The sequence below is a fragment of the Spirochaetales bacterium genome (assembly GCA_016930085.1).
Taxonomy (GTDB): domain Bacteria; phylum Spirochaetota; class Spirochaetia; order SZUA-6; family JAFGRV01; genus JAFGHO01.
Genome location: JAFGHO010000061.1, coordinates 1 through 57,671 on the forward strand (window position 1 = coordinate 1; position 57,671 = coordinate 57,671).

At 46.1% G+C, this 57,671-nt stretch carries 51 protein-coding genes (1 of these 51 running past the window's edge); 13 read left to right on the plus strand and 38 right to left on the minus strand.

Annotation, left to right across the window (positions count from 1 at the left end):
• Positions 1 to 178: 178 nt before the first annotated feature.
• Positions 179 to 1,192 (minus strand): DUF1573 domain-containing protein, encoded by a 1,014-nt coding sequence (locus tag JW881_10300; protein ID MBN1697892.1) that lies wholly within the window; start codon positions 1,190 to 1,192, stop codon positions 179 to 181.
• Positions 1,193 to 1,282: 90 nt separating this feature from the next.
• Positions 1,283 to 2,248: a hypothetical protein gene (locus JW881_10305; GenBank protein MBN1697893.1), complete on the minus strand. Its 966-nt coding sequence runs from the start codon at positions 2,246 to 2,248 to the stop codon at positions 1,283 to 1,285.
• A 336-nt stretch (positions 2,249 to 2,584) separates the two neighbouring features.
• Here JW881_10305 and JW881_10310 point away from each other — a divergent pair, with 336 nt between their 5' ends.
• From JW881_10310 to JW881_10330, 5 genes are all read left to right on the plus strand, one after another.
• A complete protein-coding gene (locus JW881_10310) occupies positions 2,585 to 3,922 on the plus strand; it encodes an aspartate kinase (GenBank protein ID MBN1697894.1) in 1,338 nt (445 codons plus the stop codon).
• A 122-nt stretch (positions 3,923 to 4,044) separates the two neighbouring features.
• Complete coding sequence (locus JW881_10315; GenBank protein MBN1697895.1) at positions 4,045 to 4,494, plus strand: DnaJ domain-containing protein; 450 nt, start codon at positions 4,045 to 4,047, stop codon at positions 4,492 to 4,494.
• A gap of 101 nt (positions 4,495 to 4,595) precedes the next feature.
• Complete coding sequence (locus tag JW881_10320) at positions 4,596 to 5,693, plus strand: undecaprenyl/decaprenyl-phosphate alpha-N-acetylglucosaminyl 1-phosphate transferase (GenBank protein ID MBN1697896.1); 1,098 nt, start codon at positions 4,596 to 4,598, stop codon at positions 5,691 to 5,693.
• Between the two features lie 109 nt (positions 5,694 to 5,802).
• Positions 5,803 to 6,078 (plus strand): twin-arginine translocase TatA/TatE family subunit, encoded by a 276-nt coding sequence (locus JW881_10325; GenBank protein MBN1697897.1) that lies wholly within the window; start codon positions 5,803 to 5,805, stop codon positions 6,076 to 6,078.
• Positions 6,079 to 6,129: 51 nt separating this feature from the next.
• Positions 6,130 to 6,345 (plus strand): twin-arginine translocase TatA/TatE family subunit, encoded by a 216-nt coding sequence (locus JW881_10330; protein MBN1697898.1) that lies wholly within the window; start codon positions 6,130 to 6,132, stop codon positions 6,343 to 6,345.
• A 26-nt stretch (positions 6,346 to 6,371) separates the two neighbouring features.
• On the opposite strand, the gene JW881_10335 is transcribed toward JW881_10330, so the two are convergent.
• The 5 genes from JW881_10335 to murG form a co-directional block, all read right to left on the minus strand.
• Complete coding sequence (locus JW881_10335; GenBank protein ID MBN1697899.1) at positions 6,372 to 7,721, minus strand: sigma-54-dependent Fis family transcriptional regulator; 1,350 nt, start codon at positions 7,719 to 7,721, stop codon at positions 6,372 to 6,374.
• The gene (locus JW881_10340) at positions 7,711 to 8,886 is read right to left on the minus strand and encodes a PAS domain S-box protein (protein ID MBN1697900.1); all 1,176 of its coding nucleotides are present in this window, start codon (positions 8,884 to 8,886) and stop codon (positions 7,711 to 7,713) included. The genes JW881_10335 and JW881_10340 overlap by 11 nt, the downstream gene beginning before the upstream one ends.
• The gene (locus JW881_10345) at positions 8,883 to 10,112 is read right to left on the minus strand and encodes a hypothetical protein (protein MBN1697901.1); all 1,230 of its coding nucleotides are present in this window, start codon (positions 10,110 to 10,112) and stop codon (positions 8,883 to 8,885) included. The genes JW881_10340 and JW881_10345 overlap by 4 nt, the downstream gene beginning before the upstream one ends.
• Positions 10,113 to 10,199: 87 nt before the next feature.
• Positions 10,200 to 10,733: a CvpA family protein gene (locus JW881_10350; GenBank protein ID MBN1697902.1), complete on the minus strand. Its 534-nt coding sequence runs from the start codon at positions 10,731 to 10,733 to the stop codon at positions 10,200 to 10,202.
• A complete protein-coding gene (murG, locus tag JW881_10355; protein MBN1697903.1) occupies positions 10,727 to 11,824 on the minus strand; it encodes an undecaprenyldiphospho-muramoylpentapeptide beta-N-acetylglucosaminyltransferase in 1,098 nt (365 codons plus the stop codon). The genes JW881_10350 and murG overlap by 7 nt, the downstream gene beginning before the upstream one ends.
• 49 nt (positions 11,825 to 11,873) lie before the next feature.
• On the opposite strand from murG, the gene JW881_10360 reads away from it, so the two are divergent.
• Positions 11,874 to 12,671, plus strand: a complete 798-nt coding sequence (locus JW881_10360; protein ID MBN1697904.1) for a hypothetical protein — start codon at positions 11,874 to 11,876, stop codon at positions 12,669 to 12,671.
• A 7-nt stretch (positions 12,672 to 12,678) separates the two neighbouring features.
• Here the strand turns inward: JW881_10360 and JW881_10365 are convergent, their stop codons facing one another.
• The 21 genes from JW881_10365 to JW881_10465 all read right to left on the minus strand — a co-directional run bounded on the left by JW881_10365 (position 12,679) and on the right by JW881_10465 (position 38,394).
• A complete protein-coding gene (locus tag JW881_10365) occupies positions 12,679 to 13,458 on the minus strand; it encodes a CPBP family intramembrane metalloprotease (protein ID MBN1697905.1) in 780 nt (259 codons plus the stop codon).
• The gene (locus JW881_10370) at positions 13,455 to 13,847 is read right to left on the minus strand and encodes a hypothetical protein (GenBank protein MBN1697906.1); all 393 of its coding nucleotides are present in this window, start codon (positions 13,845 to 13,847) and stop codon (positions 13,455 to 13,457) included. The genes JW881_10365 and JW881_10370 overlap by 4 nt, the downstream gene beginning before the upstream one ends.
• 163 nt (positions 13,848 to 14,010) lie before the next feature.
• Positions 14,011 to 16,569 (minus strand): radical SAM protein, encoded by a 2,559-nt coding sequence (locus JW881_10375; protein ID MBN1697907.1) that lies wholly within the window; start codon positions 16,567 to 16,569, stop codon positions 14,011 to 14,013.
• Positions 16,570 to 16,613: 44 nt separating this feature from the next.
• Positions 16,614 to 19,205 (minus strand): B12-binding domain-containing radical SAM protein, encoded by a 2,592-nt coding sequence (locus tag JW881_10380; protein MBN1697908.1) that lies wholly within the window; start codon positions 19,203 to 19,205, stop codon positions 16,614 to 16,616.
• A gap of 10 nt (positions 19,206 to 19,215) precedes the next feature.
• A complete protein-coding gene (locus tag JW881_10385) occupies positions 19,216 to 20,556 on the minus strand; it encodes an aspartate aminotransferase family protein (GenBank protein MBN1697909.1) in 1,341 nt (446 codons plus the stop codon).
• Positions 20,557 to 20,568: 12 nt separating this feature from the next.
• The gene (locus JW881_10390; protein ID MBN1697910.1) at positions 20,569 to 21,360 is read right to left on the minus strand and encodes a class I SAM-dependent methyltransferase; all 792 of its coding nucleotides are present in this window, start codon (positions 21,358 to 21,360) and stop codon (positions 20,569 to 20,571) included.
• Between the two features lie 63 nt (positions 21,361 to 21,423).
• On the minus strand, positions 21,424 to 23,121 hold the full coding sequence (locus JW881_10395; protein ID MBN1697911.1) for a ThiF family adenylyltransferase: 1,698 nt from the start codon (positions 23,119 to 23,121) through the stop codon (positions 21,424 to 21,426).
• 3 nt (positions 23,122 to 23,124) lie between these two features.
• Positions 23,125 to 23,868 carry a ThiF family adenylyltransferase gene (locus tag JW881_10400; protein ID MBN1697912.1) on the minus strand — a complete coding sequence of 248 codons (744 nt, stop codon included), beginning with the start codon at positions 23,866 to 23,868 and terminating at the stop codon, positions 23,125 to 23,127.
• On the minus strand, positions 23,861 to 26,224 hold the full coding sequence (locus JW881_10405; protein MBN1697913.1) for an NAD-dependent epimerase/dehydratase family protein: 2,364 nt from the start codon (positions 26,222 to 26,224) through the stop codon (positions 23,861 to 23,863). The genes JW881_10400 and JW881_10405 overlap by 8 nt, the downstream gene beginning before the upstream one ends.
• A gap of 15 nt (positions 26,225 to 26,239) precedes the next feature.
• The gene (locus JW881_10410) at positions 26,240 to 26,956 is read right to left on the minus strand and encodes a YIP1 family protein (GenBank protein ID MBN1697914.1); all 717 of its coding nucleotides are present in this window, start codon (positions 26,954 to 26,956) and stop codon (positions 26,240 to 26,242) included.
• A gap of 41 nt (positions 26,957 to 26,997) precedes the next feature.
• Positions 26,998 to 27,639, minus strand: coding sequence for a hypothetical protein (locus JW881_10415; GenBank protein MBN1697915.1), 642 nt, complete (start codon positions 27,637 to 27,639; stop codon positions 26,998 to 27,000).
• A gap of 253 nt (positions 27,640 to 27,892) precedes the next feature.
• Complete coding sequence (locus JW881_10420) at positions 27,893 to 28,045, minus strand: hypothetical protein (protein ID MBN1697916.1); 153 nt, start codon at positions 28,043 to 28,045, stop codon at positions 27,893 to 27,895.
• Positions 28,046 to 28,483: 438 nt separating this feature from the next.
• On the minus strand, positions 28,484 to 30,448 hold the full coding sequence (locus tag JW881_10425) for a radical SAM protein (protein ID MBN1697917.1): 1,965 nt from the start codon (positions 30,446 to 30,448) through the stop codon (positions 28,484 to 28,486).
• Between the two features lie 17 nt (positions 30,449 to 30,465).
• Complete coding sequence (locus tag JW881_10430; GenBank protein MBN1697918.1) at positions 30,466 to 31,683, minus strand: ABC transporter permease; 1,218 nt, start codon at positions 31,681 to 31,683, stop codon at positions 30,466 to 30,468.
• Between the two features lie 90 nt (positions 31,684 to 31,773).
• Positions 31,774 to 33,057: an ABC transporter permease gene (locus JW881_10435; protein MBN1697919.1), complete on the minus strand. Its 1,284-nt coding sequence runs from the start codon at positions 33,055 to 33,057 to the stop codon at positions 31,774 to 31,776.
• The gene (locus JW881_10440) at positions 33,041 to 33,715 is read right to left on the minus strand and encodes an ABC transporter ATP-binding protein (GenBank protein MBN1697920.1); all 675 of its coding nucleotides are present in this window, start codon (positions 33,713 to 33,715) and stop codon (positions 33,041 to 33,043) included. The genes JW881_10435 and JW881_10440 overlap by 17 nt, the downstream gene beginning before the upstream one ends.
• Positions 33,716 to 33,728: 13 nt before the next feature.
• Positions 33,729 to 34,880 (minus strand): efflux RND transporter periplasmic adaptor subunit, encoded by a 1,152-nt coding sequence (locus JW881_10445; GenBank protein ID MBN1697921.1) that lies wholly within the window; start codon positions 34,878 to 34,880, stop codon positions 33,729 to 33,731.
• 33 nt (positions 34,881 to 34,913) lie between these two features.
• Positions 34,914 to 36,617, minus strand: a complete 1,704-nt coding sequence (locus tag JW881_10450; GenBank protein MBN1697922.1) for a M50 family metallopeptidase — start codon at positions 36,615 to 36,617, stop codon at positions 34,914 to 34,916.
• 146 nt (positions 36,618 to 36,763) lie between these two features.
• Entirely contained in the window at positions 36,764 to 36,901 is a 138-nt protein-coding gene (locus tag JW881_10455) for a hypothetical protein (GenBank protein MBN1697923.1), read from the minus strand.
• A 42-nt stretch (positions 36,902 to 36,943) separates the two neighbouring features.
• The gene (locus JW881_10460; GenBank protein MBN1697924.1) at positions 36,944 to 37,090 is read right to left on the minus strand and encodes a hypothetical protein; all 147 of its coding nucleotides are present in this window, start codon (positions 37,088 to 37,090) and stop codon (positions 36,944 to 36,946) included.
• Positions 37,091 to 37,683: 593 nt separating this feature from the next.
• Positions 37,684 to 38,394, minus strand: a complete 711-nt coding sequence (locus tag JW881_10465; GenBank protein MBN1697925.1) for an MBL fold metallo-hydrolase — start codon at positions 38,392 to 38,394, stop codon at positions 37,684 to 37,686.
• 351 nt (positions 38,395 to 38,745) lie between these two features.
• Here JW881_10465 and JW881_10470 point away from each other — a divergent pair, with 351 nt between their 5' ends.
• From JW881_10470 to JW881_10480, 3 genes are all read left to right on the plus strand, one after another.
• A complete protein-coding gene (locus JW881_10470; GenBank protein ID MBN1697926.1) occupies positions 38,746 to 40,185 on the plus strand; it encodes a TolC family protein in 1,440 nt (479 codons plus the stop codon).
• 271 nt (positions 40,186 to 40,456) lie between these two features.
• Complete coding sequence (locus JW881_10475) at positions 40,457 to 41,551, plus strand: hypothetical protein (protein ID MBN1697927.1); 1,095 nt, start codon at positions 40,457 to 40,459, stop codon at positions 41,549 to 41,551.
• Between the two features lie 125 nt (positions 41,552 to 41,676).
• Entirely contained in the window at positions 41,677 to 42,633 is a 957-nt protein-coding gene (locus JW881_10480) for a dockerin type I repeat-containing protein (GenBank protein MBN1697928.1), read from the plus strand.
• A 155-nt stretch (positions 42,634 to 42,788) separates the two neighbouring features.
• On the opposite strand, the gene JW881_10485 is transcribed toward JW881_10480, so the two are convergent.
• From JW881_10485 to JW881_10500, 4 genes are all read right to left on the minus strand, one after another.
• The gene (locus JW881_10485; GenBank protein ID MBN1697929.1) at positions 42,789 to 43,445 is read right to left on the minus strand and encodes a hypothetical protein; all 657 of its coding nucleotides are present in this window, start codon (positions 43,443 to 43,445) and stop codon (positions 42,789 to 42,791) included.
• Positions 43,446 to 44,108: 663 nt separating this feature from the next.
• Positions 44,109 to 44,723: a hypothetical protein gene (locus tag JW881_10490; GenBank protein ID MBN1697930.1), complete on the minus strand. Its 615-nt coding sequence runs from the start codon at positions 44,721 to 44,723 to the stop codon at positions 44,109 to 44,111.
• Positions 44,724 to 45,156: 433 nt separating this feature from the next.
• Positions 45,157 to 46,041 (minus strand): Rpn family recombination-promoting nuclease/putative transposase, encoded by an 885-nt coding sequence (locus tag JW881_10495; protein ID MBN1697931.1) that lies wholly within the window; start codon positions 46,039 to 46,041, stop codon positions 45,157 to 45,159.
• A gap of 321 nt (positions 46,042 to 46,362) precedes the next feature.
• Positions 46,363 to 46,896, minus strand: a complete 534-nt coding sequence (locus JW881_10500; protein ID MBN1697932.1) for a hypothetical protein — start codon at positions 46,894 to 46,896, stop codon at positions 46,363 to 46,365.
• A 169-nt stretch (positions 46,897 to 47,065) separates the two neighbouring features.
• On the opposite strand from JW881_10500, the gene JW881_10505 reads away from it, so the two are divergent.
• Positions 47,066 to 47,524 (plus strand): hypothetical protein, encoded by a 459-nt coding sequence (locus JW881_10505; protein ID MBN1697933.1) that lies wholly within the window; start codon positions 47,066 to 47,068, stop codon positions 47,522 to 47,524.
• Positions 47,525 to 47,534: 10 nt separating this feature from the next.
• Here the strand turns inward: JW881_10505 and JW881_10510 are convergent, their stop codons facing one another.
• Positions 47,535 to 48,950 carry an NAD(P)/FAD-dependent oxidoreductase gene (locus tag JW881_10510; GenBank protein MBN1697934.1) on the minus strand — a complete coding sequence of 472 codons (1,416 nt, stop codon included), beginning with the start codon at positions 48,948 to 48,950 and terminating at the stop codon, positions 47,535 to 47,537.
• Between the two features lie 69 nt (positions 48,951 to 49,019).
• Positions 49,020 to 49,436 (minus strand): response regulator, encoded by a 417-nt coding sequence (locus JW881_10515; GenBank protein MBN1697935.1) that lies wholly within the window; start codon positions 49,434 to 49,436, stop codon positions 49,020 to 49,022.
• 241 nt (positions 49,437 to 49,677) lie between these two features.
• On the opposite strand from JW881_10515, the gene JW881_10520 reads away from it, so the two are divergent.
• Positions 49,678 to 50,523, plus strand: a complete 846-nt coding sequence (locus tag JW881_10520; protein ID MBN1697936.1) for a cyclic nucleotide-binding domain-containing protein — start codon at positions 49,678 to 49,680, stop codon at positions 50,521 to 50,523.
• A 75-nt stretch (positions 50,524 to 50,598) separates the two neighbouring features.
• Positions 50,599 to 50,964, plus strand: coding sequence for an Hpt domain-containing protein (locus JW881_10525; GenBank protein MBN1697937.1), 366 nt, complete (start codon positions 50,599 to 50,601; stop codon positions 50,962 to 50,964).
• Between the two features lie 3 nt (positions 50,965 to 50,967).
• On the opposite strand, the gene JW881_10530 is transcribed toward JW881_10525, so the two are convergent.
• From JW881_10530 to JW881_10545, 4 genes are all read right to left on the minus strand, one after another.
• The gene (locus JW881_10530) at positions 50,968 to 52,089 is read right to left on the minus strand and encodes a PilZ domain-containing protein (GenBank protein ID MBN1697938.1); all 1,122 of its coding nucleotides are present in this window, start codon (positions 52,087 to 52,089) and stop codon (positions 50,968 to 50,970) included.
• A gap of 96 nt (positions 52,090 to 52,185) precedes the next feature.
• Positions 52,186 to 53,028, minus strand: coding sequence for a hypothetical protein (locus JW881_10535; GenBank protein ID MBN1697939.1), 843 nt, complete (start codon positions 53,026 to 53,028; stop codon positions 52,186 to 52,188).
• 18 nt (positions 53,029 to 53,046) lie between these two features.
• Positions 53,047 to 53,526 (minus strand): hypothetical protein, encoded by a 480-nt coding sequence (locus JW881_10540; protein MBN1697940.1) that lies wholly within the window; start codon positions 53,524 to 53,526, stop codon positions 53,047 to 53,049.
• An 89-nt stretch (positions 53,527 to 53,615) separates the two neighbouring features.
• Entirely contained in the window at positions 53,616 to 54,167 is a 552-nt protein-coding gene (locus JW881_10545; GenBank protein ID MBN1697941.1) for a hypothetical protein, read from the minus strand.
• A 389-nt stretch (positions 54,168 to 54,556) separates the two neighbouring features.
• On the opposite strand from JW881_10545, the gene JW881_10550 reads away from it, so the two are divergent.
• A protein-coding gene (locus JW881_10550) for a hypothetical protein (protein MBN1697942.1) crosses the window boundary here: on the plus strand, positions 54,557 to 57,671 show its 5' portion. 230 nt of this gene lie beyond the right edge of the window; only the first 3,115 of its 3,345 coding nucleotides appear in the window; its start codon is at positions 54,557 to 54,559; the stop codon falls past the right edge of the window.

A 57,671-nucleotide genomic window follows, 5' to 3' on the forward strand; every position in this document is an offset into this window, starting at 1 on the left:
ACCGAATTCTGCCGGTAAGTACCGAATTCTGCCGGTAAGTACCGAATTCTGCCGGATAAAGACGGGAGCAGGGAAAACGGTAAAGGGGAAACGTCTTGCGGGAATATACGTGAAACCGCCGGAGTCGGGGAACAACACCGGCGGTTTCTCTTTCATCCGTATGGCCGGTATGACATCGTTAGTTTTTAACCGGTTCTCTCACCTGTATGGTGAATACCGGATCGTTCGGCGCGTTCATTACCTGAAAGGTGACATAGACGAATTCGTTTTCTTCAAAGGAAAAACCGGGATTGAACTTCAATATAATGTGATAGGCCTTACCCGGTGTCACTTCCTCGATCGAGTGTTCGAAATTTTTACCGTGAGTCACCACATTACTGATTCTGATCGGGTTCTCAAAGCGGCTGTTGATGGTGATGACCCTGCTCTGGGGTGTGTCCTGAATGTATTCGGGCTGGATAAAGATCTCCTTTGGATTGACATCGAGAAGGGGCGGGAGATAATACGCATAAACGAGATCGATATCCGGTTTTTCTTTCAGGCTTGTTTTAAGATGGATTGTTTCGCGCACATGGCCCTCTACAAGGGGCGGATTCACGGTCACCTCTATCCTGTACTCTTTGTCCTCCCTGACGGTCACGAGATTTATATTCGTCCTGCCGTTCGAAGCAGTGAGTTTCTCTATCTTCATCGGGGCGTTCATGTTGTTTTTGATCGTCATGCTGCCCGCGAGAGTGACATCTTTCGAGTTCGGATTCCCGAGCCAGAGTGTCCCGGGATCGATTGAGACCAGCACCTTGATCGTGCCTTCGAGTGTCAGATTCATGGGCTGGGGGTCGCTCGTGTTGGTTTCAACACGGATCGTCTTTACCACGTCCCCCTGATATCCACGGGTATTCAACACCAGGGGAATCTTTCCGCGCCCCCCCGGTTTAATTTCCTTGTCATAGTCACCGGTTACCGTACAACCGCAGGTGGGATGAACATTTTTTATGATCAACATTTCGCTGCCGGGATTCGAGAATGAAAAAGCGTGTTCCACCTGTGTCCCTTCATCGACCTCGCCGAAATTATATACCTGCTTGTCGAATTTTATGGCGGGGCCTTCGACACGGTTTCCGCTGCATCCTGCCGTTACCAGGGCAATGATTGCCGTCAACACCATTGTAAAAAAACTGACTTTCCTCTTCATGATTTGTATCCTTTGTATTAATATCAATATCACAGGATAGTAAAGAAACTTAAAATAATCAAGCAGCTATTTCGTGCCGTTCGGAAAAACTCATTTGATCCCTTTCAGCAATTCCGCCGGATTCATATAAAAACCGATTCGCTGTACCCTGCTTAGTTTTTGCATAAGCGCCCAGTTCCATGCGGGATCGACCCCCGCGTCCTTTGCCATGGTGATCAACCTGCCGTTAAGTTCCCTGACCTCCGTCTGCTTGCCGAGCAGAATCGACTGAAGAAGGCTGTTGTACGACCTGTCCGCTTCATAGCGCGCCGAATCGTATTTTCCCGGCTTTTTCTGAAGCTGAATCATGAGATCCTGGGGATCGAGCAGCGGGAGTCTTCCCAGGGGCAGTCTGGTCTTTTCGAATGTTTTGATACCCTCATGAAGGACACGGACGGCGAGTTCCCTTCCTTCCCTGTAAGACAGAAAGTGCGAGAGGGTCGTATTGCACATCGCCACAGGCAGAAAGAGGAGTTGTGTAAGAAAAAAAGAGTTCGCGTATGGCTCGAACTCATCGACACACAACACCTTGATACCGAAATCCTTGAGCGGGGCAAAGAGTTTTTTCAGATGTTTCTTTTTTTCGACAATAAGACAAGAAGAAGAGGAACATAATTCGACATCGCCGGATTGAAGCTTTACCGAACAAAGCAGACTCAAACAGAATGAAATCGGGGTATTACCCGGCTTGAAATTGCTCAAGTCGAAGATATCACAATTGAAGAAAATGATTTCGCTTTTTTCATCTTCCATATATGGAAGAAGGTATTCCTTTGTGATTTCCCTTACCTGGTGCCGCTTTAACGTCACAAAAAGCATGTCCGCTTTCCGTTCTCCATCTTTGCAGATCCCCTCCACAACGAGCCACCTGTCCGGAAGGACGATCCGCAGATTATGGCTCGAGGGCGTGCTTTTATTTTCCGGGTTTTTTAAAAAAAAGATATCCGATCCTTTGATACTCAGGAGCCCCCCGATAAGGGACCCGACGGCGCCAGCGCCGATTATTTTTATTTCCATACGTTGTCAATTCCTTAAACCGAAAGCCGTATACCTCACGAAAGTCCGACAATCCCGAACGTCCGGTCATCGTATGCATAGTTATACAAAAAAAGAGTACTGCGAATCAACCCCCGAAAATAAAAAAGCCCCATACACGGCATAATCCATTCTCTTGACAGCCTTTGATTTACATGGTACGGTTTGCCGATCCGAAGATCATGTATAGTTACATCAAATAAAAAAAATCCGATATTCAGGTTATCATGATAAGACCGGCCGGAGGTGATCTTAGGGTTCAACAGGAAACGTCGCGAATACAAGCTTTCGGAAGAACAGGGAGGGCAAGGAGAGACAATGGTTGTATTAAAATTCGGCGGCACATCGGTAAGAGATGCGGAATGGATCGACAAAGCCATCGCCATAACCGGGAAGGAACTCGGCCGGGCGCCGGTTCTGGTCGCCTCCGCAATGGGAAAGACAACGGACAGGCTGCAGGAGATTGCACATCTCGCGGGCGGCGGCGAACGGGAAAAAGCGGTTGAAATACTAAAAACAATAAAGGCCTCCCATCTCGAAGTCGCGCGGAAGTTCATCACCGGCGGGAATCTGAGTGAGTGTACCGAATCACTCGAGCACCTTTTCAAGGAACTCGGTTCCCTCATCAAGGGGATATCCCTTCTCCGCGACTGGACGCCCAGAAGCAATGACGCGATTCTGGCATTCGGAGAACTCTTTTCGACAATCATTATCGCCCATCGCGCCGGGGAACTCGGGATCGAAACCTTTTTCATCGATTCCAGGGAGATTATCAAAACAGACAGCACATTTTCCAATGCGCAACCCATCAAGGAACTGACCAATTCGCTCATCAGGGACAGGATCAAACCCTCGTCCGGGAAACTTTATATCGCACAGGGCTTTATCGCATCGACCAAAAGCGGCATTACGACCACTCTCGGACGGGGCGGTTCCGATTACACGGCGGCGATCATCGGCGCGGCGCTCGGTGCCGAAGAGATCCAGATCTGGACGGATGTCAACGGTATCATGACCTCCGATCCCCGTATCGTCGGAAAAGCGACGACAATCCCCCGTATTTCCTACAAAGAAGCGGCCGAACTCGCCTATTTCGGGGCAAAGGTCATCCACCCGTCGACCATTCAGCCGGCGACGAGTCTCGGAATTCCGGTTACCGTTCGGAACACCGGCAACCCGGGCGGTGAGAGCACATGGATCGTCGCCGAGGTTCCCTCGGAAGGGCCCAAAGCCCTCGCCTGTAAAAAAGGCATTACGGTTATCAACATTACCTCCTACAGAATGCTGCTCGCCTATGGTTTTCTGAGACGCATATTTGAAATCTTTGAAAAGTATAAAACATCGGTCGACCTCGTCGCCACCTCGGAGGTATCGGTCTCGCTGACAATCGACAATACGGGACATATCGATGAGATCACACGGGAACTCGAGAACATCGGAAATATCACGATCGAAGGCGACAAGAGCATCGTCTGTCTCGTCGGCCTCGGTCTCTGGAAAAATCCCCAGATCATTTCACGGGTATTCAGCAGCCTTACCGAAATTCCCGTCAGAATGATATCCCTCGGTTCATCGGACACCAATCTTTCATTCGTCGTCCCGGATAAAGAAGTCGATAATGCGTTAAAGGGGCTGCACAGGATTTTTTTCGAATAGAAACGGTTTTTTTTGAGAAAATCAGGCGTACTGGGCTTCATTTTCGTATTTTTGGATTGTAATTTTTTTTTCAATTGATTATGCTTTTATGGAATTAATGTTATTGAAGTAGAGGAAGAAAGTTGGATCAGATATTTGACAGGTTGGTGAACCTTTTCCGGTCGGTCATCAATGACGATCCGTTCGATTCGTCTTCGTACGAGAATACAAAAAAGCGGTATTACGATCCCGATCTCCAGGATGCATGGGAGGAACTCGATGCGTTCCTCAATGAGGGAAAATCCGGGGGCGATGAAGAACGGCGGTACGAAAGAGGAAGGGACAATTATCGAAGCCGAGAAAAACCGGAAACGGACAATCTGAAAAAGGATTATGCGAATCTCGAGGTTCCTTTCGGCAGTTCTTTCCTGGAAGTAAAGAAATCATATAAAAAACTGCTCAGAAAGTATCATCCGGATAAATTCGCCAACAATCCGAATAAATTAAAGATAGCAACGGAAATCACAAAGAAGATAAACGAGTCATTTGCCAGGATACGGGAGTATGAAAGAAAAAGAACAGGAAATATTTAGTGGGGTTATTTGGCATTTTATATGTTATTTTTTTCTTTTTTTTTGTTAATTATCCTGTTTTTTTAAGAAAGGGTGTTATACTTTAATACAGTATGGAAACGATGTATATACCGTTGAGTTCGATATTTATCGGCTTTATCATTAACTTTCTCATTACCCCTGTTATTATCAGGACATCCATCCGTTTCAGGTTGTTCGACAATCATGATAAACGTAAAATTCACACAGGGCTTATCCCCCGTATCGGCGGAGTGGGTATATTTATTTCTCTCATGACAACATGCCTTACCGTCTCCCTTGTCGCCTATTTCAATTCAGGCAAAACCATGTTGTATCTCCTCGAACCACGGTATATTCCCATTATCGCCGGCATCGTGATGATCCATGTCCTCGGACTGGTCGATGACGTGAAAAGCCAGAAGGCCATCGTCAAGCTTACCGTTCAGATGATCGCGGCAACCTTTGTCACGCTCGCCGGTTTCACCATAAAGTCCCTGCCGATACCATACGTCGGGACCATTTCTCTTGGAATATTCGCATATCCGGTGACCATTCTCTGGATTGTCGCCATTACCAATGCGATAAATCTTGTCGACGGGATGGACGGACTGGCCGGCGGTATCGCCGCTTTTGCCTCACTTTCCATGGGAATCATATCCCTCATCCAGGGTCAGATCGCAACCTCGATCATCGCATTCACGCTTTTCGGCGCCACATCCGGTTTTCTTCTTTTCAATCTCCCCCCCGCAAAAATCTTTATGGGAGATTGCGGAAGCCTTACCATCGGTTTTACCCTTTCAATACTGCCGCTTATGGGAATTTCGACAACCGCGTCCTTTGCGACGGTTTTGGTGCCCGTCACCCTTCTGCTTGTTCCGATTATGGATACCCTCGCGGCGGTCGTACGGCGAATAAGTGAAGGGAGGACAATCCTTTCACCGGACAGAGAACATATACACCACAAACTTCTCGATATGGGTCTGAATGAGAAAAAAATACTCGCCCTCATCTACAGCGTCTGCTTTTATCTGAGTATAATCGCCATAACATCCGTCATCATGCCCAAGGAATCCAATGTATATCTGATCCTCATTGTCTGGATAGGAAGCATGATGGGATATGGTTTTATCCATTACCTCAATACAAGGAAGAAAGTCGTGCGGGTCGAGGACGACGCACAAAAGAAAAACTCCGCGTAAACCGGCCGGAGCCGATTCGACCGATCCGTTACCTTTCAATTATTTATCCCCGGGCATTGACTTTGCCGTTGTTTAGGGCCACTATTATATCAAGGATATAGAAAAGACGATGTTCGGACTCGGAATATGGGAAATACTGCTTATCCTCATGGCTGTTATTATCTTCATTAAACCGGAGGATCTCCCCGGATTTTTCCGGAAAGCCGGCTATTTGTATGGCAATCTGCGACGCTACAACAGGGAAGTCACGAGGAAAATCAGGGAAATCGAATATGACATTCGGACCCCGCCGGAAACCGCCGGGCCCGATATCACCAAAGGTAACGGGCCGGAGAAAAAGGAAAAAACAAAGAGAACGCAAAAGCATAAAACCGATCGATCATGAGTAATGAACAGGTGAAACGGCATATGTATTATTTATTATAAGGAGAACTATATGGCGACTATTTTCCTCTCCAGTTTGGGGGCTCCGGAAATAATCCTCATCGTTCTGGCCATTTTAATCCTCTTTGGCGCGTCCGCCATACCCAGATTCGCAAAATCCCTGGGCAAGGCAAAAGCCGAATTTGAAAAAGGACTCAAAGAAGGCGAAAAGGAAGCCGACGAACCGGAAAAAAAGGAAGAAAGCGGAGAAAAAGGCAAATCGGAATAAAACCGCCTGTTTCAAACCCGATAACCTCAATTGAATCCATATTCGCGCAATTTCCTGTGGAGGGTTTTTCTCCCGATTCCCAGGATGTCGGCGGTTTTGGTTTTATTGCCTTTCTGGTAGGTAAGGGTGCTACGGATAATTTCCTTTTCCGCCTCGGCAAGGGTCATTCCCAGCGACAGCTTGATATAATTTTCCGAGTCGGCCTTGATATACGAGGGCAGATCGTCCGATGTAATGATCGAACCTTTGGCCATCACCACGGAACTTTCGATACAGTTTCTAAGCTCCCGTACGTTTCCCGGCCAGGAATAATTGTAGAGGGAATTCCGTGCGCGCGGTTCGATTCCGTCGATATTTTTATTATTTTCCTTTGAAAACTCCTTGATAAACGCGGCAATAAGCAGCATCAAATCCTCTTTACGTTCTCTCAGCGGGGGAATATTGATATTGACGACATTCAACCGGTAATAGAGATCTTCCCTGAAGTCGCCGTTCTGTATCCCTTCCAGCAGATCGCGGTTCGTCGCGGATATGAGCCTGATATTCACTTCGATGGTTTCCTCACCACCCACACGCTCGAACTTTTTTTCCTGAAGTACACGGAGTATTTTTATCTGTATATTCTGATTGATTTCCCCGATTTCATCGAGAAAAATCGTTCCGCCGTCGGCGAGTTCGAACCTGCCCCTTTTCCTGCTGATCGCCCCGGTAAACGCCCCTTTTTCATGCCCGAAAAGCTCGCTTTCCAAAAGCGATTCACTCAGCGCCGCGCAATGGACCTTGATAAAAGGCTTGTCCCTTCTCGGAGAATTATAGTGAATCGCGTCGGCAATAAGTTCTTTCCCGACACCGCTCTCACCGGTAATCAGCACGGAAGCCTTGGTGGGCGCGACCTGGTTCACGATTTCGAATATTTTTTTCATTTCCGCGCTTCTCCCGATAATATTCGGAAACTGCTTCTGTTTTCTTCTGTCAAGTTCCTCCTGGAGGGCGCGGTGCTGAAGGACAAGTTCCCGGTTGGCGAGTGCGCGTTTGACCAGGAGGGAAAACCGGTCGAGGTTTATCGGTTTGGTGAGAAAATCATAGGCCCCGTCCCGCATCGCCTTCACCGCGGTTTCGATGGTACCGTGACCGGTCAGGATAATGACCGGAACCGCGGGGTATTCCGCCACCACCATGGTCAGGAGTTTTTCGCCGGAAAGTTTCGGCATCTTGAGGTCGGCGATAATCAGGTCGACTTCCGTCTCCCTCAGCTGCTGATACGCTTCATCGCCGTCGGCGGCAAGGTATACTTCGTATCCGTCCAGTTCGAGTGTTTTGCCCAATCCCTCCCTTATATTCTTTTCATCGTCAACGACCATGACATTAAACTTCATCGTCCGTCTCCTCCCCGGCATATTCAAGCAGTCTCTTTTCCTTCTGGGGAATCGGAAAACTCAAAACAAAGGTCGTTCCATTCCCCTCTTTCGATTCGACATAAATATCGCCGTTGTGTTCCTTTATTATTTTATACACCAGCGTCAACCCCAGACCCGAACCGAAATCCTTTGTCGTGAAATAGGGCTCGAAGATCTTGTCCATAATATCCTGAGGTATACCTTTTCCCGTATCGGTAATCTCAAGACATACCCTGTCCTCGTCCCGGCGGGATTCCACATTGAGGGTTCCCCCTTCGGGCATTGCGGAGAGCGCATTCTGAATGATATTGAGCAATGCCTGTTTGAGATACTTTTCATCGATTTCGATACGGGGTATCCGGCCGAGCTTCACTTCAAGACCGACATGCGCCTTTTCGAGTTCGTATTTGAGAAACTCGAGCAACTCATTGACCACCTGGTTGAGGTCCCTGATCTCGAGTTCGGTATCGATGGGCCGTACGGCAAAGAGAAAGTCCAGAATTACCTTGTTGAGTCTGTTGACCTCTTCATTGATGACATTAAGATATGTGCTGATATCGCGGGTTTTGATCGTCTCCCTGTCACTCATCTGCTTCTGAATGAGTTGAATGTGAATACCGATCGAACCCAATGGATTTTTGATTTCATGGGCGACGCCGGCGGCCAGTGTCGTGAGCGCGGCGAGACTTTCCGCGCGCCGCAAGCGCGCCTCCTTTGCCCGTTTTTCCGTGATATCCTCGATATGGATGAGATTCCCCTGAACCCGTTTTTCCCTCACAAGGGGCATGAGGCTGCAGGCGACGGTACGCGTATGGCCGTTTCCCAAAGAAAACGTCCTGTCCACGACCTTTTCCTGCCTCATAAGGCTGTCCCGGAAAAAAGCCGAAATCTCCCTGTCATCGACCACTTTCCACAATTTCGCATTGATCAGTTCGTCCCGGGTAAACGGAATAAGCCGCTTCGTCGCTTTGTTGACGAACTGGATCTTGTGCTCCTTGTCGACGACGATGACCCCGTCGGTCATGGAATAGAGGACCATCTGGAACAACTCGTTTTCCGAGGCGATATTCTGCAGTATCTTTTTGATCTGTTCCCTGTCCAGCTTGTCGAACATCAAAAAGGCTTTTTTTATAAATTGCTTCATACCGCGGCCCTCATTTTATAGTAAAGGGTTTGAAGAATATTTTTAGGACTGAGATTCAATACTTCGACATCGCTTATGGATTGCCGCAACAGGGCCGCCCATCGTTCGATCTGTTCGAACCCGTTCCCGGAAGACGATGATGATTTGAGAATATCGCCGAATCTCTGAAAAAGTTCCTCGCAAAAAGAAAAAAAAGCGGTTTTTTGTGAACCCTGACCAAAAAGTTCTTTCATTTCCTCGAGAATCTCGGGCTCGCTTAAATCCGGGGCGAGGACGAACTCGAGAAATCTGTTCGCCAATGATTTCAGAAAGACCGGGTTCAGATTTTTCCAGGCAAGAAAATATTCCCGTAAGGTTTTGTATTCTCCCGAAAGGTCATGAAAAATTTTCTCGAGAATGACCGCCTCGGTCCGCTCATCCCGCTGAAAAAAGGGATACGGTCTGAGCCGTGAAAGAATGGTTCTGATCAAGGCCCCTTTACGGGTGGTAAGGAGAATAAGGGTGAGATCCTCCGGGGGTTCTTCGAGGACTTTCAGGAGTGAGTTGCTCGATGCATCGAGCATCTTGTCCGAGTTTTCGACAATAATCACCTTTTTTGAATCCGTTGCCGTAATATGCGCCCAGTAGACGGCACGGCGGATCAGATTCACGGGAACATTTTCCGTTTTGGAAAACTCAGATAATCCGGCCGAGAGTTCCACAATAGACCCCACCGTTTTCCTTACCGTTTTCGCATCTTTGTCTTCCCCGCCGGAGGTGTCGTCCGAGGAATGGGAGGTGTCCGCGAGAACGTCCAGGGCTTCTTCAATCTGTTCGATGGACGGACCGTACTTCCTCACCCTGGCCTCCTCGCCTTCCCAGAGAACCGGATTGAACCTCAAAAGCAATTTTCGAACCGCACGGATAAAGAGAAATTGTGCCGAATGTTTGTGCGTTTTGAGGTACACATCTGCGGTTGCTGAAATTTCCTCGTTAAAATTCCGGAAACTGAGAAGAAGGAGGTTCGGATGAAGCAGAAGCCTTTGCCGGGAACAGGCCGCGCAATCGCACCTCCACTCGCCGTTCCCCTTATCACAGGTGAGGACCCGTGCCGTCTCGAGGGCGCAGGAGAGTTTTCCGGAATAGAGGGGTCCGTAAAAAAGCATGGCCGGAGGAAGGGTTCCCGCCGCGATTTCTTTCCTGAGCGACGCGATTGTACTGTCCTGTCCGATTATATTTTCAAACATTACCTTCCCGTTTCTTTATACCCTTCACCTCATCCGTCCGGAACGACGCGATATATCCCAAAAATACCGTTTCCTATCCCGGCTGCTTCACATGCAAGCGAAAAAACGATCGATCAGATCGTTCATGACGGTACCCAGTGATCCCGTAAACGGGATAATGACCGGCATCAGGGTCCTGGCGATAAAACTCTCCTTCACCAGCGTCTTCAGATCAAAAGGAAGCCATGTCAGTAGATTGAGAAGTATGATGGCGACCGAAATCAGAAGGAACCCTTCGACGATACCGAGAACAAAACCCAAAGCCTTGTCGAGCTTTTCAAGATTCAGTTTGTCGAAGATATTTCTGATAACGCTCTCGAGTACCTTGACGATAAGGTAGATGATGACGAAACACCCCAGAAAGGCGATAAGCTGACTCCACATACCGAGTTTGAACGTGTTGTTCAAAAGTACGGCAAGGGGACCGGAGAGAAAGACTGCTCCGAGGATACCGAGGATGATTCCCGCCATCGAGAGGACTTCCTCGATAAAACCGCGGAACGCACACCTGATCGTCACCACGATCCAGACGACGATAAAGATAATATCGAGAATGGAAATATTGAACAGTGTCGCTAACATACTACTTCGCCTTTCACTCGCTTGAGGATTAACGTGACGATACCGTCCGCCGCATCGGGCAAACCCGTATTCTTTGCGCAGACGGCCATCTCTTCACGTTTTGTATCATTATTAAAAAGTATTTCAATATAATCAAGAAGTTTTTTCGAAAAGCCGGGACCCTCTTCGACGACAATCGAGGCCCCGCAGGCCATGAAGTGCCGGGCGTTCCTGATCTGGTCGCCCCTGCTTCCATCGACAAGGGGGATGAGTATCGACGGGGTTCCGGAGACGGCAAGCTCCCAGAGTATGTTCGCCCCCGCCCTGCTGACGACGAGGTCCGCCGCCGCGAGAATATGCGGCAGGTCTTCGGTAAAGAAGGGTGCCGGAAAATACCCCGGTACTTCCCTTTTTCGGTACAACTTCCCGCCCATTTGATGAACGACAAACCACTGCCGTAGAAGCCGTTCGAGTATCGTATCGATTGCCCTGTTCAGCGACCTCGCGCCCTGGCTTCCCCCGAGAATAAGCAGCAATTTCCGTGATTCCGGGCACCCGACCGCCCGTTTTCCTCGTTTCGGATCCCCCGCGGCGATCGATTTCCTCACCGGATTGCCGGTATGGACGATCTTGCATCTCATCGGAGGAGGAAAATAATCCGATGTTTCCCTGAACGAGGTAAGGATACATTCGGCAAACCGCGCGTTGATCCTGGTGGCAAATCCGGGTGAGACATCCGATTCATGAGTGAAAACGGGAAGACGCAGCAGCCCGCATGCGATAACCGCCGGCACACTCACATAGCCACCCTTGGAAAAGACAAGCAAGGGCCTTAGTCTGAGAAGGAGAAACACCGAACAGACGACCCCCGCAAGGACATTAAACATGTCCAGGAAATTTCTGATAGAAAGATACCGTCTCAATTTCCCGGCCGGAATACCGTAATAGGGAATACCGTGCGATTCCACGATCTTTCTCTCGATTCCGGATACCGAACCGATCCAGACAATCTCACCACCATGCCACGCCTGCCTCAATGGGTCGATAACGGCAAGCCCGGGAAAGACATGTCCGCCGGTGCCGCCACCAGTAAAAACAACACATTTTTTCATCAACCACTCTCTTGAAATATCATCCGCTATCCTGTACCTTAAGTATAGCATGAAATCAACCGTTATAGCAATGATCTGCCTGGGCATTGCCGTTTTTTGTTGCGCAGAAGATATGAAAACCGATGACGACCGTCTTTTTGCCCCTTTCATCGACCCGGAAACGGCCCGTATACTCGAAGCCGACGGTGAAATCACACGCATCATTAAAAAAGGAGAAAACCTCACCCTGGTACCCGAAACGGACAACAGGAAGCGAATGGAAGAGGAAATCAAAAAAATGAATCCCTTAATCGGGGTGGAAATACTTATCCTTCATACTTCCAAAAAGACCGATATCGCAGAAACACCGGAACACAACCTCCTGCTGTATAATACACTGCGGTCGATCAGCACCTTGAAGGGAATCCGGTACTATTCGGCAAGCAGGAAGCGTATGCGGATATTTTACCACGACGCGTATGTGATCGAGACGCCGGCATCCAGGAAACGGATACCGGATCCCCTTGTCAAGACGATCCCGGCAAACGACCGGCTTTACGCGTTTTTCAAGGATTCGTCGTTCGGTGACTATACCTGCGAGATAGAATATTCATCGAATGAAAGGTGCCATTTTATGAAAATGGAAAATCTCACCCTTATCTGGTACCTGTTCATTCCCATCATCGATCCGCACAACCTGAGAAGCTACATCATCATGATACCGGAAGGCAATCATATTCTCTTTTACGGATTTTCCTGCCTCGAGTCGTCCAACCCTTTCGGCATCGCGGAAGGGAGGATTGAATCCCTCACCAACAGGATAAAGGCGATCTACAACTGGTTCGACGGGCGGTTCGAGGAAAAATAGCCGCCGGCTACATCCCCGTCCCGAACAACGGCCAGATCACGTGCCAGACAATATCGGCCCAGAAATGAACGCCCATCGCGGCGACCAGCCCGTCACGGATATAGCGCTCTCCGGCTATAAGCCCAACAAAACTGTTGAGGAGAAGCCCCTCGATCAGGACCGGAAGGGGTATATCCATCGGACTTGAAGCGCCCATGAGGACCATCGCCGAAGGGAGATGCCCAGCACTGAAGGCCAAAGCCGCGATACCATTTCCGATCCATAACGCGGCGCCGGTTTTGTTCCACCGTTTGAGTACCAGGTTCGCGAGAAATGCCCACAACCCCATGAAGAATCCGCGGAAGAGGATTTCCTCACCGATGCCCGCCGTCGCCGATGCGACGAGCGATATAGGAAACCCGGGATGCATCAGTCCTTCCCCCGACCGGGCCAATGCAAAGACCCGGTCGATGACGACAACCACAATACCGCAGCCCAGCCCCAGCACCATTGGCAGGAGCAGCCAGGACTTCCACCCGGCCCGTTCGCGAAAGACGGGGGGAATCCCCAGTTTTCCGGCAAAGAAATATCCTCCGAGCCCCAGCAATCCGTACATGAGAAACATGGCCCCGGCCGCGATCAGACCCAAAACCCAGACCGGCATCCCCGCCGCGGCCTCCGGCATCGACTGTCCGGGTGGCAGGAGCTTTTCGATCGGGATAAAGGAATACGTGATAAAAATGAGAATTGCATACATGGAGAGAAAAATCGCGAGGATGCCTAACTGCCTTTTCGTTTTCTCCGTCATCGCGTCACGCCTCCCAGCCGGTCTGCCCAGTCTTCAGGATACCCTTTGTAATAGTCGCTGACAGGGTATTTTTTTATCCGCCAGGTGATGTTACGAATTATCGAAGGGACCGCCACCACGACGAGATAAAACACGCCGACGATGAAACTCTGCCGCGTGTGCCCGTACTCGTGCCTGATCGTCGTCAGATTTCCGATTTCAGTCTCGTTGACGATAATGTACTTACCAAGCGACACACCGGTAAACAATGTCGTCCGTATATAGACGACGGTCGCGTGGTTGTATTTTTCCGTTTTTACCACTATCCCCCGTATCCGGTAAAACGAATAAATGACAAACCCGAGCAGGGTTTGCGGAAAACACCATGACCAGAATATCATGTTTATCATCGTAACGACTGTTCCTTTCCGTTCAGGAGATTCTCATGTACAAACAAATGATGTGACATCTGTAGTATAATCTTAGCATGTTCTTTTGAGTCCGGGTAATACTTTTTATAGATCAATGAAGCTTCATCCGACTTTATCTTAACGTGAAAAGCTTCTTTCGGATTCAATCGATATTAATGACATTCATGTTTTTTAGCATCAGCAAAGCTTTATCCAGCATCTGAGATGCCTCGCTTTCATCCATCCTGTAGTTTTCCCTCACCCAGACCGATAACTCTTCTTTGTCACAGCCGGGCCGGTTATCCATAAATTCGAAAATACATGCCAATTTATCGCTTAATCGAAGCAATCGGGTTTTGGAAATATTGTAAAAAAAGTAATTGTTATCGAGACGAAATAAAATATAATCTTTCCGCACGCGGTAATTCCCGTGATTAGAACATGAAATTTTCTCACCTGTATAGAACAAATTCGAAAACAAACCGGAGATCTGAAGTTCGTGGAATGCGTCGAATTTCAATTGTCCGGTTTTTGAGTAAAACAATATCTGGTACGCGATTTGTTTCAGTTCCACCGTCTTGTATATATGAGGATATTCCTTTCTTATCCGGCAGTATTCCCGTTCGGATAAAAAATCCGGTAAAAAAAGACACTTCGAACAAACATGTTCGACCGCGCAGGTATTACACCCTCTTCTGTCGATCATTTCTTTTTCTATATTTTTAATCGTGATGAAAAGATCATCGACGGTATCCTGTACCGTACCGATCGAGCGACCATGCAGGCATGGTCTGATTTTCTCATTTTCATTGATAAAGAGAGAATGCAACCGTCGCGCCCGGCAAAAGGCGCAAGACCATCTGCATTTATCTTCGATATAATAATAATGTTCGAGTAGTTTCGGAATCTCGTGTATATCAAAACTCGTGAGTATTTCCATTTCCTCGATGAAAGCATTCAGACTTTTTTCGCTATTTATTTGTTTAATATGTATCGTATTGTATTTTTCGACTTCTTCACTGAAGCCGGAAAATGGTTCAAGCAGGTAAGTGAAATCGAATTCTTCACGTTGATATTCAGTGAAAAGATCATTTACCTTTATCGTTTTTGGCGGTAATCCCGGGGAAGGAGTCGAGATACGCACCTGATTGTATTTTCGTAACGGGACTTCCATCATAGCAAGTTCTTGTGTATGTATATCTTGTTCATCCGATTGCACGGTATTATCAATAAAAAAGAAAATCGTATCTAATTTTATATTTTTCTTCAGGAAATCGGCAAGTACCACGGACGGAGGTGCCTTGTAATTTTCCAAACCGACAATACGTAAAGCCCGTTCGCGTTCGGTACAGGCGGATAGTCCCCATAGATGGAAAAAATCCATATGGTCCTTGTGGTTTGTTTCGAGAAACAGCCTTCTATGCATGGAATTGTCGAGATGGGGAAGTTTATGGACATCGTAGGGATATGTGACTTTATAAGGCAGCAGGTAAGCGGTTGGAGCAATATGGTCCGGGCCGATGCGATTGGCTACTTCTGTCCCGGTAAATACCTGCAGCAGATTGTGAGTATATCCTTTGACCGCTAAATCCCGGACAAATGCAAGCGTCGTCCTTGCTTCGTCCTCCGTTTCGGTCGGTAATCCGAAAATGACGCTCACATAGGTGTCCAATCCTTCCTCCCGTGCCAGTCGTATATTATTCCTGTAATCGTCCAGAAATTTTTTTTCTTTGGCATAGCCGTCTTTTTCTCCGCTTGTATTTCGTACCTTCTTTATGAGATTCAATAATCGCGGCGAGGCCGTGTCCAGACCGAACGCAATCTCCGTGAAACCGGCTGCTTTAAAAAGCGAAAAAAGTTCGCCGTCAGCATAATCGATACGTGTCTGGCAGATAAAACTGAGATTCGTAAAATTTTCAGCGATTATTCTTTTACAAATTTCTTTGGCCCGATTGATATTGATAGTGAAAGCATCGTCCACGAAAAAAGCCGTTACAGGTTTGCCGTTCGCGGCCACATTGATATATCTCAAATCTTTCATTATATAGTCAATCGAATGATAGCGTATGTTATGTCTTCCCATAATCGAATTGTTACAAAAAATACAGCTGTACGGGCACCCCCGGGAAGAAACCAATTGAACAACCGCTGTATCCGTCGAAAGCATATTCATCTGATAGGGTGAAGGTAAAAAATCGAGCTCTCCTCCTCTTTCACCGGACGCCAATTGGGGACGATCGGCATTTCTGATTATTCTGCCATCCTTTCGGTAGCTTATGCCCTGTACGTCATCGACCGGAAGATTCCGTGAGAGGCGGTCGATCAACTCGTACATGGTCTGTTCGCCTTCGTGACGTACGCAGATATCGATTTCCGGTTCGTCTTCCATAATCAGATAATCCGCCGATGACGGTGTCGGCCCTCCGAAAATGGTCGTGATGTCGGGATTGAGTTTTTTCAATTCCCTGCAAATCAGTTTATTGATATAATACGTCTTGTCATAGCAGGTAAAACCTACCAGAGATGTATTATAGGACATAATTTCTTCCACGATGACGGGTAAAGTCACGTCAGGTGTTCTGATATATTGCATGGTTTCGATATTGCGGGCTTTAAGGTAAGCCCTGATATAGGCTGCCCCTATATTATTGGTAATCCCCATAAAAGAGTTTTTCAAATCTTCATATTGAGGCGAGACAAATACGACCGAATATTTCTGCATCTTTTTCTCCTTCCATAGTCGATATTCATAATTCTCATGCCTGATTATTTATGTAAAACCGCTATTCCCTCTTTCATTCTCTGATATGCATTTTTACAAGCGGTTTCGGAGATCGATAAACATCCGGCCAAATGAGAATAAATGGCGGGCCAATCATACACTCCGGCGTGAATTTCGTCCCATATTCTTTTCATGACATCCGATAATTTCATGAATTGCATTTTCATGGTATAATAAAAATAATGTTTCCCGTCGACTGAAACCTGAAGCAGACCATCCGGAAAGGAAATATCCGGCTTATACCGCCATTCGGATGACGTGAATCCGAGATTCAGCCATGTTACTGTCATTCTTTCCGTCATTGCTGAATCCAGGATATTGCTTTTAATCATCTCGAAGATGAGACCCGGTATTTCCCAGACCGCCCAATCATTTCGATACTGTTTCATTATCCGGCAATATTGCTCATCAGTTAAAAACGGCGGTAAAAACAGGCATCGAGCGCACTTTTCGTATAATGCACAGTCTTTACAGCCCCGCTTTTTTTCCGTTTCTTTTCGAATGGTTTCGAGTTTCAGCTTGATCGCTTCAGGTTTATCTCCGACATTTCCAACAGGACAGTCCGTATAACAAGGATGGATTTTTCCGTTACGGACGATCAACTTATTCAGTCCGTAAACACCGCACTTACCATTGTACGTCCAGCGGCATTTATTCAAAAGCAGGAAATTTTTGGCTCGAATTTTGTTTTTATCAAGGACAATTTCATTAATGTCTGAGATTTTGATCGTCAAATAATCCTCAATCTGATCGGCTGAATCGAAAAAAAGGATGATCGTCCGCCCTTCATTTGCCGGAACAGAAACGTCTTCATCATAAGGCTGAAGCGTGAATTCGGACGGGATCTCCCCTTGAAAAGTATAATGCTTTGTCTGTAAAATGGTTTCAAGAAAACTCCTGACCATATAACTCGTACATGATTTATTGGAAAATCCACGCCCGTTATCACTCTTTTTTACCATTTTATAGCTTATGGCCGGAACACAGAAACGTGAAAATAATTCAAATCGATCCGTATATGCTTTATACGTCCAGTATTCATCCACGATAAAAAGACTGCTGTTGAAATGTAAAATGACTGAAAGCCAGCTATAGAGAGCCGAATCGTTTTCTTTGGTGGAATCAATAACAACAATCGACTCGTCCGTAAACAGATCGTTATTTGTATTGAAGACGGATATAAAATGCCTGTTGAATCGGACGTCTTCTTCCCTTAATGTATGGTGGACGATTGAATTCGGCAGGGGCGGAACGCTAAAAACATCATAAGCAAACTCGATTTTAAAAGGCAGCAGAAAAGGGGACGGAATTATTTGTATTCCATAGTCGTCACATGTACGGAACAACTCAGTCCCATAAATTACATTCAGATAATTGTGATTATAATAAGGGACATTAAGCTCTTTAATGAAATCCAATGTCGTTCTCATTTCACCGGCCGTCTCACCGGGGAGACCGGAGATGATACTCACCACGGCACTCAATCCAAATGAAAGCGAATATCTTATATTTTTTTGCATCGTATCGAGGAACCGTTTTTCGGGAGTATAATCATTATTGACCGCCCGTTTGTTTCTCACCTTTTTAATAAGGTTCAATACTTTAACCGATGCGCTTTCCAATCCAAAAGCGACACTCTGGAAACCGGCCTGAACCATTAGGTGAAACAATTCTTCATCACATTTATCGATGCGTGTAATGCATTCAAACCGGATACAATCGAGCCCGGCCTCGATAATACGGCGGCATATTTTTTTGGCCCGCACTATATTCAGTGTAAATGCATCATCAAAAAAAAGGATCGGCTTTTTTATCGCGAAGTTACTGGCCAGATATCCGATTTCGTCTATTACCCGATCGATGGAGTGATATCGGATTTTAAACATATTTATTGCGGCGTTGGTACAGTAAGTGCACTTGTGAGTGCAGCCTCTTGCGGTCAGGACGGCGGTATCGAAAGGCACATTACCATCGCCTACCTCAACGGGAAACATCCCGGTAAGATACGGTGATGGGAGAACATCGAGTTCATTTTCTCTTTTTGCACAATATTCCTCAACCCTGTCGGGATTCCTGACAATTTCCCTTCCTGCCCGAAATGTAATACCGCGAATCGAACGGAAATTTTCCTTGCTGCGATATTTTTGGAGCAAATCGTAACATGTCAGCTCTCCGTCGCGCCTGCTGCAAACATCGACTGCATGACAATGCTCCATGATAAGCATGTCCGCCAGTGTCGTGCTTGGACCGCCGAAAACGATGAGGATCTCCGGCAGAAGCTTTTTCAACTCACTTGCCAGGATACTGCAATAGTAAAGCGTATCATCGAAACAGGTGAAACCCACCCAGTTCGAACCATAAGAAAGGATATCGAGGGCAACTTCACGTACGGTACCGGGAGAATAATTGATATATTGCAGGCTGGCGATTTGCCGCTGTTTGAGATAAGCGCGAATATAACCGCTACCTAAAGAATAGGTAAACGCTTTGATTCGGTTTCCCGCATCATTGAGCCGAGGAAAAACAAAAATAATTTCAGGCTTTTCGTTTTCTATTATATCTACTGCCGTTTTCATACGCCTTTGCCTAGAATTTAATATTAACCAACAATGCCAGCTTTTCGAGAACCTGCCGGATTTCTACTTCAGTAATAGTTAAAGCAGGGAACATGCTGAATCCGACAGGAGAGGGATAGACGATCAAGCCATTTTCACGCAGCAGCGAACATACTGCATGGATATGCCGATTCTCGACGGGCATTTTGTCTTTTTTATCGAGAACCAGTTCGATACCGATCATCAGGCCTCGTCCTCGAACATCTCCGATATGGCGGCATTTATTTTGCAGTTCAAGACACCCGTGCAACAGGATTTCCCCCATAATCCGGCAATTTTCAAGCAGGTTTTTTTCTTCGATATAATCGATAGTTGCCAGACAGGACGCACAGCATACCGGATTACCACCCTGGGTCGTACCAAGGGGAAAAGCGATATTATGTTCCAGGTAGGGAAGAATTGTTTCATCCGAAAATACCGTTGCGCCCAAAGGCAGATAGCCGCTGTTCATGCCTTTGGATAAAGCCATGATATCCGGCGATATATTGAAGAGCTGAGCCGCGAACATTTCTCCGGTCCGGCCAAAGCCCGTGGCGACTTCATCGAAAATCATGAAAATTCCGTTTTGTCCGCATATTTGTTTCACGCGTTTCAAATAGCCTGCCGGGGGGATGATAATACCGGCCGATCCCATAATCGGTTCCATCATAAAAGCGGCGATTCTTCCCTTATTTTTTTTAAGCACCTGTTCGAGTTCCACGGCACAAACCAGCCCGCACGAAGGATGTTTCTCTCCATAAGGGCACCGGTAGCAGTAAGGCGGATTGATATGAATAAATCCTGGTATATCAGGCTGAAAATGATGCAATCCCTCGTCGATATCGCTTTCCGTACCACTGCGGGAGTAATACATTCCATGATAACAGTTCTTCAGACAGACGATCATATTTTTTTTCCGGTTGGAATTCAAACTGAAATATCCCCGGACAATTTTGACGGCAACGGCAATGGACTCGGAACCGGAACAGGTATAGAATATTTTTTTTAGAGGAGAAGGCAATATTTTATTGAGCCGGCCGGCCAGCCGCACAGCCGGCGGATGTTTGCCGCAAAACAAGGGCGCGTAAGCCAGTTTATTCAACTGATTGACGATCGCATCAATTATTGTTTTATTTCCGAGACCGCAGCTTACATTCCACAAGCCGCCGGCGGCATCGATGTAACATTTGCCGTTTTCATCATACACATGGATACCTTCACCTTCCGGAATGTTTCCGGCCTCGAACATGGAAAACGGAACCGTCGTATAGGGCTGAATAAGTGGGAATTCCAAAATAAGTTTTTTCAGATGCGATTGCAATGGCTGCTTCATTTCCCTTCCCGCTTAATTTCCCGGCCGGCAAATCACATAACGGATGCCTTTGATGCACGTATCCGGCTCCGATCTCACCGTCACGGTATCCGTAATTTCCAGATTGCTTTGAACGATCAATTGCTCTATTTCCTCTCCGTCGACGATCGCTTTCCTGGTGGCGCCCAGGTGGCGTTTTGTCATCCCGTCCGCTTCGACCAATTCATTATAGAAATTCAGGATGGAATACCGCCTGTCGATAAAATACTTTTCTCCTATGAGCATGAAATGTTTAGGATACGAATTATTGACCGGTATAAAATTAATTTTCCCGTCATTTGCTTTAATCCAGTCGAAATCGGGAATCTGATAATCGAAAACAAATATGCCGTTCCGTTTCAAATGCGTGAGAACGTTGGCAAAAAAAGATAATATTTGCGACCGGGAATGAAGCAGACAGATACTGCATGCCCCGAGAAAGATCATGTCAAACTTCTTCCCTAGTTTGATCGTCGTCATATCGCCCTGTACGAGTTCGATTCTTTTTTCAATCTCCAGAGGATGGAAAGCAATCCGTTCACGAAGAATTTCAAGCATGTCGGCCGACAAATCGATACCGGTAATTTCGACGCCGTTCGATTTTGCAATCTCGAGCAATAACCGTCCGCTTCCGCACGCAAACTCGCATACGCTCTTTTCTTTACGGTTTTCCAGAAGATCACGATATATCCGCAAATCAGAATTCACCCCGCCTACCATATAATCGTAGATTCTGGTATAGAATCCGTAATACAGATCACCGGGGATTATTTCTTTTTCGAACAAATCGTATATTCCGGAAAATATTCCGAATAAATTATCAGTATTCCGTATCGGCATCGCTTTTCCTCATGATAGAATCAGATGGTCGACAAAACCGTTTCGGTATAATTTTTCCAATAACGGAAAAATATCAAGATTATCGGCTTTGTATTTTTGTATTATATGCGCCTTCATTTTCTCCAAGCCGTTATCCTCCAGCAACATCAAGGCTTCTTTGCTTTCCTCCGGTAAATAAAGTATTTGTCCCTTTTCCCCCTGAAGTGCGTAATACTCCTTTTCCTTTTCGATGGTAAACCGGACCGGTTTTAAATGAATATTAAAATAGTCTTTTATTTCGATTGTCTGTATTTCATAACCTTTTACCGCTTTGATATATCGTGCACAACATAACAATGTTATTATTCCGGCCGCATCCGAATCGTTCAGCTGCGGAAGAAAATTCATAGCCGCTTCGATAGTATGACCGGTTTTAATCAGAAATAAAAAGCGGTATTGCTCTTCAGATAACGACAGATAATAGGTGTGGCCCTCGCCTTTCACTTTATAACGCAGAGGCTGTTGCCGGTTGTCTTTTTCCCGATCGAAATGAACGATTTCAAGTATATCTTCCTTATGAATTGCCAGGTGTGAATTAATCGATACAAGCGGTCTATCCGTCCGTTCGCCCCGGCAATGACGACAATGCTCATTTCTATAAACGGATTTGTTCGACCACATGTTGATGTTTCTATCGTAAAAAAATTGCATATTCAACAAAGAGGGTTTTTCCAATTTCGTGCAATATCGTATAAGGTCGGCGACTGCGTAATTGCCGATCAATGTATCGATGGGTGAAAATTCGATAGGTTTATTCAAGAATTGAAGCTTTTTTATGATGCCGATGTTGTCCGCACCGTGCTCCCAAATTTTTTGGGTCAATTCCGGCCGGCAGACATAACAAGCCGTCTGACCGGGAATAAACAGGGGACCGACAAAACCGTACTGCCGGTACTTGCCGACGATCAAATGGGGTATATTAAATGGGATACATACGCTTTCAATGAACTCCTGGGCGCCTGCCAACAATTCCAGACAGAAAACCATACAATCGGAATTTCGGATGAGTGTGTCATACCCGCAGGAATTGTTGCGTAATTTTTCGTAATCCAGGTATCTGAATTCGTTGAATGGATTCAATTCCTTCAGGCGATTCGTGAGGACTTCTCCTTTGTCTTTACCAATGTCCCTGAGTTGATAAAGTATTTTGCTGTTGAGATGAAATTTATCGACCTTCCCCGTATCCACACCGATGATGGTGCCGACTCCCGATTGATTGAGCATCAGGAGAATTTGCGCTCCTACGCCATGCAATCCGAAAAGCGTAACGACCGATTTCTTGAGTCTTCGTTGATAATCCAAAGCCGATTTCCCCGGATACGCCAGCATATCGTAAAAGAGGAGATTGCGGCTATATAACTCGAGTTCTTCGGGTAAAAAATCCTGATTGTCCCCTTTTGCCGTGTCTTCCAAAAGATTATCGGCCCATAGACGTTCGACAAGCACCCCGGCATGCTCCTTATACTTTTCATCCACCCGGCTCGTTATTTCACGGAAGCAGTATTCACCCTTGAGAAACGGATAAAGGTGTAGAAAAGCCTGAACCTGAACGGGATCTTCAATGACGATTCTGAATCGGCTGGAAGCCCCGATAAATATCCGCTCATTCTCCATTGTAAGCATGAGATACGGTTTGATTCGAATTTTGTGCGTCCCGGGCAATGTCATATTTCATCCTTCATAATTTATATCGCCGCAAAATGGGCATTCCGTATATTTGGGTATTTTTTTGGGAAGAATCGTCATACCGATTGCATCCAGTACATACTGATAGAACAACACTTTTGGCTGCCTGCCGCTTAAATAATGGATAATGTCGTTTGCCATAAGATCGCCGATAAATCCCATCAAAGGTCCCCATGAAGGAGAAAGTACGGAATCGCCGTTCAGTAAAACGGTCTTTTGATGGGGTTCGATGGTCCCGCTACAGCCCAAACACGCGGTTTTCCCAGGTACGCATAAGGGTCCGTATATACCGGTATATTCGTTCATCCCGCCGGTTATAAAAGGTTTACGGTAGTCGAGACAAGCCTGGTTGAACCAGTGATTAAACAGCGGAATAGGTTTATCGGCCGCGCGGATTACAAAATCCATGTCGGCAATCACGTTGACCACATCCTCGTACGAATTTATTTTCATATTCACGGGTTCCACATCCACACCCGTGTTCACAAGCCCGATGTTCCCTGCCGCCACATCCACTTTACTTTTTCCGATATCGTTATACGTAAACACCTGTCCGCGGTTAAGATTACAGGCCTCGACAATATCAAAATCCACCAGGCGTAGTGTTTTAATCCCCGCCTGGGTAAGCAACAGGGAACTGTTGGCGCCCAGGCCGCCAATCCCTATGATGGCGATTTTTTTATCCTTTAAGCCGTCGGCGCATTTCCAGATCTCGTTATTTTTATACATGGTTCGTCCCGCTGTATGTATTTTTTATGGTAATTATCCCGCTTTTTTCCAGAGTTGCAAGGGCCGCTTCCGTATCGAATTCTTCAACGGCTGCGGTCTCGCCGGCCATCCCGTCTGTCGATAATTCCGGAAATTCGCCCCCGTCTTCAAGAAATTCAAGAAGGAAAAAAGCGGCAGCTTCTATTTTAACAATCACGTTATCAATAGTAAGATAAGCGTAATAATCGTTTTTGTAGATAAAAGGGATGATTCCTTTCTTCAATTCATACCTTCCAGGCAGTGTCTGCAGACTCGAACGGGCCTGTTTTGTCGCGCCGGTCATACAGAAACGCCGTGTCGCGGTTGAAATACTGACGGCAACAGGCGAGTGCTTTTCCATAAAAGGATCAAAATCCGACAACCTGGCAAGGAGATCGCTTAGAATCAGATAACGGTACCGGTACGGATCGGTTTTTATTGAATCGCAATATCGTTTTTCATCGACCGGATAAAGGCATCGTGGACAGATTGCATACCGATGACAAGCCCTGCAGTTTCTGCGTGTTTCAGTTTCACGGACAATCTCGGCGATACGCTGATTAAGCTGTTCGCCGGTATTGTCGATGGTGCATAAAGGCTTTGCCCCGATACAAACGCGGATATTTCCTTTTGAGTCGATGAAGCAATGTGAGGCGTTTCGCGCAATGCAATATTTATTAATAAATCTGCAGGAACCGAGGCAGTAAGCGGTTCGGTATGGATTGAAAGCTATCTTCCATTCGTTACGTCTGCCGTCTTCTGCGACGGCATGTGCGTTAAATAAAACAACACCGTTATAGAAGTTGACCTCGGGTACTCCGTTGTTTTCCGGACTCGACCCGGAAGCGGCGGGAATAAAATTCAGTTTCACATAATGCGGATCGAGACTATATAATGCACTATCCTTCCTGTTGTTGGCACCGGAATAATAGAATAAATAATAACCGGCAATATCTTTCTTATGCGATGGAACAGCCTGAAGATACGTATAATGCGTATTGCCCGCCGGTTTGAACCTGTGGAACCATGGTTTCCCTCTTTCATCTATTTCCGTTTCAGGAGAATTTTCAGGGAGTGTGGAAATTTGTTCGGAGAAAAGCCATTCCGAGATATCATTTGAGCTTACAAATATATATTTTTCCTTGTGCTTCAGACTATCGAAAAACACTGAATTCTCGAAATGCTCGAGCCCGTTATCCGGCAGAATAATATGTATCGCATCCTCATCATGCGTGCAAGAGCCGCCGATAAAAAATTGTTTGACTTTTTCTTTCAGTTTCCGGATCTGCGTCCTTCCGATCACGGGCATATTTTCGTTCAGCAATTGCTTTTGCCGCTTATAATATCCGATGAATACGGTTTCATTGATATATTGAAGGCGTTCATTAATAGAGGCCAATCGTGCCTGCGTGGACGAATTCCCGGGCCATGCAGGTAACTCTGCCGGCCGATGATCAAGGTACCACCGGACGGTACCGGACAACGCTTCGTGATAGGGTGTGGGCGTAAAGTCGAGGATTCTTGCGGCATTTTCCAGAGACGGAACGAGTAGATCGGTTGAATAGTAAGGGAAGGCACACAGATTAAAGCCGGCCGAGGCAAGGTCGTGGGAACTGACCGGGAGAAAAAAGGGAGTCATTCCGCAGAGTTTCCCTATGTTTTCGATATGAGTCTTTACGCTGACAGTTTCTTTCTGACAAACATGAAATATCTTGCCAATTGCGTTCCCGTTCATCATCGCCGTTATAATTACATCGGTTAAATCACGGATACAGACAGCGATCACTGCACTTTTTCCCGAATCCGGAATGATAATTGGTGTATTGGTTAAAAGCCGCTTGATAAAATAATTCTCCCGTGAAACAGGATCATCCGGTCCCATGATCGGAGCCGAACGGATAATAACCGAGGGAAAACGGGATTCGTGATATGCATCGCATAATATTCTTTCGCATTCTGCTTTGAGGTTCATGTAGCTTGAGGAATTGTCGGCGACTGTCGGACTGCTTTCAGAAAACGGAGATGCAAGCGGCACTTGATAGACGCTGAACGTACTCAGATGAACCATATTCTCTATGGTCGATCCGAATTGCTCGACGAGCAGCTGCGTTTGGAAAGGGAAATAAGCGATGAGATCGATGATATAAGTGAATCCGTATTTCTTTAATTCTTTAAGATCGTTGATATTGTTTCTGTCTCCCCTGATAACATTCGGATCTTCCCGTACCGGCTTGTCATTCTTATCCAAGACAAATGTTTCCAATCCGGCGGAAGCGAGTTTTTTTATCAAGTGACCGCCGATATAACCGCATCCTCCGATAAGCAGCACTTTTTTCATACTTTACGCTTTCATTTAAGTAACGATCAAGGAAGAAAGAAATTGAATGAGTGCAAAAACGAAATAGATGGCAGCTCCCAGGAAAATATTATTCTTTTTGCGCTTCATGACGTCTCCACTCATAACACGTATGCCGATTAATATTAAAATGGTTCTCCAAATCAGAAAAAGATCTACAGTTGCGGCCAGATTGGCAAGAAGCGGATTCAGGCTGCTATCCACAAACAAAGCCAAATTGGCCTGGAATGTCCTGTCCGGCCTTAATGGATCGATGCTATCCGGTGAAAAAATCATCATTACGGTAGTAATGACAAGAAAGGTCACGACAGGGGGAAAACCGCCATTGAAGCTGATGCAGAGTGATTCCCTAATGGTAATACTTTTTCCTGAGATAAAATAACTGAGAAATTGTATAAAAAGTCCTATCAGAAAAAAAATAACGAAGGTAAGCAGGGGTAATGATATATACGAAAAAATAATTATATATATATTCTCTTTATTGTTAAGCATTTCCTCCTTTATATCATCGGGGATATCCATACCTTTATAAGTCTGTAAATCGATTGCCGCCTGGATTCTTTTTTCGTAGGGCACCATTTGACGGAATGCGGTAAAATACACGATCATCACGAGAACGACAAACAAATAAGTAAATAAAATCAGCGGTTTTTCCTTTAATTTCTGAAAAGCTTTTGCAGGAGAAAAAAACAGATTAAATAACACTTTAGTCATACGATGCTACCTTTGAATCAGAAGTCAGGCAAAAAGCCTGTTTAAATTCTATATGATTGAATTGATACCATATGCGGTGGAATGAGCATTCTGAAAATCTCTTCCTTCTCATTCACCCAGATATCTGCAAAAGAATCGTCTTTTGATGAAAATAACTTGAACCGCCGGCAATTTCTTTCCATATTATCGACCTGTATCGTATCCTCTCCCAGATAATCAAGAGAAAAGACAGTCTTGGGAACAATACCACAGCCGACTTCCTGTTTCCCCTTTTTCTCATGAATATATTTTCTACACAGGAAAACAAGAGGATAATAATTATTTATACTCGGTAAAACAAGGCATTGATTATTCCAATAGATTACCGTATCGATTTGTTTTCCCTGCCAGCCTTTGATTTTTGACTTCTGGTTGACTTTGATGAAGGCTTCCTTGTTTTTATACTCAAAGGAATATTCTTCATTTACATGCTTAGAATCGTGAATGACATTCATTTGCAGGGTATTAAAATCCTTATCGATGATCAAATTCGATGTCTGTTTTGTCTGGCTGCCCAGGTTCGAATATTCGGCATGACATCCGATAATTATATTATCCTCGTCCCGGCGCAGATGATTTTCTTCCCGGCCGATTTGAATACCGGCTTTGTACATATACAATGTTATTGTTTTTTTTTCATTCATTCTCAAATTATGTATCCACATCAGGTAAAAGATCCAAACCCGTCAGGCGACGGGATACTAATCGTCGGGAATCCTTCCGTTATGAATCGATGTGACGATCTCTCGTACTTTCTTCGCTTCACCTTACAACAAGAGAAAACCCTTTGATTATATAAGGAGAAAAAAACGGGGGTTTCAACATTTTCTATGTAATATCAATAGAAGAAGGTTGACTCTTGCATTCTTTTCTCCTCATTTGAATAACGATCCGGAATTAGCAGCAAATACCTACGACGATAAGTGCGACACCAGCTCCGACGGCAACACCGGCCCAGAAATCGGCATCGGCCCGGGACATCATAAGATTCACATCTTCCATTTCTTCAATAAAAAGATCGTTTCTTTTTTCGATGGCCGTTAATGTCATAACATCCTCCTTATATTAATTTCCATATCTCCAACGGAGATATAAGCGCAGTATGATTTCCCGGAGTGATTCCCTGCGTCATCATTTTCTTCGGGACTTAAAAAAATGAACTATAAAATACACGATGATAACAATATTAAAAAGTATGACAAAAAGGGTAAAATAATCTCTGGCGTCGGTAATAGGCCTCTTTTCAACAAGAAACGCAAAAGCTAAATAAAGCGCGACGGCTATATTAAAAATCAGGGCGACAATCGTAAAGATTTTCCTTATAACGGATTTTTCCGGATTATCCGATTTTTCGTTATGAAAATCCATAAGTACCCCCTTGTCAGGAATTATTATTGTATTACTTTCCACTTCAATTTTCGAAACAGAATAACAGCAATACGCCATGCTGTCAAGATAAAATCATATGCACGGCATAAAATCAGTCGATTATCTCATTTCGAGTATGAGACGAAACAGGTATTTCATCTTACGTTCCACGGTCGGTCTGTCCTCATTCTTGCTATTGTTTAGTTTTATAAACAATTCTTCCGTCGACGACGTTTTTATAAAATTATCCAGATAGAAATATTTTTCTTCATCGATTGTTTTGATACTATCGAATAGAAAATTATAGCAATAAAACCGTCTTCCTGCCGATAGCGAATTCCCATGCGCGCTTTCCCCCATTTTTTCCCATAAGAAAAATTTATTAATAAATTCCCGGATATAATTCCAATTCTCGGGCTTGCCGGCATCGGGACAGCGAATATCGAAATTCAATTTTTTCACAGCCTCGCGTATATAGACGTCAGCAGAAAGTCTCTGATAAAATATCTCAATCCCATTCTTCTCCCGGCTGCTCATACCCTTTACATCTTCGTAATTCAATTCATTGTAGAATCTTTTCATCGAAATACGGTTGGAGATACGCTCGACTTCATCTGTCGTCTTGTTCAGAATTCGAAGATTGTATGTTTCCGGATGTCGCCCCATATGAGAGTTTTTCTCGAGGGAAAAATTAAAGACAGCCAAATCGCTAAACTTTTGATGATTATCCTGCAGCCACCGGAAAACATTGAGTGCTTCTTCTTTTGTCGTGGAGGGGAAATCCCAGATGATATTGATTTTCATTTTTATGCCTGCTTCATACATCGTGGCGATCTGTTTGAAAGCGAGTTCCGCATTATATCCTTTTTTCATCAACCTCAGGACCCGATCCTGAGTGGACTCGAGTCCGATGGTAGTCTTGTGCAAACCCGCCTTTTTTAATTTATATATGATTTCTGTATTGAAATTCTTGTCCACTCTCGTATATGCCCAGAATTTAATGGCCAATCCTCTTCTTGATATTTCATCTGCCAATGCTTCCGCATACAAGGGAGGTAAACATTCCCCGATTAACGCGAATTTTCGCTGGTGTTGCGTCTTGTATAACATCTCCATTTCGTCGACAAAAACACTCATGTTCTTCAGACGAAAACGGTGTTGTATCTGTTCAACATTCGAACAATATGAGCATCTTCCCCAGTAACAACCTTGTGAGTATAAAATCGGCAGATAATAACCTTCCGGATAAAAAGCCAGATTCCTTCTTTCAAATACATATCCCGTTTCCTCGTCGATTTCGGGCGGGCTGTATTCGTCGGGGAAAACGGGGCTTGTACCTGTACAATCGATAATATTGGGCATACCATAAAAACCCTTCCGTAAACGTTTGGCTTCGCACAAATGATACAATGATTTGCCGCCGCCGAAACGGATAATGGAATGGATATACGGCAACTCACCGAGATGCTGTAAAATCGATTGATCGGCCAAATTCAATGCCGCGCCGCCAAGGGTGATATGAATATCCGGAAACGATTCATTGATAAGCCAGGCAAGCGTCAAAGCCGGAACAATCTGAGCTCCCATGGCAATGGAAAATCCGATGACACCATATCTATTTTTCAGTATTTCATCGAGAAAATAATCCGAATAGATACCGATATAAGGATTCCTTTTCCCGGCTACTATAGAATGAAGCCGGTGAAACTCATCGAGGGAAGGGATTCGTTCAAACCACTCGTCATATACTTTCAACAGGTGCATCAGACGAACCGAATGTTCTCTTGCTTTTTTTGCCCAATCCAGATTGGATATGAACCAGGTTAATTCCATCTTTGTTTTGACAAGTCTGGTATATTCTTCGTTGTTCCCGTAATTTCCGTTATATATCATTTCTTCGAAGTGCCGCTTGATTTGTTCAAGCCGCTTGCGAGTAAGGTAATGGTGATAGAATTCGACATTGATGTCGCGTTGATCCGTTTCAATCCGGCGGTTTTTCAAATAACCCGCCAAAAGCGGTAGAGAAATATAAGGCTCCCGGATACACTGGTAAACAAACGGCGGAAAGATCAGAAGTACTTTCATCGAATGAATATTCCCTCCTAATTACGCCTGATGGCGTCTATCGTATTGAGACGGGCGGCTTTGTCAGCGGGGAAAAACCCGAAAAAAATTCCGACCAGCGAAACAAACATAATCGAAAGAAATACGACCCATACGGGGATACTAACCGGCAGCTGCGTATATGATGAAATCAGTCTTTCTATACCGAAACTGAAAATTATGCCGGCCACTCCTCCGGTTTCACACATAAGCACGGCTTCCGTTAAAAATTGCAGCATGATATCCCTGCGTTTTGCTCCCACCGCTTTGCGAATTCCAATTTCCTTCGTTCGTTCGGTGATGGTGATCAGCATGATATTCGTGACACTGATGCCGCTGACGAACAATGAGATAAAGCAAATGACCAAACCCGCTATATTGAGAATATCTATCATGTTCTTCCAGGCATTCAGCAAAGTGGATTGTGTGACGATCTCAAAATCGTTTTTGGAGCCAAACGGTACTTTTCTTTCAATGCGTAAAATGCCGATCACCTCATCGATCGAGGTATTAAGCAGGCCGGCCGAACCGGCTTTTATCGCTATTCTGAAAGATCGGTTTTCGCCGTATAATTTCGTGAATATCGAAATAGGTACCAGCACCAGATTGTCACGGTTCTGCCCCCAGAAAATGCCTCTTTCCTCAAAAACACCTATTACCGTAAATCTGACACCCCTGATTATAATAGCTTCTCCGATCGCATTTCTGAATGGAAAAAGCTTTTCTGCAATCTCGACGCCAATGACACAATTTTTTTGACTGTTATTGACCTCGAATTCGGTAAAAAAACGGCCCTCATCGATCTGCATATCGTTTGTCAGGTTCCATAAATGAGTACCGCCAATTAAAAAGACCGTCGGACCGGTATCTTTTCCCTTGTATTCCACAGTGACACCGAACTGGAAATCTTCCGGGGTAACAAACTGAACCGATTGGGCTTTTTTTTCAATCGCCCTGATTTCACTCATTGTGATGTCTTTTCTGTTTTTAAATTCGGATTCATCCGTATATACAACAGGATACTTCTGGACATAGAATACATTTGAACCTATATTGGCCAGTTGTGAACGTACACTTAGATTCAATCCTTCAATGAGTGCCTGTAAAATGATTATCGTTATGATACTTATGATGATGCCCAGGATGGTCAAAAAAGATCTCAATTTGTTTTGAAGCATCGAATTGACACTCATTTTCACCGTTTCCATATAGTTCATGATATACCCCATGTCACATCCGGTTCCATGGACGGCCGTTTATGCGGTTTTTCTTTTAACAACGGATTTATCAAAAAAACACTCGCCGTTTCATTCATATCGTAATCCGACAATAGGGTCCAGGTTGGCCGCTTTTAAAGCCGGATACAGGCCAAAAAAAACGCCGACGGCAGTAGCGAAACCGACGGCAATACAGAAATCGACCGTTGAAATCAAGGCCGTAAGAGGCGTTATCTGGCTGATAAAAAAACCGGCAGCCATACCCAGGGAAATACCGATACTTCCGCCTAATCCGCTTATCAATAGTGATTCAATGAGAAATTGCCAAAAAATATCGTTCTTCTTTGCACCGAGCGCCCGTCTGATGCCGATTTCCCTTGTTCTTTCACTCAAGGTGACAAGCTGGATATTCATAATTCCAATCCCTCCGATAAGAAGTGTTATTATTCCCATGCATAGAGCGACTGTATAGAGGGCTTGTGTAAGTTGATTGTAAAAATCAACAAGCATATCCTGTTTGTTGATGGCGAAATCGTCATCCTGCTGCTGGGGCGGGATTTTTCTCACCCGCCTTAGTATCCTTCTTAACTCATCAATGCTGTCTTCGATATCGTTGACGTCAAGGACTTTAACAGTGATGGATAACGACCTCCGAAACCCGTAGATCTTGGTAAAAGTGCCGACAGGAATAAAAACGGAAGAATCGAAATTACTGAAAAGACCGTCTCCTTTTTCTTCAAGTATACCGATTACTCGGAAGGGAAAATTATCGATAAACAGCCGCTGATCTATCGGACTCCCGTAGGTGAAAAGCTTTCGGTAAATTTGCCAGCCGATCACACATACATTTCTGTTGTGACGTACTTCATAATCAGTCAAGAATCTGCCTGTGTCCGGATATGCATTGAATACATCTTTATATTCGTGATTTGTTCCGATTATCGATGTGTTATTGAGAATATTGCCTCGTGCCCGAATAACTCCATTTGTAGCCAACAGGGGAGTAACATACCGGACAAGCTCGGCATTCTCCTGTACGGCTTTTAATTCTTCAAAGGAAATATCTTTTCGATTGCTGTATTTGTAATATTCCATTATATTATCCCAAGGTATTTTTGAAATATGCAGATTGTCCGTTCCGAGGATCGATATTTCCCTGTAAAAAAATAGATCCAGACCATTGATAATCGTAAGAATAATAATTATTGTCATTACTCCGATCGCTATTCCCGTAACGGTCAATACCAATCTGAGTTTGTATTGTAAAACGGATTGAACCCCGGCGAATCCATTGATTATAATTCTCGATATAAAAAAACGAAATACTTTCTTGAGAGACGATGCCGTTTCTTTCAGATCAATTCTTTTCATCATTTTCCACGATACCGTCTTTCAGCAATATGATTCTGTTCGCGTGTTTTGCGATGTATTCTTCATGTGTCACAAGGACAATAGTATTTCCACGTTCATGGAGTTTCTCGAAAATTTTCATAATTTCCAGACCGGTGGAAGTATCGAGGTTCCCTGTGGGTTCATCCGCAAAAATAAGACTCGGGTTATTTACCAGCGCCCTGGCCAGTGCGATCCTTTGACATTGTCCACCGGAAAGTTCATTCGGCTTATGATGTTTTCTATGTGTGAGGCCGACGGCTTCGAGTGCCTGTTCGCAGCGCTCAAGCCTGATCTTGCCGGGTATATTGTTGTATAGAAGCGGCAATTCCACGTTCGCCAAAGCATTTAAACGCGGTAAAAGGTTGAACGCCTGAAAAACAAACCCGATCTTCCTGTTCCTTATTTCGGATAACCGATTATCGTCCAGATTGCAAATATCTTCGTTTTCAAATTTATACTGGCCCTCACTTGGCACATCCAGACAACCGAGAATATTCAGAAGCGTGGATTTTCCCGATCCCGAATGGCCCATGATGGCCACATATTCATACCTGTCTATTTTTAAATTTATCCCTTTCAAGGCCCATACATCTATTTTACCTGAGATGTACCTTTTTTTCAAATCCAGTGTTTCAATCAGTATTTTCCCCTTGTCAATCAATGACTTTCACTTTGCTCCCATCTTTCAGCAGCTTGAATAACGTCCTGAAATTACCGGTAACAACGGTCTCCCCTTCGGTCAACCCGCTGATGATTTCCACATTTTTATCATCCATAATGCCTGTTTCGACTTTTATCTGTTTTACATGCCGATTTTCTTTAATAAAAACAACCTGCTCGAGTGAATTGCTGTCGGCACCTCTCGATTCCCGGGTCGTAATGGATTGTATCGGTACATAGAGGATATTTTCACGGGTTTGCGTTTCAATATCGACCGTTGCCGTCATAAGCGGCAACAGATTGGTTATATCACCCTCGGTGATAAGGATCTTTACCCTGAAAACAGTCGTCTCTTCCTGGGTTCCCTCGCTTTTATTCGTTGCCGCATAGGCAATTTCCATCACCTGCCCCTTGAAATACTGTTCCGGTAATGCATCCACTTCAATTCGTGCTATATTATTATTCCGGATCAGATTGATATCGCTTTCATCTATATCTATCCTTACTTCCATTTGCGACAAGTCGCCGATCGTCATTATCGTGTCCGTCTGGAACTGCGAACTCACTGCCATTTCCCCTTCTTCTTTATTCAACATAATGACAATTCCGTCCATAGGCGCTTTGAGTGAGGTCTTTTCCAAATCATCTTTTGCCTGTTTTACCGCAGACCGTGCCTGTGTCAACTGGTTTTCAGCCAATTCCTTTTTCAGAACGGCCGCTTCGAAATCACTGGCGGAAATAAGTGTTTCATCGAATAACTCTTTGGCACGTTCGAATTGCAATGTCTCTATTTTTAATCTGGATTCGGCTATTTTCAGATCCGACTCCACTCGTTCTAATATTGCCACGTATTTCGTCTTGTCAAGTTCAACGAGTAATTGTTCTTTTTTAACACTATCACCTTCTTTTACGAGGATTTTTTTTATTTCCGCCCCGACATAAGCGGAGATATCTACTTCTTTTACTGGAGAAATTTTTCCATGACCGGATACGACCTGAGTCATATCGCCTTTTCTTACTTTGTCTACAGTAACTTCGTATACATTACTGTTTTCGACATTCAGATTGATGATGATAAAGACAATGATCGTCGCTATTGTACCCGGGATAATCAATTTTTTGATTTTCGATGTTTTTTTTAGCATGAGTCCTCCGCATATTTTTACCGATTGCCGCAACTACCATGTTACCAGATTTAATATCGATTTGCAGATAAAAAAAGAAAGCTTGAGACGCCCGCCATTGATTCTTGCGATGCCTTTCGGTTGAAGATTGCCATCGAAATCATTCAATTTTGCCTTCATTACATACTTCTTTACCGGTCTGAATACGGAAGGATTCATGCTGATATTGAGATTGGTGTTGTAATATAATTCCTTTTCCGGATTTCCCGCCAAAATCGAACCGTGGAATCGCGTCATTATCCCTCTGTCAAGCGTATCGATGGTGACGGATTGTCCGGGATTAATTAAATTGATGTCATTCGGCTTAATATAGATTTTTACCGGATAATCCGCAGAATGATCCTTTTCCGTTTTATATATGGCTTCGATATTATAATCCAATAGCACAAATTGATTGCCCAAGATAAATAGAAAAACAGCCAGGACAACCAAACCCACAAGGCGCAGAATGGATTGTATACCATTTTTAAAAACCGTAATGATGAATTTAAATGCGCTCGCGACGGCTTTCATCGACACGAACAGCATAAAAACCGTAAAAACAATAAATCCGAAAAACTCGAAATTCAACACCAGATAAGCTCCAAAACGGTAAAAAACAATCAATACGATACAAGAGATAAATGTAATCGCTAAAAGGCTGTAGACGATATATATGATTTTTTCCCTTGTTGTCGACTGTTTCAGTATAAAGGTTGAATCCTTTATACCGAACAGATATTTCATTAAAACACCCTTAATGTAATCAAAAGATTTCCGCCACAGGTTTTCTATCCCGGTGAAGGATGTAAGCAGCCAGTAGCCGTCGAATTTTACGAACGGAATCAGGTTAAAAGCGATAGAGATAAGATTTAAAACGGTAAAACCGACAAACAACCTGAACAGCAAATCGACGGGAAAAAGAAAAGACGCCCAAATAATCATCAGAATGGACACGACAAATAATTGCACATAACTCCCGGAGAAAAAAACCGCACCGCGTTTTAGTCGACTAAACCTGTAGGCATCGGTGACATTACAATAAAAAGCAGGCCGGAAATAAAAGAAAATGAAACCCATTTCGTAAATAATACCGCCGAAATATTTGGTTGTTAGCCCATGCCCGATTTCATGTAAAACGTTGACGGCGAGAAAAGGAATCAGTAAAAGTAAAAATTCCCCGGATGTAATGCTCTCCCAGAATATATTGACCGCGTATTTAAATTTCAGAAAAAAGATTGCAAGTCCGCTTATTATAACGCAGAGACTTAATACCAAAAATATCGGATGATATATCCACCGTAACCAGGGAAGCATCCGGCTTAAAACATGGTCGGGTTCGACGATCTTTATTTTTATATTAAAAAGCTTTTCATATGTAAAGTTCTTTATAAGGCGTGCGATAATTCCCAGTTTTTGTTCATCTTCGGGTTTTAGATAATCCTGTTCCAACAACCTCAACTGATACAGCTTTTCCAGCAGCTGAGTAATCTGTTTTTCCTCGTACTGTGTTTTATACCGATGACGTATATCTTCAATGGTGGTTGTGCCGTCGAGCGAACTCAACAACCTATATTCATTATCCCCAATTTTAATGAATTTCCTTGTCCTATTATTTTTTATTACAAAGAAAGGATTCAGTCCGTCGGGTGTCCTGATGACTTCCGTCTCGGAAGAAGCTTTTGGATATTCATTGATTTCGTCTATCAATGTGTTCACTTGCCGCCACCTTTGTTAATTTTCCTGTTCTGTTTTAAATTCACTTACAATATTGATAATAATTTATAATGAGTCAACACAAATCCGCCATTATATAAAACTCCGTACAAGGCAATTATAATTGCCTTGTACGGATGTTTTTCCCATCAGGTAGCAAGAGCCAATGCAGCAGTTCCGACAACGATAGTAAAGCCTATCGCAAATCCCTCCATGAAATCACGGGCTGTCGGGGTTTCAATGTCTTCTAATTCATCAAGCATGTTAAAATTTGTTACCTCGGTCATTTTTTTCTCCTTTTTAAAGTTTTCTTCACCAGTCGGCCATTGTCAGCAGCAAATAGCTACGACTAATAGTCCAACAGCCGCGCCCGCGGCAACGCCCGCCCAGAAATCCGAGTCTGCTGAAAGCAGATCGACATCTTCCATCTCTTCAATGAAAAGATCGTTCCTTTTTTCGATGGCTGTTAACGTCATACCATCCTCCTTATAAAATATTTTCTTTATCCCCAACGGAGATAATAAAATTATTCGATCTCCCTTTCCATTCCCTGCCGGCATGGAACCTCTTCCTCAACACGATAAAGTCAAAAAAGAAACGCAAAATTTTCAATAATCACCAAATCAAACAGACTAAAAAAAATCATATGTATAAAATTGGAGGCTTTTCAAGTAAATAAAAGACAATTAAATTGATAACAAGATATTATTAAACAACACTTATATTCCGTAATTTTTTTTCGATTATATTTCCCCTGCTTATTGTTGTTCATTTGGTTCCCCGTTAATACAATATGGCCTGTTGGTTGCATTCCATTTTATTCACGCCAGCATAACAATTATGATATCTCACGTCAAGAAAAAAACAATTACTTTTTAAAAAAAGTAAGTATTCCTTTTTGGCACCCATGGACCAAAAAAAATATTATGTATATCTTAAAACCTGCAAAGCGGGTTTCCGGAACGGACCATAAAGCAATCTATATCTCGAAGCCGGTTATGTCCGTTGAAATGAAAAGTACCAAGTAATAAGCACGATAGACGGTAAGGGTTTCGTCTCCCGGGAAAAACTATGTTATATTCCAGCATTCACCGGGTTCGAGTATGACCACTTTGATGTCGGGCGCCGGGCCGGAGAGTTTTTCCCTGAAACCTTCGGGTGTATGGCCGGTACGCATCAGGCATAACCTGGGTTTTAATCCCAAATGAACGGGAATCACGATATCCGGTCTGAGATCGAGTGTCGCCCGAACCGCGCCGTTTTCCCCCATAGTCATAGGAATACGATAGGTCGTAACCGGAATAAGCGACGCATCAAGCCTGAAGCGTCGGCCGATCTCTTTCATAAAGGAGGAATAAAATGTGTCACCGGAAAAATAAATCGTTTTCCCCTCGGCCTGAATAATGTAACCCCGTGTTGCACCAAGATGAACTGCGGGTACAGCCGTGATCCGAACCGTTTGAAAACAGTATTCTTCCCATATATGCATACCAACCGGTGACCGTACACCCTTTAGCCGTGTCCGCCATACGATTTCTGCGGGAACGATTACCGGTATGGATACATCGAGCGATCGGAAAAAACGACTGTCCGTATGATCGAAATGATTATGAGAAACAAGCACCAAATCCGGCTTCGGGATTTCATCCCATTGTCGGGAGGATGGTGAAATCCGTGTATAAGCGAGATTGCCCCATGTCCCGAAATACGGATCAGTAAGAATTTTCTTTCCGTCCGCTTCTATCAAGACCGTGCAATGTCCGATCATTGTGATTTTCAATGGCAAACCCCATACTATAAATCTAAAGATATTCCTGTCATCAGGATGTGGATATGATATACAGAAAAAATAATTGTTACAATACCATCTGAAAAAAACAGACCCGAATGACGGTTGATTGGCCGGGAACAGAGACCTTCGTTTGACAACCGCGGTACTTGACTTCCCTTTCTGTAGAGATTATCATGTCACTTCAATTTTACTATAAAATGGAAATTTATCCTGTTTGAGCATCTACAATGGGGGATAAAAATGGTATGCTGTAAAATTCCGGATAAAAAGAGACTTGTTGCAGATACGGTATATTCCCGGAAAATAAATTGGCCCTTGCATAAAAAGCAGACAGGTTCTATGGTATGTATTATTTCTCTAATATTTCTTTTTTTTATTACATCATATACCGAAGCGGAAGAAAATACTCCTGTTTATACGCTGGAAGAATGCCTCGAATCGGCCTGTACTCAGTGTAAGGATATTTTAATCGCAAATATAGGTATTGCCAATGATCGGCTGCAACTCAAACGGATTAAAGCGGAAAACTCGTTCAAGCTAAACTTCAGCGGCAGCTATTCTCACCTGCAGGCCTTCGATATGTTTGATCCTGTTTTGCAATCAATGTCCGGCAATGCCTTGATCGACAATGTCGTTCAAACCGCATTCACGTTCTCCTTGCCGGAAACCGGTATAACACTATCAGGAGATTATGTCGATCCTTTTGGACACCAGGACAACCATTTTACCAATCTTGAACTATCGTTACATCAGGTGATTTGGGACGGGTATTCGGGTTTCCGTTCCAAAGGCATTATTAATCAGGCCGAATTGAATTTGCGTATCAGGGAGCTTTATTATACAAAAATGATGAATGAATTGATATTCCGGGTTAAACAGGCGTATTTTAACCTGATAAATGCGCAAAGGACATATAATTTGAGAAAAGAAATATATAACAAACGACAGGAAGAACTTAAGCGAACGAGCACGTATTTTGCCGTACAAAAGGTTATCGATCTGGATGTGGAGCAGGCGGAAATCAACACAGATCTGGCGAAGGTCGATCTTGCATACGCAGAAAACAACCTGAAAATATCCCGTATGAGGCTATCATCAATCACGCGATTGCCTTCGGAAAATAATTATTACGTAAAAGAGACCGAAAGCCCTCCTTTGCCCGACATAGACGAATCGAACGCCATTCATACGGCTTTCAGGCACAGGATAGAATTACAGGAACTTTTCCTGAATCGGCAAATAGCGAAAACAGAGTATAATCTGAATAAAAGCTTGAAATCTCCGGTTGTTGCAGTGAGTACGGGAATCGATTGGGACAAGGAATGGGTCAATGATCGGAATTCAAATGACTGGAGATTCGAAATATCGCTTGATTGGCCGCTGCTCGATTCCGGCCTGGCCGATACCGTGATTACATCTATTAAAAATCAGCTGGACATCTATCGTCTACAGGAAGAACGTTACAGGGAAACGATAACGGCCGAGGTTTCTTCCGCACTTTTTAGCGTTATCGATTCTTTTGAAAGAATAAGTATCGCCCAAAGAATTCTCGCCCAGACCAAAGGCCGTTATGAACTGGCGGAAAAGAAATATCAAAAAGGCCTTATAAACCGGTTTGACGTCATGGATACCGAACTGACTTACTCCAATGCATTGGTGGATGTGGTAAAGTCGGAGACCGACTACCAGCTTTCCATTCTTAATTATTACAATGCCCTTGGACTGAGTGACAGTGAAAATCTGCCCTCACTCTTGCCTGATACCATACAAGATGAGTAAAGCACACGCGCAATCCGTGGGTCGCAAACGTATCAACAGAGAGTGCCGCCTGTAATCCGTCTGCCGGGATTGCCGCACGTCCGCTTCTCTTTTCATCGTTCATTCTTTTTCCTCCTGTTTTTTATTTCACCAATAGGTAATTGAGCGTCGCAATGGATTGAATAAAATGCCCCCTCATTTGCTAAATTCGATTAATTTTATTAAATTTACTGGATATCAAAGAGAATACGTTTTCGTTTAAGGATGGAAGAACATCATGAAAGGAGTCTTTATGAAAAGCTTGACTGCTATGCTTGTTTTCCCCGCCGTTTTCATTTTTCTTTCTGTCTCATGCGAAGAACCTGCACCGGAAGCATCGCCGCCTTCTTATATGCATCTGGATGGAACGGTAACGACAATTGCCGGAACAGCTGGTGTTTCCGGAAGCCTCGATGAAACGGGAACCCTTGCGAGTTTCAATAACCTCAGGGGCTTAACCTGCCATGACGGGTATATATATATTTCGGATTACGCGAATCACACGATCCGGAAAATGAATATCTCCACCGGTCTGGTAACGACAATAGCGGGTTCAGCAGGGAATCCCGGAACGGCGAACGGGACCGGAACGGATGCTCAATTCTCCGCCCCGCGGGCACTCACCGTCGCCGGTGACTTTCTTTATGTGGCGGATTACAACAATCATTCCATACGCAAAATCGAAATCGAAACAGGCGTCGTGACGACGTTCGCCGGTACAAACGGTTCGTCCGGTACTGCGGACGGCACCGGAACGGATGCGAGATTTCACAATCCCTACGGGATTACCCATGACGGGACCAATTTATACGTGACGGACTACAATAATCACACCGTCAGGAAAATCGTCATCGCGACGGCTTTGGTGACAACGTTCGCCGGTTCCGCGGGGAATTCCGGAAGCACCGACGGCACAGGTGATACCGCCCGGTTTTTCGGACCTTTCGGTATTACAACCGATAACAAGTATTTATATGTCGCGGAATATTCGAATTCCATAATCCGCAAAATTAAAATTTCGACCGCCGAGGTTTCGACAATCGCGGGATCGGCGTTATTAAACGGTTCGACCGATGCGACGGGCGCGGATGCACGTTTTTATGCGCCTTCCGGAATAACAATGGACGACAAATACTTATATATCGGCGACACACATAACCATACGGTGAGAAGAATAGAAACGGCCACCGGAATAGTCACCACATTAGCCGGTTTGGCGGGAGAATCCGGCTTCAATGACGCGACAGGTTCGGAAGCCAGATTCAATTATCTTACGGGACTCGCGAACGACGGGCATTGCTTATACGTTGCCGACAGCTCGAATCATGTCATACGGAAAATCGAATAACGATAAAACGGCAGCGTAAAAGCTTCCCAACTACACATATATCAAGAAATTCTTTGATTAATCATAACGTATGTAATAAAATAGCTTATAATGGAAATATAAATCATTAAAAAAGGGGAGGAAATATGAAAAAATCACGAATGGCCATAATCGGTATGTTATTGCTTGTTCTCCGGACGGGGCTGTGTATCCCTGTTTTCGCCCAATCCTGCGGGGACGTCAATGACGACGGAATCGTGAATATTATCGACGCCCTCCAGGTCGTCCGGTATTACATCGGTTTGCATCCTCAGGTATTTTATGAATCGGCCGCGGATGTCAACGCGGATACCGCAATCAATATCCTCGATGCCCTGATCATCGCCCAATATTATGTCGGGATAATCGACGAATTGCACTGTGAACAGGCAACGCCGGAACCCGGCCCCACACCGGCGGATACTTCGTTTTCATTGCGTGCGAAATACACATCCATAAGAAGCTATCCGGGCGGCGGCGGTATTTTCATCATCGCCCTCGAACCGGAAACGAATTTTACCGGCGACGTGACCGTTTCTTTTCGGGCGGAAGACACCCTGCACGCGTCCCTCGATCGGAATACCCTTGACAGGGAAAACAGGGTGGCGGAATTGACGATTTCTCCCTCCCTTTCAACCCGTATCGGGGAATATGCGATCGATGTTCAGGCAGCGGATTCCGTTATGACAAAAAACACAGGTCTTTCGGTGGATGTCATGTCCTGGGAAACGGGAGACCCGGCCGACGCGCTGGTAAAGCTTTTAAATTTTCAGCAATGGCTCGATGAAAACGCACCCGGCCTGAATCTGAACCTCGACATGAAATGGACGTATTACAAGACATACCCGGAAACCTTGATCGTTGAACACTGGACATTTCTCGACAACACCTGGGAAATACGCCTTTGCTTCCATGTCATGATCCCCCCTGACGACTGGTCCAGGCTCTGGGTCCGGAAGCGGGGTGACATGGAAGCGACACTGGCCCTTTACCGTGAAACGGAGGACACCGGTATCGTCCATGAAACCGACATCTCCGAATACCCCATTATGTACGGGTATTGATTTAATATATTGTCTGATTTGTATGAAACCCCTTACCTACACTGATAAGGGGGAGGCCGGTGAATTGATCACCGGCCTCCCCCCCGATTGTCAATCGGTAGAGAAAACCACATGATAAATACGGCAAGGCCCAATGTATACGATCTTTCGTTTGCCTACCAGCTGAATCCGAAACAGACGCCACATGGTTTCCAGCTGCTTGCCTTGTACCCCGGGCAGTCCCATTCGGGATGCCATACATAGTTTTTGCATAAAAGTACAACGGCGATACATTTTGTTTTCGTGTAAGCGGGGCCGTATTTTCGATATTGCGCAAGGCGGCCGACATAATCGCATGTTGCCCTGGTATTAATTTCATCGGAAGCGTCGTATCTCGTGATTGCAACCGGGTTGATTAATTCAGTATTTGATTTTAAAACCCCGGCTATTTTGTTTTGTTTGACAAGCTGCACGACAGGTTCGGCGTTTCCTTCCACCCGGGTGGCTTTACACAGATATAATCCGTCATAGTCGCCCTCGACGCTTGAATTGGTAAAATACATAATGGAGACATATACGCCATTGTCATAGGCCCCGGCGGGTAAATATTCGACATACTTGACGGGAATGCCGATGACATCCCCGTCGCCGGTATTGAATATTTCGGTTCTGTCCAGATCGAGCGGCAGCTGCATTTTTTCACCCAGGGCAATCATCCGTTGAATCTGATCGTTTTCCGTTATCACCCCGGCGTCATCGCATCCGTTAAGGAATCCGACTGCCAGAAGCAATGCGGCCAGTGACACAATAATTTTACCCGTTCTTTCTTTCATAATTATTACTCCTTCCAAATAATAAAGTTACTGAAGCGCGAAACTTCAGCTATCAATAAACCGGGCGACGGCGCGCCGCAGTTCAATTACCCGGCTTAATGCGACTGACACATGTTAAACTCGATGTTGTTTCATCACATGATCGTTTCAAAAGATAATGCTTTTTCATTTATTTTGAAAACAATCGGAATGCGACAATTCATGCGACAGGTTGCGGATACTACGGATTACACGGTAAAGAACGGATTACGCGGCAACGGGAGTGTCGGTGAAAGATGTAAAAGCGGTATGTCTTGGATGATCGGGGTTTATATATTTTTTGTATTGATAATTTGAATTAAATTTCTATTAATTTCTTCCTTCGCGGCCTTCGTGACCCGGGTTTCCTCAAAACCCTTCGTGTTAAATATAATGATCAACACTCATATCGAAAAACGTCACCTTTATTAGCGTAAATCTCACCTTATAAATTATAATATTTAATAATTGTCCTATCTGTAACTTTAAACCTTTTCAAGGACAATAGCCTTTTCTACCATAAAGAATTTTAAACACGAAGGTCGCGAAGGGCACGAAGAATTTTTTATAATTTTATTTTTCTTTCACCGTTTGCATCGGTGCCCGAACAACCATCGATATCACTTCCCGCATATGGCCTTCCGGTTATTCTTTTTTTCTGGGCAGCCTTTTCTTTTTTCGCTTTTGCACTTTTTCTACAATCCGGCCGAACTCTTCACGAATTGCGGGATGGAACGCTTTAATGAATTCGCCGTCGATTTTCCCCGGATTTTTTTCGACAAGCATAACGATATCGGCAAGATCCTTTGCCGCCGCTTCGATTCCTTCCGATTCTCGTTTTTCCATATAAACAGCCGTCTTTAGCTGAAGAATATGAAACAGGGACATAAAACGGGCTTTGAAATCGGAATCGTATTCACCGACTTCGTCCGGTTCGGGCATTGGAAACGCCATATCCCAATCGTCACCCGCAAAAAGAACATCAACATGTATTCCATTTTTCATGTCGACGGCAAAATCATCACCTGTTTCAAATACCGTTGACCGACGGCCTCTTATGGTTTCCCAGCTTCTACGGGAGGTAAGAATATCGATATCATGCGTCGTCCGGAGGCCGCCGTTTCTGATAACCGCCATTCCCCCGACTATGACATAGGGAACGTTATGTGAAGAAAGCCATTCATGAATACGTTCCACCGTCTCCGCGAGAGGAGATGTTTTGAAATCGCCGTTCATATCGATTATCTGTTTCGCCGTCATTCAGGAAAAATGATAGTGGATTGAAATCATGATGTCAATATCGAAATAGATTCCGGTTCTCACGGAGCGCCGCCAAGCACACAGAGGAAGAAAAATAATTTTCATGTGATAGTACAAATATATCGTTTACTCACGTTTTTAGCAACTCTTCTTTTGTCACTATTCATGTTGAACACGGCATGGCGGTTGAGCGACCACGTCCGACCGAACGAAAAGTGCATCCCCCCGCGTCGCAGCGGGTGTCGGGTTGGGCTTCTAAAGGAAAAAGGAAAACGAGGAGAAACGGCAGTATACAAATTGTTTTATTAACCATTCACTTTTATTTCTTACCGGTCCCGGTACACGTATTTAATTTAAATATATCTAATAGCGATTTAATTAAGAAAGCGTTACCTGTTTTAAAGCGCCGCTTTATCAACAGACAGGTAACAGACTACATTCCTTCTATCTCTTCCCGCTTGAGACCCGTCACTTCCATGATCGTTTCAACCGGAATGCCCGTTTTCAGCATTTTTTTGGCCGTTTTCCTGATTCCCTTCTCCATTCCCTTCTCCATTCCCTTCTCCATTCCCTTCTCCATTCCCTTCTCCATCCCTTCTTTCATACCATCTTCTCTCGCGTCTTCTATTCCGGAAATATAATCCTTCCGCCACTTCAATCTCGATTCGTATGCGTCCCTCATTGCGTCGTCCTCAGTAAATCTCCCGTACTCCTCATGGGCCTTCTCGAGGTCCATGTCTTCATGTATCAGTATCTTCATCCTTTCATCCTCCTTTCCCTCGTTTCTTAAAAAATACAGCCACCGTTCAAATTTACTCTTTACCTCCATGTTTTTCAACTTCGGCAGCTCGATAAAATGAAGTATTATATGGTCGGTCAGCACATATTCAGGGTCACGTTTTTCCCTCAGCAGAAAACAGCTGTGGAGGTAGTCGATTTCCTTGAACAGCAAAAAATCGAGTATGTTGATGCATATCGTGGGGCGTAACTTCTTGTACCGCTCGCTTTCTTCAAGCTGGGAGGAATAAAGCCGCGCCCAGTAATACAGGCTTCTCGAAATAAAGCTCACATCTCCCGTCGACTGGACTTCTATATTGTACTGCCTTCCTTCCTCATCCACCGCCTTGATGTCGAGGACCGTTTCCTTGTCGACGGCAAAGGTTTTCCTGTTGAACGGATTCCGTATCTCACAGTCCTTTATCGGTTTGAACTCAGCATCCTGAAGCACCGTATTTATAAAGGAAAGAAGCAGGTCCTTGTTCCGCTCCCTGCCCCAGAGGTAATGGATGAATATGTCCGACGAGGCTTTTATATGCATGACCTGGTTAAATTATAGCATATGAAGGCGGGATTGGACAAGATATATTTAAAAACCGATTTCTCTGTGTGCTTTGTGAGCTCTGTGTGAGACCATTAAAAAAGAATATTGTTTCTCACGGAGCTCGCAAAGTACACAGAGGAAGAAAAGTTAATTTTTAGGTTTTAATAATAAAAATTGATTTTAATTTCTTCCTTCGCGGCCTTCGTGCCCCGGGTTTCCTGAAACCCTTCGTGTTAAAACAATATTCCACATTTATATCTCAAGCCGTCACTTTTTTATACTTGAATCACAACTCACGGATTTCACAAAACCCTTCCCTCACACCGAATCGGTGAGGGTGAAGGTGACCGTGACCGTGGCCCCGGATTCCGTTTCGAGCAGCGAAACGTCGATAATGTTGAAGGAATAGACGAGGGTCACCCCATTGACGCCGGTCCCCGTGTGGCAGCCGCCGATGTTCGTGATAATGGTGCGCGCCGTATCCGAAAGGGTGATTTCTCCGGCCGTGCTTCCGCACCCTGCGGGGATATCCGCCGCTTCGAGTGACAGCGACGTGCCGGGGGGCGCTGAGTCTGCGGGGTCCCAGTTCGCTGTTACCGTCCTCGTGTGCCCGTAAGTGACAAGGGAAGAATACTGGAGCAGTTTGAATGAATCGGTGTCCCCGGTGACGGTGAGACCCGGCATTGCGGGATCGGTGATCGAGAGTGTGATGGTTGATGCATTATTGAAACCGATACTGCAAATCTCGGAAATCGTGACGCCTGCGGTGACCGTGTCTTCCGGCGCGAAAAGAGACAACACACCGCAGACAAAGAGCGCCGCTATGATGAAAAACCCTTTCAGAACCCTCATGGCAGTATCCTTATTATCGGTGCATCAGAAAAACACTGTCGGAGATCGTCCATCCCCTGTTGATAATATAGTTTATCACACCCGAAAAATCAACATTTCTTTTAAGAACATCTGAATTTGAAATTTTTATACTTTTATAGTATATTTAAGCAGGTAAGCGGAGTATCATATGAAACAATTCCTTATTGTTGCGTTGTTCATGGTTATTCTTGCAGGAACCGTCTTTTCGAGCGGCATCATGGCCTTCGGGGACTGGCAGGAGACGGTGGACGAATCCGACCTGACCGGCGGCGCGGGAAGCGATGTAACGGATACCTATGAAAGCGCTTCGAATCAAACATCCATACTGATTACGGGCATGAACAACAAAAACTGGCAGGTTACCGTGGATAGAACAGATACGAGCTGGTACACGGATCTGGTCATCGAAGCGAGAAGAACGGACAGTTCATCCGAGGTAAGCGGCGGCACGACCTATCAGATAATCACGACCTCTCCCGCGGTGTTCTTTACCGGCCGCAACAATAAACTGGGAATCTCCATACAATACCGTCTCGGGGGGGTCAATCTCTCGATCCCCGCCGACACCTCCTCCGCCACCATTACCTACACACTCACCGGTACGTGACGATGTTTCACTAATAAAACTCCTCTTTCTCTCCCTTTCTAAAGGTGCGGTAATGGGAGAAAAGCCGGTTGGTTTCATCCACCCATCGTGAAAAAGCTTCCTTATTATATATTTCCGGGTAGCGCTTGTAGATATTCATCGCCTTTTTTGAATCGTTCAGGGCCTGAAAAAACCGCATGCCCACGGCAAAGAGGTTGAAATGGCCGAACAATTTCCCGAGGTCTTCGAGAATCTGGGGAAGGTCGAGTTCGATGGTTTTCGATGAGAAGGTATTGACGAAATCCTCGTTCTTGAGCAGTCCGGCCTTGAATATCTCGTCGATCTCTTCGAACGAGAGTGATTGAAGAAAGCGCCTGATGATATCGTAGCTTGCGAGCAGGGCCCCGCGCTTTCCGTGATATTTGGCGTTATAGTCCCAGAGTTCCGGAAGCGAGACGTCCTCCCTGTTAAAAGCCTCCGTAATGACACGGGCCGCGACATCCGCGGCGTGCATGGAGGCGGCCACCCCGCTTCCCATGGTGGGGATTACCTGGCAGGCGGCATCCCCGATGCAGAGAAAGCCGTTGCCGGCCATGTTGTCGATCGCCCGCCTCAAAGGAATGAATTGTCCCCCGCCGTATACCCTTCTGCCGAAATACGGATGTTCCGCGATAAAACGTTCACAGAGCGCTTTCGCGTTTTCACCCGAGGAGTCGATCGAAGTGCCGAAGACGAGGCTCGCGGTCTTGTTTTTCCTGAGATGGATAACCTCGTAGGCATGATATTTCCCTATTTTCGTGTAAAGCATCCCCGGACGGATATCGAGGTGCTTTTCGAGTTCCGAACACTGTCCCCCGTTTACTTCGCGAACCTCCTGCCAGGCCATGGCGTAATCCTGTTTCCTCAATTTGCGCTTGATCATGAATGAATCCGGCGTCTGCCGTCTCAGAATCGCGACAATGCCGGTCGCGTCGACCAAAAGACGGGCTTTGAGTGAAAAATCCTTTCTTCCGACAAGCGCCTTTCTGGTTCCCCGAATTCCGACGATTGCGTTTTCCTCTATCAGGGCGCCATTTACCATATGACGGTCCCGCAATGAAACACCGGCACCGCGCGCGAAATCCAGTAGATACTGATTAATGTTCCTGTGTCTGAAAAAAATCCCGTCATCCTGACTCGAGGGGACTTCGATATGGTTTTTGATATCGCCTGAGTAATACCTGCTGACGTCGGGGCTTTCTTCGCGCAGCGAATCGTCCGGCAGTTTCAGTCCGATACGTCCGAATACCGGTATTTCGATCGCAACTTCCCACGGATAACCGGTATCGCGATCCGCTTTTCTTTCGAGCATGCAGACCGAAAGGCCCGCTTCCGCGCACTTTTTGGCGAGGGTGGCGCCGGCACATCCGGCGCCGGCAATGATACAATCAAAATCGGTTTTCCGCATCGTGTTTCCTGAAAACGAATCCGCACTGAACAATTCCCTGCTGTAAAGAGAACACCGGAAGCTTCCGGTCTAGTACAGTCCGAGGTTCCTCATTTTTTTGGTGACGGTTTCAGCCTCAAGCGGTTTCACGATAAAGTCCTCTGCCCCGCATTCCCTGATTTTCTCGATTTCGACCGGCATGCCGGATGTACTCAAAAGGATAACCGGAATGGTGTTCAGGTCACGGTCTTCATGGAGCCTTCGAACAAGCTCGAAACCGTCGAGACCGCGCAGGCGCGTATCGAGAAAAATCACCTCCGGTCTCGGCGAGGTGTGCGGATTATGATACTGATTCTTGCGCCACAGGTAATCGCATGCGGTCGTGCCGTTTTCCGCCACTTTTATCGTACAACCGCACCCCGCCTCTTTGAAAGCATCGAGCGTAAGTTCGAGATGGTCGGGATTGTCTTCGACCAGTAAAACCGTACCATATTGTTTTCTTTTCATGTCGTTCCCCTCCCAGGGTTTTCACGTTTGACGCGAGATTTGTTATGTATTGTAGTTCAGGGGAATTTTTTTTTCCAATCATTTTTATATATTTTTAAAAAAATGTGCCGGAAAAATATCAAAAATCTCATGATTTGTGGGAGATTATTCATTCAATTTCCGTATGTATTTTTATCAGGGCAAAGTGGTATTATCTCTTTACATTAACCGATAAAAAACACTATACTACCTGTAGAGTATTATGAAAGAGAATTTAACGGGACTTGAACTCGGCGAAATTGTCACATTTGAATCCAAGGAAAAGATATTCACCCGGGGAGAAAAAAAACTCTTGAAACCCGTTTATTATATCATGGCGGGTCTCGTCAAGATCGAATACAATCTTCCGAGCGGTATTCATTTCAAATATTATCTTCAACCCAACAATCTGTTCGGCATGGAAGAAGCCATTTGTAAAATTCCCCGGATTGCCGACGCCTCCGCTATGGAAGTCACCAAATTATACCGGTGGGAAACGCCCCATTTTTACCAGGCCACGGAAAACTCACACAGGCTTGCCATTACCTGTATCAGAAATCTTTCCAGGCTTATCCGTATTCTGAATTCGGAATACGGTGAAAAACTGGAAGAAATCAAGCGCCGGACCGGAAATATGGAAAACAACAAGGAAGACGATATTCCGGAATTGAATCTCAAGGATGCCGCAGGGTCCAACCTTTCAAAATATCCCCGCTTCAGAAAGATCTTCGCCGACAAACAGATTCTCATCAAGGAAGGGGAGATTCTCGATCAGCTTTTCTGGATACTGAGGGGAGAAGTCTATATCGCCAAAAAGATGGGAAGGAAATACAAGGTACTCGCGAAAGTCGGGAAAGGCGAGCTTCTCGGGGAAATGAGTTTCTTCGACAAGTCTCTCACCTCCGCCACCGTGATAGCCGACGGTGAAGTCGAAGCCCTCGTATTTTCGCGGCAGAATTTCAAGGAAATTTTTTTTACCAATCCAAAATGGATAAAACAGTTGTTTTATTCCCTCTCGAAGCGGGTTATCGTCATGGTTCAGAAACTCTCGATTGACGTAAAATCGTGATCAAGCCGTACCCGCTTCATCGGGCTTTTTCTAACCGGATCAGCATACACTCGATGCAAGGGTGCCGCAAAAACCATGAAAGAGAGGTCACGTCATATGCTTTTGGACAGGGAAGGAAACCTGAGAAGGATCAAGGGGGATATCGGTTTCCTTCGTGAATTGTATGCGGCGTATCTTTCCGAGATTCCCTTAAAACTGAAGGAATTAACAGACGCGCTCGCACGGCTCGATTACGGACATATCTCCTATGTTTCTCATTCCTTTGCCGGTGCGTCCGCATCTATCGGCGCGGAATCGTGCAAAGAATGTGCCGAGAAAATCGAACGACTTTCATTCACGGAAAACGCGGGGGAAATAAAAGCGGCAATTGAAGAACTCGAAGAGATTCTCGATACGCTGAAACCCGTTTTGGAAAAAGAATGCGGCATCACATCCGGATGACACTCAACCGGCGATCCGTTTGATCCGGTAGCGATGTTTCGAATTCGTCGAGGTGAACCGCACACCGATCCCGGTATTGATCACGATCCCTTTCGCGTTGTATTTCTTCTCCAGGCGGACGACACTCGCGCTGCCCACCTCGTACACCTTTTCACCGTACTTGACTGCGAGTTCTATCTCGTCGCCGATCGAAAACAGCGAGATATCGTCAATCATGATCAGCATTCCCCCCACGGAAATATCGTGGCTCGCGAACTCGAGTTCCTTGTAGGCGCCGCTGGGAAGCCTGATTTTGACGAGAACGGGAATGTGAAGCTGTTTTCTTGAAGACGCCCTGTTGTCGACCTTCGGAAGCGACCCTTTTTGCATGAACTCTTCGGGAAACTCTTCCACCGCCGTATCGATACGAGGCAGGATGAATTTTTTATAGATGAAGTAAAAACTGATTATCGCACACCCCACCAGAATGAGGATGATAAAAAACAGACCCGACGCCGCCAGGAAGCCCCCCTCCGTTTTCTTTTTTCCGGCCTCATCCGGTTCAAAGGTATCCGTTTCCGAATAGAAATTGATCGTCCGCCCGCCGGGAAAATCTTTCACCTTTTCAAACTGCATATCGTCGAAATAAGCGAGCCCCGTCACGAGGTGGCCGTAAAATCCCAACCGCGCGGCCACGGCAAGCTCCCGCTGCCCTTCCGCTGTCTTTCCGTATACCTGGAGGTACTGCCAGCCGCCGTTCGTTTCAAAAACGGTCTCCGAGGTTTCCTTGACTCCCAGCACCGTGATGTTCGCCCCGGCGCGGCCCTCCCCCCCCACGTCTTTCACATTGACCCAGCAGGACAGCCGGTAAAGGGTATCCGGTTCCACATCCAGCCACTGGATCACTTTGGAATCGTTCGGAAGGAGGTTCGCGATCGCCATCGACCGCTTCCCCTCGTAGGTTACCTCTTCACTCGTATAAAACCGGACCGCATCGTCGGTGTGTTGGTAGGCCTCGAACGTCCATTGCGCTACATACCCCGCCCGTTCGATCTCGAATCCCCCGTTTTTGATAAGATTCGTTTCCGCTGAAAGCCGGACGATTGAAAGCAGAAGAAGGATTCCTGCAGCCGTCATTCTCTTCATTACGATACTTCCTTTATTATTGTCATTATAGTATATCTATCGTCAGATTCTTCAAATAATTCATACAGGATAAAGAAAAGCCGGTAAAAGAACCGGTTACTTTATTACCAGGTTGAGGTTCATCCCGAAAATATCGTCATCCCCGCAGTCGGCGATCACGAGCGCCTTGTACGTTTCCGAAGGCATATCGGTAAAATATATCGTGTACCTTCCGGACAACCCCGGATATATCCGCTTTTTGGTCGCGGTAAACTTGCCGACGAACACCCCCTTCGAGTCGTACAACTCGACCCAGACATCCGGTTTTACCCAGAGGGTGCCCGTATTTTCGATATCGACCTGGAGGACCTTTTCACTCTCCTTTTTGACGAACCTGGGATTGAGAAACGATATGTTCTTTTCCCCCGTTCCCTGTATATGGGTGACGAGCTGAATCCCGTAACGTAATATCTGCTGTACCCCGAAGCTGACGATTGCGTCCCCGGCCGCGCTCGATTCCGGCGAACTTTCGGAAATCGGTTCCACCATGACGATCGACCAGTACGTCCCGTTCAGGGTGGCGTCGTCGGGAACATTGACCGTATAGTAGACCGGTATTGTCTGATTCGGGGGGATCGTCACCCGCTGGGGGCTGACGGTAATCCATGAGGCATTCGAACGGGAGAGTTTTCCCGCCTCGCCGTAATTGACCTTGCCGTCTGCGAAAAACTCGTAATCGGTTTTATAAATCTTTATCTCCTGCGGTTTGTCGCCCTTGTTGAGGACCTCGATCATCCCCTTGTACGAGATGCCCGCCGGGGTTTCCTTTTCATGGGTAAGTCCCCCGTCGATGATGATGTTACCGTAAAGTTCCGGTACGACGGTAAGAAATACCATGACAAAAAAGACCATGAATCGCAGCCGCTTTGCCCGGCTGAACGCTGTGATCGTCTGTTTCATTGTTCCTCCCGTCTTGCATTAATTGTCGACACCCGTATAGGTGATTGTCGAGGTATAGGTGGTCGCGGCCAGGTCGGGCACGGTCACCCCGTCTATCCTGTATTTGATATAGACATCATTACGGGCATCGCTTCCCGTAAAAAAGGTCGCAACGGAATCGGTTATCTCGATATAACTTGTTCCCCCTGAAATAGTACCCGAACCCGAACCGTCCGTGGTCCTCATCACACAGATACTGAGGTTGGCGTTCCAGGAACCCGTCGTTCGTTCCATGTCGATCCTGTAGTTGTTTTTGGGATTGATCATTGAAAAATAGTATTGCGTGTCGGTGGTGTAATAAGAGTCCGTCACGTCGGTTCCCGCGGTGACCGTGTCGATGGTGACGGTCCAGGTCGCGGTATTGCCCAGCTTGATGTTCGTTTTCGCCTCGCAGATTAAAAGCTCTCCCAAAAAGAAGAGAATGATGAAAAGTGTCAATCGAATCCGCCGTCTATGCATGACTTCCCGCCGGTCACTCTTCCGGCTATTCAGTTTTATTATAAAAAGGGGACAAAAATGTCCCCTTTTTATGGAAATCGGCACGCGATTTATTGATCGACCATGGTATAGGTTACTGTTACGGTCTTTCCGGCATCCGTCACCAGTGAAGCGGCATCCTCCACATTCAACGAATACGTCAATTCCGCGCCATTTGTCGTCAGAATCCCCGTATAACAGCTTCCGATGTCCGTGATCAGGTCCCCGCTGTAGAGGGTCGAGTCGTCCGCGAGGGTCAACTCCGCCTCCTCCGATCCCTTGCTGCCCGCACCGCCCGCCTGTATGACGGCAACGACGGTGAGTTCGGTCCCGGCCGGGGCAAAATTTCCCCCGGAAGTGGCAGCGGCCGTGATCTTGTGATACGTTCCCGAATCGACAAGCGACGTGTAGTGCAGGTCCTGGCTCGAATCCGGTGTCGCATCGGTTACCTGCTCACCGGGCGTCGCCGCGTTGATGGTCAGCGTAACGTCCGATCCATCGGAAAGCACTACTTCGAACACTTCAGCGACGATCATGGTCACGTCATGGGCATCGTTGTCTGCGCCGAAACTCAGGGTCGCGACAAGTGACATTATTAAAACAAGAATTGATAGTCTCCGCATAATTCCTCCTTCGTCCACACGGAACAATCCAACGCCGTTCGTGGCTTCTCTCTCTGCTTTTGTGGTCGTACTTGATGTAATTCGACTTCAATCCTCACGTGCCACTATAAATATAATCATTAGGGATGAAAAATTCAAATTTTACCGCCCGGTTACATCAAAAATCCTTGCGATTATTGCAATGTAACCCGCCATGCATACACTTTATAGAGTGGAATGTGCCCCGCGAACAGGAAACCGGGCGTTCCCGATTATCGAAAACGGCGGATTAATTTGACTTTTTACCATTGTATGTATAAATTTATATATACCTGCCAAAAAGAAATGAATTGCAATTTATTATTATATTTCGATAAAAACAAGCTGAAGCGGAGAGAGACGATAGGTGGATGATGGCAAATGACCGTCCCCGGCCGGCTGCGGGGCTGCTTTTTTTTTTACTGCTTCTCTTTTTTCCCTTCCCCTCTCAGGCGGAAGAAGAAAATACCGGTATTCTCGCCTACACGGGGAAAACCCCGATCGCGGTCACACCGGCCAACAAGATCACCCTCACCTATCTCGTGACAAACACGGGTGATTCGCCGAGGACGGTCCGGTCCAAACCCGACATCCCCGATGGGTGGCGGATCGTCATCCCGGACCGCCCCTTCTCCCTCGAACCGGGAGAGACCTCCCTCCGCCTCGTTCCCCTCTACATTCCGGGAAGGGTCAGGGCGGGCCGTTACGCGGTCTCCTACACGGTATGGGACGAGGCGGATCCCACCTTTTACATGGGGACCATGGTGACCGTCGACGTCCTTCCGGAAACGATCATCGGTCTTAAAATCATCGAAAGCCCCGAATACGCGATCGCCGGCGAACCCTACCGGACGCAAGCCCTTCTCACCAATGACGGCAATGTGAGTGCGGATATCAACATCCGGATACGGAGCAGGGCCCCGATACCCTACACGATATCGCCGGCAATCGACGGCAATGTCCTCACCGTCCCGGAATGGGAAGCAATACCCCTCGACATCACCTTTTCCCCGGATAAAAAACTTCCATATACGGAACACGCCTTTGAAATCATCGTCACCCCCCCCGATGGGGCCGGGGGCGGATCCGAAGCCGCCTTCACGCCGGTCACCGAACGCATCACCGTGGATGTCATCCCCAGAAAAAGCGGGGGAGACGACATCCTCTTCACCTACCCCTTCAGGCTCGATGTGACCGGAACCGGCCATTATCACGAAACCCTGGACGGAAGCTCGCAGGTAAAGCTTTCGGGCAACGGGTATCTCGATGAAGACGGCAGCCACCGGCTTTCGGTCGAATTGCAGAAAAAGATCGATTCGTACAACAATATCGTCTTTCATCCCCAGGACAGCTACACCGTCAGGTACCGGACAGACTATTACGATTTTCTCATCGGCGACCACACCTATTCACTGAGTCCCCTCCTCGAATATTCCCGGTACGGACGCGGGGTGCATGCAAAGGGGAATATCGGGCCGTTCCGCATCGGTTCATACTACCACGCAAGCCCTTCCGCGGACTCGGGGACCGACCATTATATCGGGGGATACGCCGGGTACCGGCTTTTCGGCAGCGGGCCGGAATCGTTCCCCGTCTACAGTGTCGACCTCAACCTCCTGGGCAGGTTGGACGACGACTTTCTTTTCGGGGCGTACCAGGAATGGAATCCCCTCCCGTCCGTGAACATGACACTCGACGCGGCCGGGGGAAGCGAGGCCGGCGGGGCTTTGGCCCCAGCGTTTCAGCTGACCTCGAGCGGGGATTTCAGGTGGTGGACCTACAGCGTCACCGGCCTCTATGCCGATCCGCATTTTCCCGGCTACTACCGGGACATGTACATGATTTCGGGAGCCATGTCGTTCAGGCTGCTCGGGAACAGCCTTTACCTGAAAGGTCTTTACCGACTCGATCAGCGGAACCTTCTCGAGGACCCGTCCCTCGTGACCGCCCCCCTCTCGCAGTCATTCCAGATCGGGGGGACCTATTACTTCGCGCCCAAAGGCCCCTCGCTCAACACGTCATGGATCCTCAACAACAGGGTCGATCTCATGTCCGACCCCGACTTCGACAGACTGGAAAACATTCTCTCCTTCACCTACTCGCACCCCTTTTTCGACACCCTCAGATGGTACAGCACGGTCGAACTCGGTTATCGCGTCGATACGGTCCTCGACTCGGAACGCTTTTCCCACAAATACATCACCAATGTAAATTACAGGATCACCCGAAATCTTTCATTCTGGGGCTCGCTTTTCTATGAAGGAAAACTCGACTCCCTCTATCCCGATTTGCACACGTTCGGCGTCAGCGCAAGCGGGGGCTACACCCTCGGGGACGCCGTCATCTCGCTCAAGGCGAACAACAACTACGGCTTTACCGAAACCGGCCTTTCATATATCGGTCTTATCCTCAACGGGGGCTTCGTCGCCGCCTTTGAAAACTCGCACCGCATGTCCGTCGATACCTCCTACCAGATATTCGACGGCATGGATACCTTCGATTACAATTTCACCCTCTCGCTTCTCTACAGCATTCCCTTTGAAATACCGGTCGGGCGAAAGAAAGACGCGGGACGGGTGAAGGGGATCTTCATCGACAGCAGAACGGGAAAACCCCTGAAAGACATCATCGTCAGGCTGGGGAAAAAGGCCGTTATCACCGATGCGTCGGGGACGTTCTCCTTCGCGCCGCTTTCGGAAGGCACCTATTACCTCGACTGCAATCTTCTCCGGCTCGGAACCAACCTCATCCCGACCGAACAGGTCCCGATCGAAGCCATTGTCGAGAAGGGAAAAGACACCTCACTCACTATCTACATCACCGAAGGGGGAAGTATTTCCGGCAGGGTGCTGCTGTACGGCTTCAAGCAAAAGGGGTTGAAGGAGACGGACGAAGCGTCCGCTTCACCCGAATACACGGAGGCCGGGGGCATGCAGCACGCTATCCTTCAGTTGAGTGACGGCAATCTCGTCAAACGGCGGGTAACGGACAGGGAAGGAAACTTTTCGTTCGAGGAGATCATCCCGGGCAGGTGGACCCTGCATCTCATTATTCCCCGTCTTCCCGATTACTATTATATCGAAGAACAGAGTTTCACCTTCGACTTCGTTCCCGGCCGGAAACAGGAAATCGTGTTCCGCGTCCTTCCCCAGAAGCGGACCGTCCGGCTTATCGAGGAAAAAAGCATGACCCTCGAAATGATCACCATGGATGAAGAGACCGATGAAACGCGGCCGGAAGCGACGCCGCTTCCGGCAGACGTCACGGAAACGACACCACAGCCGAAGCCCGTCCCGGAAGATTCACCTGAGACAACCCCCGGCCCCACACCGGGGGCGACCCCTGTTCCGACCCCGGAACAAACCGCGGAAATCACCCCCGTTCCGGCCCCGGAACAAACCCCGGAACCTGCCGCTTCTCCCGCCCCCTCATCCGCTCCGGAGGCGACACCGGTCGCGACCGCGGTTCCCTTTGAAACGCCGGTAC

Excerpts from the sequence above, each read along its gene's own strand:
- JW881_10300 (MBN1697892.1), bottom strand. The coding sequence starts at position 1,192 with ATGAAGAGGAAAGTCAGTTTTTTTACAATGGTGTTGACGGCAATCATT.
- JW881_10305 (MBN1697893.1), bottom strand. The coding sequence starts at position 2,248 with ATGGAAATAAAAATAATCGGCGCTGGCGCCGTCGGGTCCCTTATCGGG.
- JW881_10310 (MBN1697894.1), top strand. The coding sequence starts at position 2,585 with ATGGTTGTATTAAAATTCGGCGGCACATCGGTAAGAGATGCGGAATGG.
- JW881_10320 (MBN1697896.1), top strand. The coding sequence starts at position 4,596 with ATGTATATACCGTTGAGTTCGATATTTATCGGCTTTATCATTAACTTT.
- JW881_10325 (MBN1697897.1), top strand. The coding sequence starts at position 5,803 with ATGTTCGGACTCGGAATATGGGAAATACTGCTTATCCTCATGGCTGTT.
- JW881_10330 (MBN1697898.1), top strand. The coding sequence starts at position 6,130 with ATGGCGACTATTTTCCTCTCCAGTTTGGGGGCTCCGGAAATAATCCTC.
- JW881_10335 (MBN1697899.1), bottom strand. The coding sequence starts at position 7,721 with ATGAAGTTTAATGTCATGGTCGTTGACGATGAAAAGAATATAAGGGAG.
- JW881_10340 (MBN1697900.1), bottom strand. The coding sequence starts at position 8,886 with ATGAAGCAATTTATAAAAAAAGCCTTTTTGATGTTCGACAAGCTGGAC.
- JW881_10345 (MBN1697901.1), bottom strand. The coding sequence starts at position 10,112 with ATGTTTGAAAATATAATCGGACAGGACAGTACAATCGCGTCGCTCAGG.
- JW881_10350 (MBN1697902.1), bottom strand. The coding sequence starts at position 10,733 with ATGTTAGCGACACTGTTCAATATTTCCATTCTCGATATTATCTTTATC.
- murG (MBN1697903.1), bottom strand. The coding sequence starts at position 11,824 with ATGAAAAAATGTGTTGTTTTTACTGGTGGCGGCACCGGCGGACATGTC.
- JW881_10360 (MBN1697904.1), top strand. The coding sequence starts at position 11,874 with ATGAAATCAACCGTTATAGCAATGATCTGCCTGGGCATTGCCGTTTTT.
- JW881_10365 (MBN1697905.1), bottom strand. The coding sequence starts at position 13,458 with ATGACGGAGAAAACGAAAAGGCAGTTAGGCATCCTCGCGATTTTTCTC.
- JW881_10370 (MBN1697906.1), bottom strand. The coding sequence starts at position 13,847 with ATGATAAACATGATATTCTGGTCATGGTGTTTTCCGCAAACCCTGCTC.
- JW881_10375 (MBN1697907.1), bottom strand. The coding sequence starts at position 16,569 with ATGCAGAAATATTCGGTCGTATTTGTCTCGCCTCAATATGAAGATTTG.
- JW881_10380 (MBN1697908.1), bottom strand. The coding sequence starts at position 19,205 with ATGAAAACGGCAGTAGATATAATAGAAAACGAAAAGCCTGAAATTATT.
- JW881_10385 (MBN1697909.1), bottom strand. The coding sequence starts at position 20,556 with ATGAAGCAGCCATTGCAATCGCATCTGAAAAAACTTATTTTGGAATTC.
- JW881_10395 (MBN1697911.1), bottom strand. The coding sequence starts at position 23,121 with ATGACATTGCCCGGGACGCACAAAATTCGAATCAAACCGTATCTCATG.
- JW881_10400 (MBN1697912.1), bottom strand. The coding sequence starts at position 23,868 with ATGTATAAAAATAACGAGATCTGGAAATGCGCCGACGGCTTAAAGGAT.
- JW881_10405 (MBN1697913.1), bottom strand. The coding sequence starts at position 26,224 with ATGAAAAAAGTGCTGCTTATCGGAGGATGCGGTTATATCGGCGGTCAC.
- JW881_10410 (MBN1697914.1), bottom strand. The coding sequence starts at position 26,956 with ATGACTAAAGTGTTATTTAATCTGTTTTTTTCTCCTGCAAAAGCTTTT.
- JW881_10415 (MBN1697915.1), bottom strand. The coding sequence starts at position 27,639 with ATGAATGAAAAAAAAACAATAACATTGTATATGTACAAAGCCGGTATT.
- JW881_10420 (MBN1697916.1), bottom strand. The coding sequence starts at position 28,045 with ATGACATTAACGGCCATCGAAAAAAGAAACGATCTTTTTATTGAAGAA.
- JW881_10425 (MBN1697917.1), bottom strand. The coding sequence starts at position 30,448 with ATGAAAGTACTTCTGATCTTTCCGCCGTTTGTTTACCAGTGTATCCGG.
- JW881_10430 (MBN1697918.1), bottom strand. The coding sequence starts at position 31,683 with ATGAACTATATGGAAACGGTGAAAATGAGTGTCAATTCGATGCTTCAA.
- JW881_10435 (MBN1697919.1), bottom strand. The coding sequence starts at position 33,057 with ATGATGAAAAGAATTGATCTGAAAGAAACGGCATCGTCTCTCAAGAAA.
- JW881_10445 (MBN1697921.1), bottom strand. The coding sequence starts at position 34,880 with ATGCTAAAAAAAACATCGAAAATCAAAAAATTGATTATCCCGGGTACA.
- JW881_10455 (MBN1697923.1), bottom strand. The coding sequence starts at position 36,901 with ATGACCGAGGTAACAAATTTTAACATGCTTGATGAATTAGAAGACATT.
- JW881_10460 (MBN1697924.1), bottom strand. The coding sequence starts at position 37,090 with ATGACGTTAACAGCCATCGAAAAAAGGAACGATCTTTTCATTGAAGAG.
- JW881_10470 (MBN1697926.1), top strand. The coding sequence starts at position 38,746 with ATGGTATGTATTATTTCTCTAATATTTCTTTTTTTTATTACATCATAT.
- JW881_10475 (MBN1697927.1), top strand. The coding sequence starts at position 40,457 with ATGAAAAGCTTGACTGCTATGCTTGTTTTCCCCGCCGTTTTCATTTTT.
- JW881_10480 (MBN1697928.1), top strand. The coding sequence starts at position 41,677 with ATGAAAAAATCACGAATGGCCATAATCGGTATGTTATTGCTTGTTCTC.
- JW881_10485 (MBN1697929.1), bottom strand. The coding sequence starts at position 43,445 with ATGAAAGAAAGAACGGGTAAAATTATTGTGTCACTGGCCGCATTGCTT.
- JW881_10490 (MBN1697930.1), bottom strand. The coding sequence starts at position 44,723 with ATGACGGCGAAACAGATAATCGATATGAACGGCGATTTCAAAACATCT.
- JW881_10495 (MBN1697931.1), bottom strand. The coding sequence starts at position 46,041 with ATGCATATAAAAGCCTCGTCGGACATATTCATCCATTACCTCTGGGGC.
- JW881_10500 (MBN1697932.1), bottom strand. The coding sequence starts at position 46,896 with ATGAGGGTTCTGAAAGGGTTTTTCATCATAGCGGCGCTCTTTGTCTGC.
- JW881_10505 (MBN1697933.1), top strand. The coding sequence starts at position 47,066 with ATGAAACAATTCCTTATTGTTGCGTTGTTCATGGTTATTCTTGCAGGA.
- JW881_10510 (MBN1697934.1), bottom strand. The coding sequence starts at position 48,950 with ATGCGGAAAACCGATTTTGATTGTATCATTGCCGGCGCCGGATGTGCC.
- JW881_10515 (MBN1697935.1), bottom strand. The coding sequence starts at position 49,436 with ATGAAAAGAAAACAATATGGTACGGTTTTACTGGTCGAAGACAATCCC.
- JW881_10520 (MBN1697936.1), top strand. The coding sequence starts at position 49,678 with ATGAAAGAGAATTTAACGGGACTTGAACTCGGCGAAATTGTCACATTT.
- JW881_10525 (MBN1697937.1), top strand. The coding sequence starts at position 50,599 with ATGAAAGAGAGGTCACGTCATATGCTTTTGGACAGGGAAGGAAACCTG.
- JW881_10530 (MBN1697938.1), bottom strand. The coding sequence starts at position 52,089 with ATGAAGAGAATGACGGCTGCAGGAATCCTTCTTCTGCTTTCAATCGTC.
- JW881_10535 (MBN1697939.1), bottom strand. The coding sequence starts at position 53,028 with ATGAAACAGACGATCACAGCGTTCAGCCGGGCAAAGCGGCTGCGATTC.
- JW881_10540 (MBN1697940.1), bottom strand. The coding sequence starts at position 53,526 with ATGCATAGACGGCGGATTCGATTGACACTTTTCATCATTCTCTTCTTT.
- JW881_10545 (MBN1697941.1), bottom strand. The coding sequence starts at position 54,167 with ATGCGGAGACTATCAATTCTTGTTTTAATAATGTCACTTGTCGCGACC.